The organism is Streptosporangium lutulentum, assembly GCF_030811455.1.
In the GTDB taxonomy this organism is placed as follows: Bacteria; Actinomycetota; Actinomycetes; order Streptosporangiales; family Streptosporangiaceae; genus Streptosporangium; species Streptosporangium lutulentum.
The window spans coordinates 9784582-9842252 of sequence record NZ_JAUSQU010000001.1; the positions used below are offsets into that span (position 1 = coordinate 9784582).

Annotated in this window: 42 protein-coding genes and 1 pseudogene (2 of these 43 only partly in view); 22 read left to right on the forward strand and 21 right to left on the reverse strand. The window is 66.7% G+C overall.

Annotated elements, in window-relative coordinates; translation table 11 throughout:
• The 7 genes from J2853_RS44035 to J2853_RS44065 form a co-directional block, all read right to left on the reverse strand.
• Window positions 1-195 carry the beginning of a phosphorylase family protein gene (locus J2853_RS44035; protein WP_307567770.1) on the reverse strand. The gene continues 654 nt to the left of window position 1, outside the view, so the window shows 195 of its 849 coding nt (coding positions 1-195); the start codon lies at window positions 193-195; the stop codon falls past the left edge of the window.
• Window positions 192-2057, reverse strand: coding sequence for a squalene--hopene cyclase (gene shc / locus J2853_RS44040; RefSeq protein WP_307567772.1), 1866 nt, complete (start codon window positions 2055-2057; stop codon window positions 192-194). The genes J2853_RS44035 and shc overlap by 4 nt, the downstream gene beginning before the upstream one ends.
• Window positions 2058-2117: 60 nt before the next feature.
• Window positions 2118-3131 (reverse strand): polyprenyl synthetase family protein, encoded by a 1014-nt coding sequence (locus tag J2853_RS44045; RefSeq protein WP_307567773.1) that lies wholly within the window; start codon window positions 3129-3131, stop codon window positions 2118-2120.
• The gene (gene hpnE / locus J2853_RS44050) at window positions 3128-4456 is read right to left on the reverse strand and encodes a hydroxysqualene dehydroxylase HpnE (protein ID WP_307567775.1); all 1329 of its coding nucleotides are present in this window, start codon (window positions 4454-4456) and stop codon (window positions 3128-3130) included. Before hpnE ends, J2853_RS44045 begins: the two co-directional genes overlap by 4 nt.
• Window positions 4453-5508, reverse strand: coding sequence for a phytoene/squalene synthase family protein (locus J2853_RS44055; protein ID WP_307567777.1), 1056 nt, complete (start codon window positions 5506-5508; stop codon window positions 4453-4455). Before J2853_RS44055 ends, hpnE begins: the two co-directional genes overlap by 4 nt.
• Window positions 5495-6463 carry a squalene synthase HpnC gene (gene hpnC, locus J2853_RS44060; RefSeq protein WP_307567778.1) on the reverse strand — a complete coding sequence of 323 codons (969 nt, stop codon included), beginning with the start codon at window positions 6461-6463 and terminating at the stop codon, window positions 5495-5497. The genes J2853_RS44055 and hpnC overlap by 14 nt, the downstream gene beginning before the upstream one ends.
• Before the next feature lie 206 nt (window positions 6464-6669).
• Window positions 6670-7419, reverse strand: coding sequence for a polysaccharide deacetylase family protein (locus J2853_RS44065; RefSeq protein ID WP_307567779.1), 750 nt, complete (start codon window positions 7417-7419; stop codon window positions 6670-6672).
• A gap of 250 nt (window positions 7420-7669) precedes the next feature.
• Between J2853_RS44065 and J2853_RS44070 the strand changes: the two genes are divergently transcribed.
• On the forward strand, window positions 7670-8728 hold the full coding sequence (locus J2853_RS44070; protein WP_307567781.1) for an MGDG synthase family glycosyltransferase: 1059 nt from the start codon (window positions 7670-7672) through the stop codon (window positions 8726-8728).
• 57 nt (window positions 8729-8785) lie between these two features.
• Here the strand turns inward: J2853_RS44070 and J2853_RS44075 are convergent, their stop codons facing one another.
• Window positions 8786-9649, reverse strand: coding sequence for a DMT family transporter (locus tag J2853_RS44075; RefSeq protein WP_307567783.1), 864 nt, complete (start codon window positions 9647-9649; stop codon window positions 8786-8788).
• A gap of 348 nt (window positions 9650-9997) precedes the next feature.
• Here J2853_RS44075 and J2853_RS44080 point away from each other — a divergent pair, with 348 nt between their 5' ends.
• The 4 genes from J2853_RS44080 (at window position 9998) to pglW (ending at window position 17824) form a co-directional block, all read left to right on the forward strand.
• Window positions 9998-10348: a VOC family protein gene (locus J2853_RS44080; RefSeq protein WP_307567784.1), complete on the forward strand. Its 351-nt coding sequence runs from the start codon at window positions 9998-10000 to the stop codon at window positions 10346-10348.
• Window positions 10349-10426: 78 nt separating this feature from the next.
• Entirely contained in the window at window positions 10427-10801 is a 375-nt protein-coding gene (locus J2853_RS44085; RefSeq protein ID WP_307567786.1) for a hypothetical protein, read from the forward strand.
• Window positions 10802-11082: 281 nt separating this feature from the next.
• Window positions 11083-13587, forward strand: coding sequence for a DUF262 domain-containing protein (locus J2853_RS44090; RefSeq protein WP_307567787.1), 2505 nt, complete (start codon window positions 11083-11085; stop codon window positions 13585-13587).
• A 58-nt stretch (window positions 13588-13645) separates the two neighbouring features.
• Window positions 13646-17824 (forward strand): BREX system serine/threonine kinase PglW, encoded by a 4179-nt coding sequence (pglW, locus tag J2853_RS44095; protein ID WP_307567789.1) that lies wholly within the window; start codon window positions 13646-13648, stop codon window positions 17822-17824.
• 26 nt (window positions 17825-17850) lie between these two features.
• Here pglW and J2853_RS44100 read toward each other — a convergent pair whose 3' ends face one another.
• The 3 genes from J2853_RS44100 to J2853_RS44110 all read right to left on the reverse strand — a co-directional run bounded on the left by J2853_RS44100 (window position 17851) and on the right by J2853_RS44110 (window position 19017).
• A complete protein-coding gene (locus J2853_RS44100; RefSeq protein ID WP_307567791.1) occupies window positions 17851-18183 on the reverse strand; it encodes a helix-turn-helix domain-containing protein in 333 nt (110 codons plus the stop codon).
• Entirely contained in the window at window positions 18180-18560 is a 381-nt protein-coding gene (locus J2853_RS44105) for a type II toxin-antitoxin system RelE/ParE family toxin (protein ID WP_307567793.1), read from the reverse strand. Before J2853_RS44105 ends, J2853_RS44100 begins: the two co-directional genes overlap by 4 nt.
• 217 nt (window positions 18561-18777) lie before the next feature.
• A complete protein-coding gene (locus J2853_RS44110) occupies window positions 18778-19017 on the reverse strand; it encodes a hypothetical protein (RefSeq protein WP_307567795.1) in 240 nt (79 codons plus the stop codon).
• A gap of 451 nt (window positions 19018-19468) precedes the next feature.
• Here J2853_RS44110 and J2853_RS44115 point away from each other — a divergent pair, with 451 nt between their 5' ends.
• Window positions 19469-21448 carry a DUF6571 family protein gene (locus tag J2853_RS44115; protein WP_307567797.1) on the forward strand — a complete coding sequence of 660 codons (1980 nt, stop codon included), beginning with the start codon at window positions 19469-19471 and terminating at the stop codon, window positions 21446-21448.
• Window position 21449: 1 nt separating this feature from the next.
• Here the strand turns inward: J2853_RS44115 and J2853_RS44120 are convergent, their stop codons facing one another.
• Window positions 21450-21893 carry a hypothetical protein gene (locus J2853_RS44120; protein WP_307567798.1) on the reverse strand — a complete coding sequence of 148 codons (444 nt, stop codon included), beginning with the start codon at window positions 21891-21893 and terminating at the stop codon, window positions 21450-21452.
• An 89-nt stretch (window positions 21894-21982) separates the two neighbouring features.
• Between J2853_RS44120 and J2853_RS44125 the strand changes: the two genes are divergently transcribed.
• Window positions 21983-22273: a hypothetical protein gene (locus J2853_RS44125; RefSeq protein ID WP_307567800.1), complete on the forward strand. Its 291-nt coding sequence runs from the start codon at window positions 21983-21985 to the stop codon at window positions 22271-22273.
• Here the strand turns inward: J2853_RS44125 and J2853_RS44130 are convergent.
• Both J2853_RS44130 and J2853_RS44135 read right to left on the reverse strand, forming a co-directional pair.
• Complete coding sequence (locus J2853_RS44130) at window positions 22267-22674, reverse strand: ATP-binding protein (RefSeq protein WP_307567802.1); 408 nt, start codon at window positions 22672-22674, stop codon at window positions 22267-22269. The two genes, J2853_RS44125 and J2853_RS44130, sit on opposite strands and share 7 nt — an antisense overlap.
• Entirely contained in the window at window positions 22671-22934 is a 264-nt protein-coding gene (locus tag J2853_RS44135; protein ID WP_307567804.1) for a hypothetical protein, read from the reverse strand. Before J2853_RS44135 ends, J2853_RS44130 begins: the two co-directional genes overlap by 4 nt.
• A 247-nt stretch (window positions 22935-23181) precedes the next feature.
• Here J2853_RS44135 and J2853_RS44140 point away from each other — a divergent pair, with 247 nt between their 5' ends.
• The 7 genes from J2853_RS44140 to J2853_RS44170 all read left to right on the forward strand — a co-directional run bounded on the left by J2853_RS44140 (window position 23182) and on the right by J2853_RS44170 (window position 37954).
• A complete protein-coding gene (locus J2853_RS44140; protein WP_307567806.1) occupies window positions 23182-24039 on the forward strand; it encodes a helix-turn-helix domain-containing protein in 858 nt (285 codons plus the stop codon).
• A 15-nt stretch (window positions 24040-24054) separates the two neighbouring features.
• Window positions 24055-24276, forward strand: a complete 222-nt coding sequence (locus J2853_RS44145; protein WP_307567808.1) for a DUF397 domain-containing protein — start codon at window positions 24055-24057, stop codon at window positions 24274-24276.
• Window positions 24277-24512: 236 nt separating this feature from the next.
• Window positions 24513-28091: a BREX-2 system adenine-specific DNA-methyltransferase PglX gene (gene pglX, locus J2853_RS44150; protein ID WP_307567810.1), complete on the forward strand. Its 3579-nt coding sequence runs from the start codon at window positions 24513-24515 to the stop codon at window positions 28089-28091.
• Window positions 28092-28095: 4 nt separating this feature from the next.
• A complete protein-coding gene (locus J2853_RS44155; protein WP_307567811.1) occupies window positions 28096-31797 on the forward strand; it encodes a DUF6079 family protein in 3702 nt (1233 codons plus the stop codon).
• Window positions 31794-34436 carry a BREX-2 system phosphatase PglZ gene (gene pglZ / locus J2853_RS44160; protein WP_307567815.1) on the forward strand — a complete coding sequence of 881 codons (2643 nt, stop codon included), beginning with the start codon at window positions 31794-31796 and terminating at the stop codon, window positions 34434-34436. The genes J2853_RS44155 and pglZ overlap by 4 nt, the downstream gene beginning before the upstream one ends.
• A gap of 72 nt (window positions 34437-34508) precedes the next feature.
• Window positions 34509-35813, forward strand: a complete 1305-nt coding sequence (gene brxD, locus J2853_RS44165; RefSeq protein WP_307567816.1) for a BREX system ATP-binding protein BrxD — start codon at window positions 34509-34511, stop codon at window positions 35811-35813.
• Window positions 35810-37954 carry a DEAD/DEAH box helicase gene (locus tag J2853_RS44170; RefSeq protein ID WP_307567817.1) on the forward strand — a complete coding sequence of 715 codons (2145 nt, stop codon included), beginning with the start codon at window positions 35810-35812 and terminating at the stop codon, window positions 37952-37954. The genes brxD and J2853_RS44170 overlap by 4 nt, the downstream gene beginning before the upstream one ends.
• Window positions 37955-38362: 408 nt before the next feature.
• On the opposite strand, the gene J2853_RS44175 is transcribed toward J2853_RS44170, so the two are convergent.
• The gene (locus tag J2853_RS44175; RefSeq protein ID WP_307567818.1) at window positions 38363-40048 is read right to left on the reverse strand and encodes a DEAD/DEAH box helicase; all 1686 of its coding nucleotides are present in this window, start codon (window positions 40046-40048) and stop codon (window positions 38363-38365) included.
• Window positions 40049-40975: 927 nt separating this feature from the next.
• Between J2853_RS44175 and J2853_RS44180 the strand changes: the two genes are divergently transcribed.
• The 5 genes and pseudogenes from J2853_RS44180 to J2853_RS44200 all read left to right on the forward strand — a co-directional run bounded on the left by J2853_RS44180 (window position 40976) and on the right by J2853_RS44200 (window position 48478).
• Window positions 40976-41344 carry an effector-associated constant component EACC1 gene (locus J2853_RS44180; RefSeq protein ID WP_307567819.1) on the forward strand — a complete coding sequence of 123 codons (369 nt, stop codon included), beginning with the start codon at window positions 40976-40978 and terminating at the stop codon, window positions 41342-41344.
• 23 nt (window positions 41345-41367) lie between these two features.
• Window positions 41368-45066, forward strand: a complete 3699-nt coding sequence (locus tag J2853_RS44185; RefSeq protein WP_307567821.1) for a caspase, EACC1-associated type — start codon at window positions 41368-41370, stop codon at window positions 45064-45066.
• A 276-nt stretch (window positions 45067-45342) separates the two neighbouring features.
• Window positions 45343-46530: an ISAs1 family transposase gene (locus J2853_RS44190; RefSeq protein ID WP_307566136.1), complete on the forward strand. Its 1188-nt coding sequence runs from the start codon at window positions 45343-45345 to the stop codon at window positions 46528-46530.
• Between the two features lie 247 nt (window positions 46531-46777).
• A pseudogene (locus J2853_RS44195) lies at window positions 46778-48214 on the forward strand (IS3 family transposase).
• A gap of 36 nt (window positions 48215-48250) precedes the next feature.
• Window positions 48251-48478: a hypothetical protein gene (locus J2853_RS44200; RefSeq protein ID WP_307567823.1), complete on the forward strand. Its 228-nt coding sequence runs from the start codon at window positions 48251-48253 to the stop codon at window positions 48476-48478.
• Between the two features lie 150 nt (window positions 48479-48628).
• On the opposite strand, the gene J2853_RS44205 is transcribed toward J2853_RS44200, so the two are convergent.
• Window positions 48629-50071, reverse strand: a complete 1443-nt coding sequence (locus tag J2853_RS44205; RefSeq protein ID WP_307567824.1) for an N-acetylmuramoyl-L-alanine amidase — start codon at window positions 50069-50071, stop codon at window positions 48629-48631.
• Window positions 50072-50141: 70 nt separating this feature from the next.
• Complete coding sequence (locus tag J2853_RS44210) at window positions 50142-51098, reverse strand: M23 family metallopeptidase (protein WP_307567825.1); 957 nt, start codon at window positions 51096-51098, stop codon at window positions 50142-50144.
• 303 nt (window positions 51099-51401) lie between these two features.
• Here J2853_RS44210 and J2853_RS44215 point away from each other — a divergent pair, with 303 nt between their 5' ends.
• The gene (locus J2853_RS44215; protein ID WP_307567827.1) at window positions 51402-52370 is read left to right on the forward strand and encodes a zinc-binding dehydrogenase; all 969 of its coding nucleotides are present in this window, start codon (window positions 51402-51404) and stop codon (window positions 52368-52370) included.
• Window positions 52371-52436: 66 nt separating this feature from the next.
• The gene (locus J2853_RS44220) at window positions 52437-53357 is read left to right on the forward strand and encodes an NADP-dependent oxidoreductase (RefSeq protein ID WP_307567829.1); all 921 of its coding nucleotides are present in this window, start codon (window positions 52437-52439) and stop codon (window positions 53355-53357) included.
• Window positions 53358-53415: 58 nt separating this feature from the next.
• On the opposite strand, the gene J2853_RS44225 is transcribed toward J2853_RS44220, so the two are convergent.
• From J2853_RS44225 to J2853_RS44235, 4 genes are all read right to left on the reverse strand, one after another.
• Window positions 53416-53772 (reverse strand): hypothetical protein, encoded by a 357-nt coding sequence (locus tag J2853_RS44225; RefSeq protein WP_307567830.1) that lies wholly within the window; start codon window positions 53770-53772, stop codon window positions 53416-53418.
• Window positions 53769-55472, reverse strand: a complete 1704-nt coding sequence (locus J2853_RS44230) for an AbeC-like domain-containing protein (RefSeq protein WP_307567832.1) — start codon at window positions 55470-55472, stop codon at window positions 53769-53771. The genes J2853_RS44225 and J2853_RS44230 overlap by 4 nt, the downstream gene beginning before the upstream one ends.
• A gap of 324 nt (window positions 55473-55796) precedes the next feature.
• A complete protein-coding gene (locus J2853_RS48070; protein ID WP_370879498.1) occupies window positions 55797-56003 on the reverse strand; it encodes a helix-turn-helix domain-containing protein in 207 nt (68 codons plus the stop codon).
• Window positions 56004-56480: 477 nt separating this feature from the next.
• Window positions 56481-57134 (reverse strand): NYN domain-containing protein, encoded by a 654-nt coding sequence (locus J2853_RS44235; protein WP_307567834.1) that lies wholly within the window; start codon window positions 57132-57134, stop codon window positions 56481-56483.
• A 130-nt stretch (window positions 57135-57264) separates the two neighbouring features.
• Here J2853_RS44235 and J2853_RS44240 point away from each other — a divergent pair, with 130 nt between their 5' ends.
• On the forward strand, window positions 57265-57671 hold the 5' portion of the coding sequence (locus J2853_RS44240) for a hypothetical protein (RefSeq protein WP_307567836.1). Its footprint extends 343 nt past the window's final position; 407 of the gene's 750 nt are visible here — the first part of the coding sequence; its start codon is at window positions 57265-57267; its stop codon lies beyond the right edge, outside the window.

Sequence of the window (57671 nt, forward strand, 5' to 3'; positions counted from 1 at the left end):
CGGGTCGCGGGGGAAGCCGCCCCGTGAGGCGCGCGGAAGGCCGCCCCGCGAGGCCTCCGAGAGGTCGTTCCACGAGATGTGCGAGAGGTCGTCGCGTACGGCGCGCGGGAGTCGGTCCCGCGAGCCCCGCGAGAGGCCGCCCCGTACGGCTCGCGCCTCGATTCCCAGGGCGGTGCAGATCAGCAGGCCGCTCACGTCGGCACCTCCCGGTCCTCGCCGCCCGAGCGCACGTAACGGCCCAGCGCGCTGATCGGGAAGACGAGCCGGTAGAGGTGGTAGTTGATGTAGAAGTCACCCGGGAAACCGGTCCCGGTGAAGTACGGTTCGTCCCAGGTGCCGTCCGCCCGCTGGTGGGAGACCAGCCACTCCACGCCCCGGCGCACCGCCGGTGACCGCTCTCCCGCGGCGAGCAGCGCCAGGAGCGCCCACGCCGTCTGCGACGGCGTCGAGTGGCCGCGTCCGATCCAGGCGGGATCGCGGTACGAGCGCAGGTCCTCCCCCCAGCCGCCGTCGCCGTTCTGGTGCTCCTCCAGCCAGGTGACGGCCCGCCGCACGCACGAAGCGCCGGGCCGCACGCCCGCCGCGATGAGCGCGGGGAGCACGGCGCCGGTGCCGTACACGTGATTGGCCCCCCACCGGCCGAACCACGATCCGTCCGCCTCCTGCGCCTTCAGCAGCCAGACGACGGCCCGCCGTACGACGGGGGAGTCCGGCCGCTCCTGCGCCAGCGCCTCGACGACGTGAGCGGTGACGTCGGCGGTCGGCGGGTCGATGACCGCGCCGAAGTCGCAGAACGGCAGCTTCTTGCACAGCTCACGGGTGTTGTCGGCGTCGAAGGCGCCGAAGCCGCCGTCGCGGGACGCCATGCCGGTGATCCAGCGCACCGCGCGGTCGACGGCAGGCCGGACGTCCGGGTGGTGGACCCGCCGGAGGGCGAGGATCGCCTCCGCCGTGTCGTCGATGTCCGGGTAGCCGTCGTTGTCGAACTCGAACGCCCAGCCGCCGGGCGGCAGTGAAGGCCGTCGTACGGACCAGTCACCCGGGCTCCGGATCTCCTCGGCGAGCAGCCAATCGGAGGCTTTGACGAGGGCGGGATGGTCACCGGGCAGGCCCGCGTCGAGGAGGCCGTTGACGGCGAGCACGGTGTCCCACACGGGGGACTGGCAGGCCTCCAGCCTGCGCCCCCTCTCGTCCCGGATGGTGAACCGGTCGAGCCCCCGGACGCCCTTCCTCATCACCGGGTGGTCGAGGTGGTAGCCCTGCAGGTGCAGGGCGATCAGCGAGTACACCCACGGCGGCTGGATGCCGCCCCAGGATCCGTCCGCCTCCTGCCGCGCCACGATCCACTCGGCGGCGCGTCTCAGCGCCGCCTCCCGCAGGCCGGGGACGGGACGCCGCTCGTAGCGGTGCAGGACGCGGTCGAGAGCGGTGAACACCCCGCGCGGACGTGGCCGGGCGGGACGCCCGGTGCGCAGCTCGGCCAGGTCGAAGGGGAGCGGCCGGACCGGGCGGTGCGCGCTCACGACGGTGAGCGGCACGATCGTCTGCCGGGCCCAGCAGGCCCAGTCGTAGACGTTGAGCGGGAACCACGGCGGCAGGAACACCATCTCGGGGGGGAGGACCGGGAGATCCTCCCACCGCCACTGCCCGAACATCGCCAGCCAGATCCGGGTGAACACCCTGCTGGCCTCGATCCCCCCGGATTCCCGGACGAACCGGGCCGCGCTTCGCATGTGCGGCGCGTCGACCGGGTCACCGGCGAGCCGCAGCGCCGCGTACGCCTCGATCGTGGTGGACAGGTTGCCCGGCCCGCCGTGGAAGTTGGCCCAGGTGCCGTCGTCGCGCTGTTCGGAGCGGATCCAGCGGGCCGCCTCCGCGGTGTCCTCCTCGGTGCGGATGCCGAGGAACTCCCGCAGCAGCAGGTCCTCCGCGTCCATGGTCACGTTCGTCTGCAACTCGGCCTTCCACCACCCCTGGGGATCCTGGAGGCCGAGCAGGTGGTCGCACGCCGCGTCAAGGGCGAGCGCGGCGGCGGTGGGCGCGGCGACGGTGGTCATGCCGGCGACCTCGGGAGACGAGGAGGGCGGGTGAGGCCGAGGAGTTCGATCGTGGTCATGTCAGCAGCCCCTGGAAGCGAGGAAATGGGCGATGTCCAGGAATTCCGCACGGACGTCCGGGGGCATGTCGGCGGCGTCGAGATGGCGTTCGGCGGCGTCGAGCCGGTGCTTGGCCTCCGTCTCGGCCCAGGATCGCCCGCCCGCCTCCTCGACGAGCCGGGCGGCCTCCCACAGGTCGGCCTCGGAAAGCGGCTCCGAACCGTCCATGAGAAGGGCCAGACGGTCGCCGGCCGCCGTGCCGCCGGTGAGCGCGGCGACGACCGGCAGCGACTTCTTGCGGGAACGCAGATCCGACAGCACCGGCTTTCCCGTCATCGCGGGGCTTCCCCAGATGCCCAGCAGGTCGTCGGTGAGCTGGAAGGCCAGGCCGGCCTCGGCGCCGAACGCCGCCAGGGCCGCGATCAGCGGCGCCGGGCCGTCCACCGCCGTCGCGCCGATCGAGCACGCGCAGGCCAGCAGGGAGCCGGTCTTCCGCGTGGCCATCTGGCGGCACTCGTCCAGGCTCACGTCGGAGCGCTGCTCGAATTCCAGGTCGAGCGCCTGCCCGGCGACCAGTTCCCGGGTGGCGACGGCCAGGGTGCGCGCGGCCCGTACGTGACCGGGGGTGTCGCCGTCCAGCAGCAACTCCCCCGCGAGCGAGAGCAGGACGTCGCCGGCGAGGATGGCCGCAGAGCAGCCGAAGACGGTCCACGCGGCCGGCCGGTGCCGCCGCATCCGGTCGGCGTCCATGATGTCGTCGTGGAGCAGCGAGAACGCGTGCACGAGTTCCACCGCCGCGGCGGCGGGCAGGTATCGCTCCGGGCTTCCCCCCGCGGCTCGCGCCGACAGGATGGTCAGCGCGGGACGGAGCGCCTTGCCTCCCGAGGAGACCGGCCCGCCCGCCGGATCGGACCAGCCGAGGTGATAGCCCGCGACGCGCGCGGTCAAAGGGTCGAGCCGGGCCACGGCGTCCCGTAACACGGGCTCCACGAGCCCGCGCGCGGCCATGACCGACGGCGGGGTGACCGCGATCACCGGGCGTCCTCGTTCTTCAGATGCTGCCTGGCCAAACAAGCCGCGTTGAGCCCGCTGCGCACGGCCGCCTCCATCGTGTCGGGCCAGCCCGTGTCGGTCCACGCGCCGGCGAGAAAAAGTCCGGGCCACCGGGTGGCGGCCCCGGGACGGAGCGCGCCGCTGCCGGGGCCCTGGCGAAAGGTGGCGCGACGCTCCCTCGTGACGAAGAAGTCAACGATTCGAGCCTTGCGCGCCGCAGGGAAGAGCCGTTCGAGGGCGGGCACGAACACGCCCCGCACCTGTGCGGTGGGGGTGTCGATCCAGCGGTCCGCCGCCGAGACCGAGATCGCGAGATACTGCCCGTCCTGCAGCCCCGAGACGCGTGTCTTGTCGAACACCCACTGCACGGGAGAGTCCACGACCGCGGCGAACGGCACCGAGGTGACCCGCCGGTCGTAGACGACGTGCACGTTGACGATCGGGCTCGCGTCGAGGCCGCTCCAGAGGCTCCTGCCGGGTACGGCCTCACCGGGCACCAGGGTCGCGGCCTGCTCGTGCGGTGTGGCGACGATGACCGCCGACGCCTCGATCCGGGTGCCGTCCACCACGACCACCGGGCCCGGCTCGATGGCGGTGACCTTCGCCGACAGTCGTACGGCACCGCCGCGGCGCGCGATGGCGGCCTGAGCCGCGCTGCCGTGCAGCTCACCGAGAGGCACGGAGGGAACGCCGATGTCGGCGGCGTCCGCCCGGCCGAGCAGCGCGGTCTTGAAGACCATCGCCGCCGGACCCAGGGCCGCGCCCTCGACGCCGACGTTCAGGGCCGCCATCGCGAACAGCTCCCAGAGCGCGCGTCGCGCGGCGTCGCGCTGCCCGTGGGCGGCCAGCCAGCTTCCGAGATCGATCTCGTCCAGTGCCGGGTCGGCCGGGTCGAGCCGGCGCAGGGCGAGCGAGACCCGCATCGCGCGCAGCCGGTCGGCCGGCCGCAGGAGCGGATACCTCGCCAGTGCCGGCAGCAGGTGGAACGGCCCCGGCAGCACCCCGCGCCGCAGCCGCTCGCACCGTCCCGCCGAGGTGAGCACCCGCACGTCGAACCGGTCCTGAACGTGTACGCGCCCGGTGCCGCCGATCCGGTCGAGCAGGCCGCGGTAGGCCGTGCAGCAGCGGAGGAAGACGTGCTGGCCGTTGTCGACCGTCAGCCCGTTCCGCACGAAGGAATGGGTCGCGCCGCCCAGCCTGGGCCGCGCCTCGTACAGCGTGGTGGGGAAGCCCGCCTCCCCGAGCGCGACGGCGGCGGCGATGCCCGCCAGCCCGCCGCCGACGATCGCGACCGGGGCGTTCCTCATCGGCCCGCCCCCGCGAGGGCGCGCACCGCCACCATCGCCTTCTTCCACGGGGGCAGCGACAGCCGTGTGGCCAGCGCCTCGGCGGGATCCGCCACGATGCGGTCGAGCAGGCACCGGTAGATGCCGGCCATCGCCGCCGTGCACGCCGCGCTGCGTCCGTCGAGGGCGGGCAGCAGGCGCATGCCGTCGCCGAACCACTCGTGCGCCCGTTCGGCCTCGAACCGCATCAGCGCGGCGAGCCGGTCCGGTGGGTCGGTGAACCCGCCGGAGGCGTCGACGTCCAGGGTGCATCCGAATCGTTCGAGGTCCTCGGCCGGGAGGTAGATCCGCCCGGCCAGCCGGTCCTCGCGTACGTCCCGGAGGATGTTCGTGATCTGCAGGGCCACCCCGAGGGAGTCCGCCAGGGGGATCGCCTCGTCGGGGTCCTCGGTGCCGAAGACTCCGAGTGACAGCCGGCCGATCGATCCGGCGACGCACCGGCAGTACGACAGCAGCTCGTCGAATCGTTCGTAGGTCACCCCGCGCACGTCCTCGACGCAACCGTCGATCAGTTCCTCGAACGCGGAGAGCGGGAGAGGGTAGCGGCAGGCGGCGTCGTACAGCGCGACCAGCACCGGGTCCCCGGGGTCGGGGGGCGCCATGCCGGGCGTGAACGGTGTCGGGGCCTCGGAACCCGGTGCCGTGTCGAGGACGAACGGCACCAGGTCATCGGAGTCGTACGGCGCCGCGCCGAGCGTGGACGGCACCGGCTCCTCGGAGTCGGGTCGCGCCGCGCCGAGCGTGGACGGCACCAGTTCTTCGGAGTCGGGTCGCCCCGTGCCGAGGGCGGACGGCGCCGCGCCGAACGCGACCCGCGTGGCGGACAGGCGGGTCAGGCGTCGCTCGGCCGGTTCGTCCCCGTCGGCGATGTCGTCGATCCGCCGTGCGAGCGCGTAGACGGCGCTGAGCGCGCGGCGCTTGGGGGGCGGCAGCAGCCGGAGGCCGTAGGAGAAGTTCCGGGCCTTCTTGCGGACGACCTGCTCGCAGTGCTGGTACGCGTCAGAGATGTCCACGGCCGCACCCCCCTCTCCTGAGGATTCGCAGCCACTCGGTCAGCAACCGCGTGCGGCGCGGGCGCACGGTCTGCCCGAGAACGTCGTAACCGGCCCGCGCCAGCGCCGCGGCGGTGGCCAGGCCGCCCGCCACGTAGCCGGCGACGGCGACGCGGGCGAAGCCCGTCATCGAGGAGATGAGCGGGTCCCCCTCGTTGAGCAGCCGTCCGGCCCGTTCGGTCTGGAGCGCGACGACGCCGCGCAGCCGGGTGGGGGTGGTCGTCCCGGCGAGGTCGCTCTCGACGCAGCCGAACCGGCGCAGATCCTCGCCCGGCAGGTAGACGCGGCCCCGCGCGTGGTCCTCGCCGACGTCCTGGCAGTGCTCGATGATCTGCAGCGCCGTGCACACGCGATCGGACAGTGCGAGCCGGGAGGGATCGGCCATGCCGAACACGTGCAGCACGATGTGCCCGACGGGGTTCGCCGACAGCTCGCAGTAGGTGAGCAGGTCGTCGAAGGTGTCGTACCGGCTGACGAGCTGGTCGCGCCGGTTGGCCTCGACCAGGCGGCGAAACGGCTGGGCCGGGATGGAGCAGGTCTCGACGGTCGGCGCGAGAGTGCCGACGGCCGGCAGGAGGGGAGCCCGCCCGGCGTACAGGCGGTCGAGGTCGGCGTCGACGTCGTCGAGCAGGCGGAGCGGATCCTCGGTCTGCGGTTCGTCCCCGAGGTCGTCGACGAACCGCGCGAAGCCGTACACCGCGAGGAGATGGCGGCGGTGGCCGCGCGGCAGCAGTCGCGAGGCGACCGGGAAGTTCTCCCGGCGTGCCCGGCGCTCGACGTCCGGAAGGTTCTCACGGCGTGCTTCACGCGCGGCGTCCGGAAGGTTCTCACGGCGTGCTTCGCCCGCGGCGTTCGGGAAGTTCTCCCGGTGTGCCTGACGCACGACGTCTCGTGCGTCGTCTCCCCCCGAATACATGAATTTGAGCTTGTCCGTTGTAAGTCGCTATAAACGCGGGGGTGTAGTTCGTTGGTGTTTATCGGGCGTGAGCTGGGCAAATATTTGATATCTGGCCGCAGTCTCGTTTTCGGTAAATTGATATTTTTTTTCAGGGGGACGACATAAACCGGCTCGAAATAAAATTCACCGCAAAATGCGGCGCGGCTTTCTTCATCGGCGTGCCTTCAAACGGCGGTGGTCTCGCAAACCTCGCGGAGGGCCGGACGGCCGGAAAGGACGCCGTGATCCCGCAGAGGCCCGACCCGCAGGCCCGCGGCGCGGCAGCGGTCCACCAGTTCGGGCAGGGCGCCGAGCCCCGCCCGCCAGGAACCCGGGGCCGAGGTGCAGTCGGAGTCGTGCAGCAGGAGGGTCGCCCCACCGCGCAGGCCGGGAGCCATGGCGGCCAGTACGGTGGCCGGGCTCGCCGTCCGGGTCCAGTCCTTGCCCCACGCGGTCCACAGCACGGGCCGCAACCCCAGCCCGCGGGCGGCTACCAGGCCCTCGGCGCTGAGCACGCCGTAGGGCGGCCGGTACCAGGCGGGGCAGACGCCGGTGACGGCGGTGACCAGCGCGGCGGCCCTGCTCAGCTCGGAGGCCGTCCGTCCCGGGCGGGTGAGGAGGGCGTTGTCGTGCCGCCAGCCGTGCACCGCGATCTCATGGCCCCGTTCGACGATGTCGAGGCCGAGTTCGGGATGGCGTTCGAGCATCCGGCCGAGGACGAAGAACGTGCCCCGGCATCCGAGTCGCTCCAGCTCGTCGAGGAACCGGGGAGTGGATCGCGGGTCGGGCCCGTCGTCGAAGGTCAGCGCGACGTGGCCGGCGGCCCCCCTCCCGGCGAGACCGGGCAGCAGGCGGCGTACGGCCGGCAGCCAGGTCGCGGCGGGGCCGACGTGGAGCGCGGCCAGCCCGGCGAGTGTCAACGCGGCGCGGTTCATCACCTCAAGTCTGCGCGCGGCGGGACACGACGCGCCGACGCGCCACGCCTCGTTGATTCAAAACTGCATGTGAAAGGCCATGATGTGCCGCCGCGCCGTGCTTCGCCGTTCGATGCCCGCGTGCGAAAGGGGTCCTGATGTGTCAACGCGCCGTGACTCGTTGTTTCCCATCCGGCTGAAAGGGGCCGCGCGGCGCGATTCGTCGCGCCGGTTTCACGCGCGGGGGAGCGCGGCGCCGGCGCGGCCCGCGGTGCTGATTCTCAGCGCGAGCATGGGGGCCGGGCACGACGTGATCGCGACGGAACTGGTCAGGCGGCTGGCCGCCGAGGGCGTCGAAGCCGAGGTGGTCGACATCCTGGACCTGCTCCCGCTGCGGCTGGGGGTGGCGCTGCGCGGGTGGTACGGCTGGATGGTGCGCTCCGCCCCCTGGCTGTACGCGCTGATCTACCGGGTCTTCTTCGTGTCGGACCGGGCGCCGTCGGTGTCGCCGCTGACGATCGTGGTCGCGGCACGGCTGAGAAGACTGATCCGCAGCAGGCAGGTGACCGAGGTCGTCTCGACCTTCCACATGGCCGCGCAGGCGGCCGGTCATCTGAGGCGGTACGGCCGGCTGCCGGTCCCCAGCACCGTCCTGCTGACCGACTTCGCGGCGCATCGGCTCTGGCTGCATCCGGGGAACGACCGGTACCTGTGCCCGGACCTCGCGACCGCCCACGCCGTCCACACGGCGACCGGCTGTCCGGTGTCGTGTCACGCTCCCGTCGTACGCCTGGGGTTCCGGCGATCCGAGAACGGCGCCGCGTCGACGCGGTCCCGGATCGGGGCCCGCGCGGACGATCGGCTGGTCCTCGTCTCGGCCGGCTCGTGGGGTGTGGGCGACGTCGAGAAGACGGCCCGCGTCCTGGCGCGCTCGGGACAGTACCTGCCCGTCGTCCTCTGCGGGCACAATCGTGAGCTGCGCCGCCGCCTGCGGCATGTCGGCCTGCCCCTCGACTGGTGCGACGACATGCCGGGGCTGATGGCCGCCGCGTACGCGCTGGTGGACAACGCGGCAGGGGTGACGTGCAGGGAGGCGATGGCGGCCGGGGTGCCGGTCATCTCCTACCGGCCGATCCCCGGCCACGGCAGGGACGGCGCGAGGGCCATGGCGCTGGCCGGGCTGAGCGTGTACGCGCGGGACGCGGGGGAACTGCTCGCCGCCCTGGACCGGTTCGGCCGCGACGAGGAACGCGACCGGCAGGTCGCACGGGGGGCGGCCCTGTTCGCCCTGTCGCCCGCCGAGTCCTTCCTCGTTCCTCCGGGACTCTGATCGCGTCCGTCGCACGCCGGGGCGCCGCTCACTCTTCCGGGAACGCCGGGACGCCGCTCACTTCTCCGGGGCGCCGGTCTCACCGTGCCGATGGACGAACGATCGGGCCAGCCGGACGCTGCCGTAGAGGATCAACCCCAGGCCGAGCAACTCCAGCATGACCCACGGCCCCAGCCGGATGTCCTCTCCGAACAACGCGACGCCGTACCCGATGCTGGAGACGGGGTCGGTGACGTTGAGCGCGGGTTGCACGGTCACCAGGCTTCCGCTCTGCAGCGCGTTCTGCAGGAGGAAGAGGCTGACCAGGCCCGCCGCGATCATGGAATACAGCGGCCAGGTGGTCAGCAGACTGGGCGGGTCCTCGGCGAAGACCCGGGTGTTCTCGGTGATCAGCGCTGCGGTGAAGGCGAATCCCAGGCCGGACGCGACCCCGAGCAGGACCGCCCTGGACTCGCCGTGCCTGAGCTTCGCCAGCATGACCAGGTATCCGATGATGCCGACCGTCACGATCATGGCGATCATCCATTCGACCGGGCTCGGGATTCGGTCTCCCACCGTCGGATTGGCACTGGCGAGCAGGACGGTCAGCCCGGCGGTCAGGATGCCGACGGCCAGCCACGTCTTCCGGTCCAGCATGACGCGCAGCATGCACGAGAGAAGGATCATCGTGAAGGGCAGTTCGATGACAAGAATGGGTTGCACGAGGGCGAGGCCGCCGAAGTTCAGCGCGGCGGCCTGGAAGACGAAGCCTCCGATGAGCGCGCCGAGGCCGCCCAGCCACAGCGGGTTCCGGATCAGGTCCCAGATCAGCGCGAGCCTGAACGCGTCGCTTTCCGGAACCGCTCGCGTCGCACGCTTCTGCAGCACCGATGAGAGGGCGTTGCACGCGGCGGTGAGCACGGCCAGGAGCACCGCGATCATCGGCCTCCGCCTTTCCGGCCGCCGACCGTGCGCTGTTCATCGGTGGAGATCATTGAGCGTGCTACCCGCTTCGCGACGTCGTGGCATATCAGCATTACGAGCATCGGTGAACATATGGGCGGCGCCCGCGCTCCACGCCGCCCGCGACGTCGCCTAAAGCGACTTTTGCCTCCACCTGCCCTTTTTGAAGAGGCGAGCTCGGATGTCACGGCTGCCGGATCACCTGAACGAGTGGTTTCAACCGGTGCATCCCGTGACCGCGCTTCAGATGAAGATCGCACGCTGTCGCTGCCCGTTCGCCTTGCAGAGCCTGGGCTCGACCGTGGAGCACACGATAGAAACCCGGTCATGCCGAGCACATGGTTCTGCCTTGCAGTCCACAGCCCAGTCCCCGCCAAGTTAGCCGGTTTCTGGGCTCGCGCGTTGGGTTACCAGATCGTCTTCGAGGGTCCGCAGGGCGAGGTGGCCATCGCCAAGGACGAGTTCAGCCATCCGGGGATGACCTTCCTCCCGCTCGACGAGCCTAAGCACGGCAAGAGCCGCCTGCACATCGAGCTCAACCCTGACGATCAGGACGCCGAGGTCAAGCGGCTGATCGGGCTGGGGGCCGGCCGGGTGGACATCGGGCAGCCCACGAACGCCGGTTGGGTGGTGCTCGCAGACCCGGACGGCAATGAGTTCTGCGTGCTCGCCCCCTGAAGGCATCCCTCAGAACCGAAGTGACCGGGCGGACCGGCATCACGGACCGTCAAAAGCCACTGGACCGATGTGGTCTTCGTGCGGCTGCGCCGGGCGCTGGAGCTGATGATCGCGGAGGTGATCGCCCCCCCCCGGTATTACCAGGCCCTGCGTGACAGAAGCGGAGATGGACTCACCTCGGACGTGGCAGCCAGGATCCACGCCGACGAGCGACGGTACCTACCGTTCCACTGCGACCGGCTGCGGGACTCGTTCCGGTCCCTGCCCCGAGTGGTTCGGGTGATCGCGTTCTGTGGGTGGTGGTTCCTCCTCCCGGGGGTCTGCGTCGTCATCGCCGTGGACCACGGTTCCACCCTGCGCCATCTCGGCGTGCCGGGATTCGTCTTCGTCCTCGACGTCGTCCGATTGTTCTCGACGGTGGCTGAAAAGGTCTTCATGAGGGATGGCGGGTGAACGGGTTTGCCTGGCTGACGTCGCAGAACGACTGGAGCGGAGATGCCACTTAACACCTGATCACGATCGACCTCGCCAATCACTTTCGTGACACGTCGGCGGGGAAGTGGCCAGGCAATCTCAGGTCGCTGGCCGGGGAGTCACGTTGTGGATCCTCGGCGATGTCCTGGAGTCGGAAAATTGCTCGCATGTCTGAAAATTGAAACGTTTGCGACTAATTTGCGGATGTGGGAAGATCGCCAAAATTTAGGCTCATTTGGCATTCCTTAAGAAGGCTCCCTGTGAAAGCCAGCCAGACCACGCTTCGCGATCTGATCAAGGGCGAACTACAGCTGTTGGTGCCGCTCTACCAGCGTCCTTACGCCTGGGAAAACGATCATTTGCAACGACTTTGGACGGACATCACCCAGCAGGCCGACCTGCTCCAGAGCTCTCAGCGCGCCGGGCACTTCCTGGGGTCGGTCGTGCTTGCTCCTGCTCCTGACCTCGTTCCGGGGAACTCGCAATGGATCGTCGTAGACGGGCAGCAGCGACTGACCACGCTGTTGCTTGCCTTGTGCGCGCTCCGCGACCACCAGGCGGCCGAGGACCCCGGCCACCGCGACCGCATCAACGATCTCCACCTGGTCAACCGCTACCAGCAGGGAGAGCGGCGCTACCGTCTTCTGCCCACTCAGGCAGATCGTCAGGCATTCACGGCGTGTGTTGACGGAGCCAACGACGAACGGGTCAGCGGGCGCGTCGGTACGGCCTACCAATTCTTCCGCCAGAAACTGGTCGAGATCGACGACCCAGCGGACCTGCACGACATCCACCGAGTCGAATTGGTGATACTCGACCAGCTCGACCTCGTCCAGATCGTGGTGGAGAAGGAGGACAACGTCTTCCGTATCTTCGAGTCGATCAACAACACGGGGATGAAACTCAGCCAGGTTGACCTCATTCGCAACTACGTCTTTATGTGTCTCCCCACCCGAGGCGCGGACGTCTACGAGCGGTACTGGCTTCCGACCCAGCAACTCCTGGACGCAAAGGGCCTCGACCAGCTCATGTATCTCGTCCTGGTTCTCGCTCGCGGAGACGAGGCCCAGTACAACGACGTCTACCGCGGGCATCAGGAACTGCTGGGCGAGATGGGAGAAGACGAGGAGAAAATCGAGCAGTACGTTCGCGAGCTCGCCAGGCGGGCACGCCAACTCGATCAGATTCTCCGACCGGACGAGAAAACGGAGATCGGCGCCAGGATCGCATTCCTCAACGACTTCAAGGCGACGACGGCTTATCCGGTGATCATGCGGCTCCTGGAGCTGCGCGAGCAGGGAGACGCGACCGACGAGGAGGTCGTGATGGCGCTGCAGCTGATCGAGAGCTTCGTCGTCCGGCGGCTCGTCGGACGGGTGACCAGCGCCAACCTGAACCGTATCTTCCAGCGGCTCACCGGGCAGCTGACGGCCGACCAGCCGGTGAACGAGACCGTCCAGGTCGAGCTGTCCCCTGCCCGGCTCTACTGGTCGTCGGACGAGGAATTCCGCCGGGACTTCGCGGAGAAGTCCTTCTACTGGCAAGGAGCCCGGTCGCAGCAAAAACTTGTACTGCGTCGACTGGAGGAGAGCTATCCGGCCAAGGAACGGGCCGACCTCTCCGGCAAGCAGATCACCATTGAGCACGTGCTGCCGCAGAGCCCGACGGACGCGTGGCTGCGCGAGCTGGCCGTAGAGAGCAGTAATCCCAAGCTCCTGCACAGCGAGTTGGTCCACACCCTGGGCAACCTCACCCTGAGCGGCTACAACTCCGAGCTCGGGAACATCCCCTTCGAGCAGAAAAAAGAGTTCTTCCTGCGCAGTGGGATCGAGATGAACCAACAGATCGCCACGGAGACCAGATGGGGGAAGGCGGAGATTCTCGCCAGGGCGGGAGAGCTCGCCGACCGGGCGATCGAGATCTGGCCCGGCCCGCTCACCGCGGATCGGGGTGGGGCGCCCTCGCGTGACTGGACCCTGCTCACCCAGGCGCTCGCCGCGCTCCCGCCGGCGACCTGGACCTCCTACAGCGACCTCGCAGAGCTGATCGGCTCACACGCCCTTCCGGTGCGTGTGTACCTCGACAGGGAGAGCGTGCTCAACGGCCACCGGGTGCTGACGTCGGACGGAGAGCCGCCTACGGAGGGGCGCTCGGTGAGCCGGGTTGAGCTGCGTCAGGCGATGGGCGCGCTGCAGGCGGAGGGCATCGAGCTCGACGAGCTGGGCCGGGCGCAGGCGGCGCAACGGATCACGGCCCGGGAACTGGCCACTCTGCTGGGCCTGCCGAGTGCCGAGAGCCTGCGCGAGTTAGAGCTGGCGCCGGGCGAGCACCAGCACATCGCGGATCCGCAGCGGCGTTTCCTGGAGCAGCTCGGCGAGGCGAACGGGCCACAGGCGGCAGGAGCGGTCCAGCGGCTGCTGGAGCACTGGAAATCAGGAGGAGGCGAGATCCAGTACGGCTCGGGGGGTGCCTCCTGCGCCCCCGTCGTCAAGCGCGGCAATGAGGTGCTGGCAGCGATCCGGATTTACCCGAAGAAGGTGGAGATCCCCTTCGGGACCCTCGCGAAAAGGCATCCGTTTGACGATGTCACCGTCCGGGAGGAGCTGAGGGAACGGCTCAACGCCGCCCCTGAGGTGGATATCCCGCTGGCGAAACTGGATCTCTACCCGTCGTTCAGGGTGACCTCGCTCGCCACCGAGAGCGTCTGGGACGTGGTGGTCGGCTGCCTGGACTGGTTCCGGGACATCGTGACCCGAGAGGCCTGACCATAGGAAAGGAGGTCAGCCTCGGCACTAGACTCTGCGCCGAGGAACGGAGGAGCACGTGGAGTCCGGAAGCAGGCGTTGGGTGGAGGTCACGCCCTCCGAGCACACCCATGAGCGGGGCGGTCTCGCCGCGATCAAGGCGAAACTGGATGATGACGATCCCTACCGGGCGTGGAGCAACTTCACCTTCACCACCCGCAGCGGTCGTCAGTACGAGGTCGACCTCCTCGTCATCGGCAAGGGCGGCATCTACCTGCTGGAGCTCAAGCACTGGTCCGGCCGGATCATCGGCGATCACCAGACCTGGCTCCATAACGACAGGGCCGAGGACAACCCCCGCATCCTCGCCGACACCAAGGCCAAGCACTTCAAGCAGCTCCTCATCGACGCAGGCGGGCGCGACCTGCCGTTCGTGCACGCGGGCGTGGTCCTTCACCAGCCGTCCACCGAGGTCAAGCTCACGGACCGAGGCAGGTACGGCGTCTACCGGATCGACGGCCAGGGCCCCGAGGGGCTGGACGAGCTCATCAAGGACGAGCTGGCCGTCATACCGGGAAATCCCCGCAACGCCGTCGACCGTAAACGCTCGGTGGAGCTGGCCAGACTGATCAACAAGGCGGGTGTGCGTCCCAGCGTCCGGCATCGCAGGGTCGGCAACCTCGAGTTGGCAGACACTCCCCTGGCCGAGGGCCCCGGCTGGCAGGACTACCTGGCCCGTCACCCCATGCTGGACAGCGTCCGGCGGGTCCGCTTCTACCTGGTCGACCGGAGCGTCTCCGACGAGGAGCGCGCGGCGACCCTCCGGGCCGCCAAGCGGGAGTTCGTCACCCTGGAGAACGTCAATCATCCGGGCATCGCCCGCGCGATCGAGTTCTACGAGCACGACCGTGGTCTCGCCGTCGTGTTCGACCACGACGCGAGCGAGGTGCGCCTGGACCACTTTCTCCGGCAGAAGGCGGGAGGGCTCTCCGTCGACAAACGGATCGAGCTGGTCCGCACGCTGGCCAACACCCTGCGTTACGCGCATTCGCGACGGCTGGTGCACCGCAGGCTCAGTCCGCTGTCCATCTTCGTCCGCACCCTCGCGCACGACCGGTACGGCGTGCGGGTCCGTGACTGGCACACCGCCGGGCGCCTCGCGCCGGGCTCACCCGGCCACGGCAGCTACGCCGCGGGCACCCGCACCCTGGAGGCGTCGACCGACCGGGCCGCCCATGGGTACATCGCGCCCGAAACGCTCCACAACCTCGACGCCGATCCGATTCTGGCCGACGTCTTCGGTCTCGGATCCGTGTCGTTCCTGATCTTCACGGGTGACGCCCCGGCAGACAGCAGCGAGGAGCTCCAGCAACGGCTCACCAGGGAGCGGGGGCTCGACGTCGGCGTCGAGCTGGACGGTGCCTCACAGGCGATGATCGACCTGATCAGAAACGCCACCGCGGGTGACATCGACCTGCGCACGGAGTCGGCGGAGAAATTCGCCCAGGAGCTCGAGAACCTGATCCGGGACTTCCTCCTGAAAGAGGAGGTCGCCCAGCAGGTCGACCCGCTGGACGCGACGCCCGGCTCGATGATCGGCGCCAGGGAGCAGCCAGGCCGATTCGAGGTCGTCCAACGGCTCGGCCAGGGCTCCACCGCCCTCGCCCTGCTCGTCAAGGATTCCCAGCACGGCCATGCCGTGCTGAAGGTGGCGCTGGACGAGGACGGCGCCCGCCGGAGGCTGCTGGACGAGGCCGAGGTGCTGCATCTGGCCCGCGAACCACGCATCGCCCGCAGCCTGGAAGGACCGCTGGTCGTCGGGGGCCGTACGGCGCTGCTCCTGGAGGACGCCGGTCGGGAGAGCCTGGCGGCCATGATCCGCAGGGAGGGGCGCCTCTCGCTCGACTTCCTCGGCCGCTGGGGCCGGGATCTGCTGGAGATCCTCGCCGCGCTCGACCTCGCCGGAGTCAACCACCGCGACATCAAACCCGACAACCTCGCCTTCCGTGAGCGGGGCAAGAACCACGAGGTGCACCTGTCGCTCTTCGACTTCTCCCTGTCGAGGGCGCCGCTGGAGCAGACCGGGGTCGGCACCCCGCCCTACCTCGACCCGTTCTTCGATCCGATCCACCGGCCCCGCTACGACGCGGCGGCCGAGCGTTACGCGGTGGCGGTCACCCTCTACGAGATGGCCACCGGCCGGACCCCCACCTACGGCACCGGCGGCAGCCACCCGGCGCTGATCGACAGTGACGTCACCATCGATCCCGCCGATTTCGAGCCGGGGCCGGCTCGCGACGGGGTGATCGCCTTCTTCCGTGAGGCGCTCTCGCGCGACGTCAAGGCCCGTCACGACTCGATCGAGACGATGCGGATCGCCTGGCAGTCGGCCTTCGAATCCGTCCCGCCCGCCGCGGCCACGCCGACCAGCGTCAACCCGATCACGGGAGAGGAGCTCGACCAGGCGGCGGCCAAGGCGGTTCTCGACACCGCCATCGCCTCGGCCGGTCTCACCCCCCGCGCGGTCGACGCGCTGCACCGCATCGACGTCAGGACCGTCCGCGACCTGCTGGCCCGCTCCCCGTTCGAGCTCTCACGGCTCTCCGGCGTGGCAGAACCCACCAAGCGGGAGATCAGGCGCAGGGCCAAGCAGTGGCGCGGCAGGCTCCAGCCGGTCACCTCCGCCCCGGAGGCGGAGGATCTCCAGGACGGCTCCGACAGAGGTATCGGCTCGGTGCTCGGCTCCCTCGTGCCGAAGAATCTTCACAAGGACTCCGCGGAGGCGCAGGTGCTGCGGCTCTACCTCGGGCTGGAGGACACCACCTCCGCCTCCGGCTGGCCGGGTAGTGTCGAGCTGGCGCAGGCGGCCGGGGTCACCAGGGGCAGGGTCAGCCAGATCATCCCCAAGGCCCGCAAGGGCTGGCGGTCGAGGAGAAGCCTCACCCAGGTCCGCGACGAGATCGTCGAGATCGTCGAGGACGCCGGGGGAGTGATCTCCGCGACCGGCATCGCCGAGGCACTGCTCGCCTCCCGGAGTCCCGGCGCGGTGGGGGAGCGATGGATGCGTGGCGCGCTGGGCCTGGTCCGCGCGGCCGTCGAGGTCGAGGCCGAGCGCGGTGGAGAGGCCAGGCTCCTGCAGCGGCACTCGCACAACTCGGTGATCGTCGCGCTGGAGAAGCCCACCGATCCCGATGCCGTGCCGGGCACCGACCTGCTCGACTACGCCGTACGGCTCGGCAAGGCCGCCGACCACCTCGCCGCCGAGAGCCCGCTTCCCACCACCGCGCACACCGAGGCCAGGTTGCGTTCCGTACGGCTGCCGCAGGGGTGCGCGGAGCTTCCCGCCGAACGGCTGGCGCTGCTGGCCGCCGCCGCCTCGCGTACGGCCGCCGCCAACGGCCGCGGGGAGATCTACCCCGACGGGCTGGACCCGCGCCGGGCCTTGGAGCAGATGGCCTCCTCGCTCGGTGTGGTCCGCCGTGGCATGAACCCCGAGCAGCTCAAGGTGCGGGTGCGCGCCCGATACCCGAAGGTCGGAGCTTTCCCGGAGGACCCCCCGGAGCAGGAGCCGCGCAAGCTCAACACGCTTCTCAAGAAGGCCGGTGTCCCGCTGGTCTTCGAGAGGGGCACCTACGAGCCGCGCAAGGTGCAGGGCACCATCCTCCCGTCCGCCCGGAGCCGGGGACTGACGAGCCTCGGCGGAGGCTTGAGTGACAAGGAGTTCGCCGCCTTCGAGCGCCGCATGGCGCTGTCGTCAAGCGAGCGGGGATTCATCACGCTCAGCGTGGACTACCGCTTCTACACCGACGCCATCGCCGCGCTGAGCGCCCGTTTCGGCGCCGAGGTGGTCGACGTCACCGCCGAGTTGCTCACCGCGATGCGGGCGGTCGCCGACGCCCATCGTGTGGACTGGTCGTTGGCACTCCGCTCCGACCGCCCGGACGCGGCCCCGCAGGACGCCGCGAACCTGCGCAGGCTCGTCGCGCTCGCGGCGGCAGGGCTGGAGGAACGGCTGGTCACGGATCCGGAGCCGCTGTTGATCGTCGAGGCGGCGCCTCTGGCACGCTACGACCGGCTGGGCGTGCTGGAGCGCCTGGCGGACAAGGCGACCGCCAGGCCCGCGGCCCGTTGGCTGCTGCTGCCCGTCGAGCAGGGCGGCGCGCCCTACATCGACGACCGGCCTGCCCCCGGCACCCTCGGCGCGCTGAAGGTCTCCACGAACTGGGTCGACGCACACCGCCACCTCGCGGCCTCATAGCTCCCGTCGGAGGCTATTCGAGTAGGTCAACTCGCCTTGAGCTGTTCCGCACCGCCCACCTTGTAGGTGTGGTCCCCGAAGTCGGCGACCAGATCAAGCCGCCCTCCGAGAGCCATGACGTAGCGGGCGATGGCATCGACTGTAAAAACCTTGCCCTGCTCGATCTGAGAGACACGCCCCTTGGTCACTCCCATACGCTCGGCGAGTTCGGCCTGAGTGAGACCGACCTGCTTACGGATCTCCGCGAGCTGGTAGGCGTCGACACGGGCGATGACGGCACGATGCCTGCGCTCAGCTTCCTCGATGCCCCCGACACGCTCGACGTAGGCGTCGCGATCCCACTTGCTGTAGCCGCTCACAGCTCATCCTCCTCCGCGCGTTCCTTCAGATAAGTCTCGTAACGATCCTCAGCCAGCGGGATCGCCGTGCGATACCACCCTCGCCAGTTTCCAGCCTTATCACCCGCCACGAGCAAAATGGCTGATCGCCAAGGGTCGAAAACGAAGAGGATCCGGACCTCGCTACGTCCCGAGGAGCCGGGGCGCAGCTCTTTCATGTTAGATACCCGCGAGGATTCGATCTTACCGACCAACGGTCGCTTGAGCTCTGGACCCGTACGGCTCAGCGCATAAATCGCGTCGTCGATGAGATCGAAGGTCTCCGGATCCGTCACGCGTAGGTCGTCGATCCATTCCCGGACCTCGTTGACGTGGTAGATCTCCCAATGGTCATCCACGCCAAGAGGATAGCAAATCCTATACTTCCAGGGTGGAGCATCGGACTCGATTCGTCAGGGGTGGCCGGGGTCGACTTGCCATGATCAATTGACCGTTTTGTCCCTTGGGCGAGGGTGACGGGCCTTCGCGTGTCGCTGCGGCTGCGGCTGCGGCTGCGCCAGGCTTCCACAGTTCCGGGAGGGGGTCTTTCGTCTCGTCGGGGCGGGGGATCTGTGGTCAGGTCGGCGCGGGGAGCACGGTCAGGCGCTGCCAGCAGGTGAGGAAGGCCTCTCGCCAGGGCCAGTTGGGGCGGATCTTCAGGATGCGGTGGCGGGCGTGGCGCACCAGCTTGGCGGGCAGGTGCCACAGCCGGTAGCGCAGGGTGTCGGGCTCGGCATCGGCGGCGTAGGCGGCGCAGCCTCGGGTTGGGGGGGAAGAAAAGAGGGCGCGGTCCGGAGACCGCGCCCTCGGGGGCATGAAGCCCCGGTTAAGCCTGTGCTCGCTTTCGCGACTCCTTGAAAATACCCGACCCCATGACGATCGACCGCGATTTTCGCAAAGCCTTGGCGCTGCCTGGCTTCTCGCAGCATGGGACCGGTGGAGACTCGGATCTCAGAGAGGCGACGTGCGAGTGGTTGCGGTCCACGATGGGGGGAGCAACTCGAGCCTCGCCCCATGACCGGAGAGATCACGCTCGGTGAGCCGATGAGCTGTCCTCGGGTTCCCAACCTCGCTGTTCACCGCAAGGGCGACTACCTGATCCGCGTCCACTACGCCTGATTTCCGTGTCAGGTTCTGGATAGGGCTGGTCCACCTCGTTAGTTGAACAGAATTGTCCGTTTGTGTCGGGCAAGTTATTATCATTCGCTGTTTAATGTCCCTGTTCTGCGTTTATGGTGGAATTATCGGGAATGCGATCAGGGAGATCATGGAACCGACTCCACGGGGAACAGGGCCGCTGTCGCCGGACTTCGCCGGAATCGATCCCGGTCTGATGCAGGGTTTCATCTCCGCCCTGGAACGGGGCCGGGATGTGATCGGTGAGCAGTCCGAGCGGATCCGCCAGTTGCTCGTGGCGGCGGAGGTGCCGGCGTCCGGTCTGCAGTCGATCAAGCAGATCGAGGGCTGGATCGATGACGAGCTACCGAAGCTGCGACAGCGTGACGCGACGATCAGGGAGAGCGACAGGTTCGCGCTGTGGCTGCCCGGCGCCGGGCCGATCACCTACGACGAGAGCGGTTCCAGGACCGCGGAAGAGTCTCGCGAGCAGGGCACGACGCTGGGCAAACGGCTACTGGCCATCGGTCCTGTCGGATTCTGGTCCCACCATGCCGACTCCGAAAAGTATGTCGAGGTCATCGCGGAGTTGGACGGCAACAAGAACGACGCAGACTTCACCGCGGCCTTCTTCGCCGCTCTCGGTACGGAGGGTGCTTTTAATCTCCCCGTGCTGCTGCGGGAGAGCGTGCACACCGAGCCCCCTCGGGGGGTCGCCGGCCCGCCCGATCCTAATGAGTCGATGCTCCGTACGCTGAGCCAGGCCTTCGGCAGCGCGGTCACGGGAGGGTCGCGGGTCCCGGGGTTCGCCAAGATCAAGGCCGCGGTCCAGAGTCCTGATCCGTCCGACCGGGGGGCCGCCGATCTCCTGCTGACCTCGGGGGAGTTTCCCGCCGAGTGGCTGGCGGGGGTGGCGTCGGCGTGGGGAGGGCTGGCGGATCCCCGCAAGATCACTTCGGGGCTTCTCTACGCCCTGGGAAACAACCCCGCCGCCGCTCGGCTGGCGGTCGGGAAGGTGACGGGGCCGTACACGAAGGACCAGTCGAAGCTGAAGGAGCTCCTGAAGAAACTCAACGAGCGTGCCGGTGGCCTGTACGCGGGGGGAGCACAGAAGGCCGACGCCTTCGGCCGCATGCTCGCCGCCGCCTCCGGCGCCTACGACGAGCAGGACGGCAGGCACAGCGAGGAGGCCGCCGCGTTCGCCTTCGCGGTGATGACGACGCTGGGCGACGTCAGGATCGGGGAGGCCGCACGGGTGCACATGGCGGAGATCGCCGGCGCGTACGCCACCGAGATCACCGAGGGCGCCACCATCGGCGACGACAACATGACCGATTCCAGCGTGCTGAAACCGACGACCTCGGCGCTGGGCCTGAAGTCGGCGTTCACCCTGAGCCCGGAGGACACCTACGCGTTCATGAAGGTCTTCGCCGACACGAACGAGAACCTCGCCCCGTTCGAGGAGGGGATGGGACGGCTCTCCCAGCGTCTGATCGCCGACAGCCTGGCGACGGTCAAAAGAACCGGGGATATCGAGCCCCTGGAGCCAATGCTCAACACGCTGGGAAATGTCCGCGGTTTCGAGGTGGCCGCCGCGGCGAAGGTCCGGGGCAACATGGACATGGTCGACGAACAGAGCAAGAAGATCCTGGGTTTCGCCATCGGCTCGACGCTGGGGTTGACCGGCCTGTGGGTGCCGACCATGGCCGGTCAGGTGGCCTGGCTGGTGCTGGGCACCGGCTTCTCCGGCAAGGACGCTTTTGGGCCGGAGGACGAGAAGCGGGAGGACAAGCTGGACAAGGCCGAAGGGAACGCGACGCTTGGCCGCCAGCACGTCTTCGCGCAGACGCTCATGGCCGCCGGCTTCGCACCGAAGGTGACACCGGCCGAGTTTCAGGCCGACGGCTCGCCGGGTGTGGCCATCACCGACGCGGAGGGCAACCTCCGGTCGTTCCCCGAGCTGCTCAAGCAGGGCAACAAAGGTCTCGTAGCCTTCGAGAAGTGGGCCGATGCCAACGGCATGGGCGGCCCCGACGAGCTTTCGGTGGGCGGTTTATCCAATGGCATGGCGAACTGGTTCGAGAGTGGTAACAAGCGGGGTAAGGATCGTGCCCTGGCTTTTGACCTTTAGCTCATGAAGTTGGGAGGCACTCGGTCTCACCACGGACCAGGTACTTTCCTTGGCCTGGGGATTCCAAGACGATCACCGTCCTGTACGTCTTGTTAGCGAGTCGGACGGGAGCGTTGCCCGGATCTTCAATGATCTCGTAGTCGGCGACTGGAGAGAGTGCACCCAGCAGGAGGCTGTTGAGCGCGTTTGCGCCGAGTTTCGGTGATGCATGTTCGCCGGTGGCCGCGAAGGTCCGCCTGGCCTTGTCCTCCCCGCAGGGAATGTCCTGCCCGCCGGGGTCGGTGACCTTCACATCCAGGGCGTGACTCTCTTTCATCAGCTCGGTGATGTGGAGCCTCAGAGTCTCACCCGCCTCGGCGGCCGTTGGCCCGGTTTCGGCGCAACCGGAAATCGTCAATAACGCCACCGCGCAAATCATGGCGCCATGCCGTACGAAATGTGCCATGAAGTCCTCCGGGGGCTGGTCGGATTTCCCGTGAATCCCATAATGTCCAATAGATCAGTCCGGTGTCTCCCGTGAATAGAGGGATGGTCATGAGTCAGCCTCTGGGTGGATCGGCACTCGATGCGCGACGCCGGCTCCTGGAGCAGACCCTGGCGGAGGTCAGGACGCGGGTCGCGATCCTGGAGGCGGCGCTCGACCCCGCCCATCGGCAGTTCACCGGCCAGCCCGTCTGGGTCGGCCCGAAGGCCCAGCAGTTCGCCGAGGATCTGAGCGCCCGCCGCGTACGGCTGCGCAAGGCGGCCCAGGCCCTCATCGAAACCATTGAAGAGGAACTCCGAGCCGTCCCGGCGAAAAGCTCGTCCTCCGCCGGACGTCACTGAACGGCGAGCTGCAACCAGACCACGCGTCCGGAGAGAGTGTCGTACCAGCCCCAGGCGGTGGCCAGTTCCTGGACCAGCCATAGCCCTCGGCCTCCGCCGCTGTCGGGGCCCACGTTCGGGCAGAGCCGGGGCCGGTGACCGGCCGATCCGGCGTCGATGACGCCGATGTGGAGTGTTCCGTCGTGGTGGGCGACGGTGACGGAGACCCGGCCGCCGGGGCACCGGCCGGAGTCGGAATGGCGTACGGCGTTGGTGACGAGTTCGGTGACGAGCAGCAGCGCGTCGTCGGTCCGCGCGTGTCCGGTGCTATCCAGCAGATCGCGGACGTAGCGCCGGGCCAGGGGAACGGACGCGACCTCTGCGGGGAGCTCGACCTGCCCCAACAGTCCCAGCGCCCTCACCGGGCCGCCTCCGCGATCCGCTCGGCCGCCTCCCTCATCCTGGTACGGCTCCGCCGGTCGCGGCCCTGGTCCCAGGTGAATACCGAGATCCGACCCCGCTGCTCCGTCGTGGCTTTCGGCAGGCCCGGCGGCAGGAAGATCTCCACGCTCGGGCGCCGACCGGGAGGAAGGCGAACCACGGAGTCGAAACCGAGATCATTCAGCTCCCAGGCCAACTCCATCAGGTGAAAACCCCACTCTCGAAGATCGCGCACCTTCATCTGGTCGCCCACTCCTTCGTTGGCTCTGAAGCTGTTCGGTACTGGTCGTGACTGCTCGCTCCCTGTGCGCCCGTCGCTCGCCTTGCCTGCAGAACGAGCAGCGCGGCTTGCGGGTGCAGCAGTACTCTCCACGGGATGTCACATGCTTAATGTGCACATGCAAAACTGAACCTGCAAGCGCTTTGGCGCGAACAGTCAAAGATTCATTACGATGCGTGAGCAATCAGGCAGATTGGGAGGGAGACCTGTGGCCAACTTCTCGCCGACGGTCCGTCATCGACGTTTGCTGCAGGAGTTGCGGCAACTGCGCGGCGCGGCCGGCCTCAAACAAGAAGAAGTGGCTGATCATCTGGACTGGTCGACGTCCAGGATGACCAAGGTGGAAGGCGGAACGCTTCGGATTTCCGTCAATGACGTCCGCGCCATGCTCCAGCTCTACGGGCTTCGAGAGGGAGCTAAGTACGAAGCGCTCGTTCAACTGGCCAAGCAGGCGAGGGAGCGTGGGTGGTGGCATGCCTACAGCGACGTCATCCCGCAGTGGTTTCAGGTCTACGTGGGTCTGGAGGCGGAGGCGTCGTCACTCCGCAACTACGAGCCCGAGCTCGTCCACGGACTTCTACAGACCGAGGACTACGCTCGAGCCGTCTACCAGGCGGCAAGGGTGATGGATGCGCCCGACGAGATAGAACGGCATGTCAGTCTCCGCATGGCCCGTCAGGACGTCATCACACGATCTGAACAGCCCATGCACTTCTGGGCAATTATGAACGAGGCGGCTCTACGCCGTCGTGTCGGTGGTGCCTGCGTCATGAAGGACCAACTGCGACACCTGGTTGAGGTCTCGGCGCAGCCCAATGTGACCCTTCAAGTCCTGCCCTATGGGATAGGTGCGCACGCGGCGATGCTCGGATCCTTCGCCATCCTGTCCTTCTCCGAAGGGGCCAGCGAGGTCGCCTACTTGGAGTACATGACCGGGAGCCTGTATTTGGAGAAGCCCGAGGAAGTCCGGGCATATACGCTGACATACGACCACCTGCGCGCTTCGGCGCTCGATCCGAGGGATTCGATCGCCATGGTCGCGAAGCTCGTCAAAGAAGATCTCTAAGTGCGGGGAAAGGGGATGCGGGTGTCCCACGAGGAGCTGTCCGATGCCGTCTGGCGCAAGAGCACCCGCAGCGGTGGGAACGGCGGTAGCTGTGTCGAAGTCGCCTCGCTGGCCGGAGGTCGGGTAGGTGTGCGTGACAGCAAGGACCGAGGGGGTCCGGCACTGATCTTCACTCCTTCTGAGTGGCAGGCTTTCATCGGCGGAGTCAAGGGTAGAGAGTTCGACGATCTGGTCTGACCGTTATGGCAGTACGGCGTTCGCCGTTTTCCTGGCGGCTGTACGACTGGCCGGGACCTGACCGGAGCCCGTCTCCGAGGACTGTCATACCTGTCCTTCGCGCGCCCATATTGTTATCGGGCTGGCCCGGCACGCTGTGCCGAACTTGCCAGACTGGCAGTGCATCGTGACACATCGCGATGCACGTCGGTCCGCAAGGTAGCCGGTGGCTGTGACGGGACGAGAAGGGTGATCAGGTGTCGGTTATCTCCGCCGCACTGCTCAAGGATCTTCAGAAGCAGGCGGGGCGTGTCGCCGACGACCTGCGAGAGCAGGCGGGACGGGTTCCCGAGATCGGTGATCGGCTGAAGGAGATGCACCGCACCGCCGGCGGCATCGGACGCACGGGGGAGAGTTGGAACGACTGGCTCACTGCCCAGTGCGCCCAAGCCGCCAGCTCTTGGGTGATCGCCTGTGCCTTCATCCGCTTCTGCGAGGACAACGACCTCACTGGCCACCGATGGATCGCCTCCCGCGACGCCGCCGGTCATGCCACTTCTGGCGCAGCCGACGCCGAGGCCGCCTGGATCCAGCGCAACCCCCGGTTGACCGCTCGCGAGTGGTTGCGTGAGTCCTTCACCTGGCTCCGCTCCACCCGCGCGGGGCACGCGCTCTTCCCCGACACCGACTTTGTCTGGTGGTGGGACATCTCCGCCGACCAGGCCGAGGAACTAATCGCTGTCTTTCGCCGACGGGACGTGGACGGGGTACGGCTGGCCCATGACGACTTCCACAGTGCCGATCTCGACACCCGCTTCCTCGGTGATCTCTACCAGGACCTGTCCGAGCACATCCGCAAGCGATACGCACTGCTGCAGACCCCGGTCTTTGTCGAGGAGTTCATCCTTGAGCGAGTCCTCGATCCGGCACTGAACGACTTCGGGCTTGAGGGACTCAAGCTGATCGACCCGACCTGTGGATCGGGACACTTCCTGCTGGGGGCGTTCGACCGACTACTTAAGGAATGGGTCACCTATCAGCCAGGGCTGGACGAGCGGGTGCGGGTGCAGAAGGTGCTTGATGCCATTCACGGTGTTGACATCAATCCGACCGCGACGGCGATCACCAAGTTCCGCCTGATGGTGACGGCATTGAAGGCGTGTGAGGTTACTCGTCTCGATGGTCCGAATGTGCCCGCGCTTAGCCTCAATATCGCTACGGGTGACACACTGCTGTACGGCGGTGGCAAATTCGGTGGTGGTCGTCAGATGGCCCTCGACGTCCTAGACAATGATCCGCTCGCCTCCCATCTTTACGACTGGGAAGATGTCGATCGCTTCCCTGGTATCCTTGACTATAGCCGTTACCACGTGGTCGTCGGCAACCCGCCTTACATCACGGTCAAGGACAAGGCACTCAACGAGGCTTATCGAGAGCGCTATAAGAAGACATGTTCAGGTAAATATGCCCTGTCGGTGCCGTTTGCGGAATTATTCTTCCGATTGGCAATCAAAGACAATGAGCGTCCAGGGTATGTCGGTCAAATAACCGCCAACTCATTTATGAAGCGGGAGTTTGGCAAGAAGCTTATCAATGATTTTTTCGCCAACATGGTGGATCTGACTCAGGTTGTCGATACCTCTGGCGCCTATATTCCTGGGCACGGAACGCCGACGGTTATTCTAATCGGCAAAAACCGCGATCGAACTTTGACCAGTGACGTGCGTGCCGTCCTGGGGGTTCGCGGTGAACCTTCTCAACCCAACGATCCTGCTCAAGGACTGGTTTGGCGCTCCATTGTTGATAATGTCGACAGTCCCGGAGTTGAAACAGGCTACGTCTCTGTCGTTAATCTTCCCCGGGAAAGATTGGCCGCTCATCCTTGGTCGCTTTCCGGTGGCGGGGCAACGGAACTTTTAGATATTATTGGTCAGCAAAAGGTTCGTCTCGGAGCGATCCCTGCAGACATTGGTATGACGTGCCTAACCCTTGAAGATGATGTCTACCTTCTTCCAGAAGGAGTGGTCCGGCGACGAAAGCTTGGAGATCTGTGTGCTCGACTTGTTAATGGTGATGAGGTGCGAGATTTTCGAATTATTGATCCTGCCTTCACTTTGATGCCGCAAGAATGGAATGGGGGGAGGCGTGAAATCTCATATGATGTAAAGAAATATGTTTGGGTTTGGCGTACAAATTTGAAGAATCGTCTATATTTCGGAAAATTCCCCGAACGGCGAGGTTTGCGTTGGTTTGATCTCGGAATGTTTTTTGCTGACCGTCATCGAGAGTCGCTGTCGATTGCGTTTGCAGAAGTAGCTACACATAACCACTTCTCATTGGATCGGGGTGGGAAGGTCTTCAAGCAGACAGCGCCTGTTATCAAGCTTCCTGAAAAATCAACAGAAGATGATCACCTGCGACTGCTTGGAATACTCAACTCCTCCACGGCCTGTTTCTGGCTCAAGCAGGTCTGTCATGATAAGGGTAATCGAGGCGAGGGCGGTGGAATTACGAGCGCTGCTTGGGAGCGGTTTGCTCAATTTAATTCCACTAACATCGCTAAGTTTCCGTTGCCCAGCGGTGCTTCGTTAGAGCGGGCTCAACGGCTCGACGCGCTCGCCCAAGAGTTGACTTCTGTCACCCCACAAGCAGTGTGCGCGCAGGCTGTACCGACTCGTGAAGCCTTAGTGGAGGCGCGGAAGCGATATGAAGCGATCCGAGCCGAGATGATCAGCATCCAGGAGGAATTGGATTGGGAGGTCTACAAGCTCTACGGCATCCTCGACGAGGATCTGTCCTATTCTGCCGACGACCTTCCCGGCCTGGCGCTCGGCGAGCGGGCGTTTGAGCTCATCCTCGGAGCTGAGTTTCTCGACGGTAAGACCGAGACCGTCTGGTTCGATCGGCACAGTTCCACACCGATCAGGGACATTCCTTCCCACTGGCCCCAGGCATACCAGGATCTCGTCCGGCGGCGGATCGAGATCATCAAGAACAAGCCGCTGATGAACCTTGTCGAGACCCCCGAATGCAAGCGCCGTTGGTCCGTCGAGCCTTACGAGAAGACGCGCGCCGAGGCGCTGCGCACCTGGTTGCTGGACCGGCTGGAGGACGAGAGCCTCTGGATCGTGGATGGGGCGCCCCGGACGCTCTCTGTGGCGCAGCTCGCAGATCTGGTGCGCATCGATGCCGATTTCCGGCAGGTCATGGATCTCTACGTCGGCCGCCCCGACTACGACCTCACTTCCGAGATCGTCGCCCTGCTCAAGGACGAGCCCGTCCCCTACCTCGCCGCCTACCGCTACTCCGCCACCGGCCTGCTCAAACGGCAGGACTGGGAAGAGGTCTGGGCGCTGCAACGCAGGGAGGACGCGGGGGAGAAGGTCGACATCCCGGTCCCACCGAAGTATGCCCCGAAGGACTTCGCGAACATCTCCTACTGGAAGCATCGAGGCAAGCTCGACGTGCCCAAGGAGCGGTTCGTCGGTTATCCGGGTGCTCAGCGGGAGAACGACGCGACCCCCGTCTACGGCTGGGCGGGCTGGGACCACCTCCAGCAGGCCACCGCGCTGGCGAACATGCTGATCGAGCGCGGCTACCCTACAGACGACGGGCGGGCCACGGCGCTGCTCGCGGGCCTGGCGGAGCTGGAGCCGTGGTTGCACCAGTGGCACCACGACTACGAGGATCTCTACGCCGGCTCGCCGGCCGACTATTTCACCGCGTGGCTGGAGAGCCAGCTCGCCGAGCGGGGGCTCACCAGGGAGACTCTGGCCAAGTGGCGGCCTGAAGCCAAGCGGCGAGGCGGCGCGAGGAACACGAAGAAGGAGAGCTGACGACATGGCGACCCCGCTCAGGGACGTCCTCTACATCAGCGAGGAGCTGAGCGCGAACGACTTCGTGCTCAAGCTCAGCGACGGTGTCTCCGAGGTCAAGGCGACTCTGGACAACTACGTCGTCACGTCCCAGCTCGCCGAGAGCTTCGATGCGGCGCTGTCGCTGGTGAAGGGCGCGCTGGAGAAGAACAAGAGCGACGCGGCGTTCCTGCACGGCTCGTTCGGCTCCGGCAAGAGCCACTTCATGTCGGTGCTGCACGCCGTGCTCAAGCACGATCCCGATGCCCGCGAGCTGCAGGGGCTGGTGCCGACGCTCGCCAAGCACGACGGGTGGCTGCCCGGTCGGAAAATCCTCTGTCTCACCTACCACCTGGTCGGCGTCGAGTCGATCGAGGCGGCCGTACTCGGCGGTTACATTGAGCAGATCCGCCGCCTGGAGCCGGGGGCATCGCTGCCCGAGGTGCACAGCACGGACAGCCTCTTCGCCGACGCCGACAACCTGCGGGCCCGCCTCGGAGACGAGGCGTTCTTCGCCGGTCTCGGCCAGATGTCCAACCCCGGCTGGGGCGGTCTGGCGGGTAACTGGAGTGCGGAGTCGTACGAGCAGGCGCGCCGGGCGGACGTGGGTGACGCAGGGCGAGGCAGTCTGGTCTCCGCGCTCGTCGGGGCCTACTTCACCGGCTACACGCGCGGTGCGGCCTACCTCCCGCTGGACGAGGGACTGGAGGTGATCAGCATCCACGCCAAGCGGCTCGGCTACGACTGCGTCGTGCTCTTCCTCGACGAGCTGGTGCTCTGGCTCGCCTCGCGCAGCTCCGACCCGGCCTTCGTCGGCAAAGAGGGCTCCAAGGTCGCCAAGCTGGTCGAGTCGGCCTCCACCCAGCGCGCGGTGCCGCTGGTGTCGTTCGTCGCCCGCCAGCGTGACCTGCGCGACTTTCTCGGCACGAACATCCCCGGCGCGGAGAAGTACGCCATCGGCGAGACGTTCCGCTGGTGGGAGGACCGCTTCAACCAGGTCACCCTCGAAGACCGCAACTTGCCGGTGATCGTCAAGCGCCGGCTGCTGAAGGAGCGGCCCGGGACCCAGGGCGCGCTCGACGCGGCCTTCGTCAAGGTGACCCGCGAGCCGAAGGTGTGGAACGTCCTGCTGGAGGGGCCGGACGGCTCCTCCGACGCGGCGGCGTTCCAGAGCACCTACCCGTTCTCCCCGGCGCTGGTCTCGACCATGGTCGCGCTGTCCGGGCTGCTCCAGCGCGAGCGTACGGCGCTGCGTACCATGGCCGAGCTGCTGCGGCGAGGCCGGGACGAGTTGACCGTCGACGACATCATCCCCGTCGGGGACGTCTACGACGTGCTGATGGACTCCGGCGTCGTGCCGCTCACCGACGAGATGAAGCAGCACTTCACCAACGCGCGCACCCTCTACGACGAGAAGCTGCTGCCCCGGCTGCTTTCGAAACACCGGCTCGACTCCGCCGAGGACGTCAAGGGGCTGCCGCGCACACATGCGTTCGTCGTCGACGCCCGTCTGGTCAAGACCGCGTTGCTGGCAGCCCTCGCGCCCGGTGTCCCGGCGCTCAGCACACTCACCTCGCAGAAACTGGCCGCGCTCAACCACGGCACCATCGCCACCCCGCTCAAGGGGATGGAGAGCCAGCGAGTGCTGGCGCTCTTCCGCGACCTGGCGGCCTCCGGGGTCAGCGAGATCCACCTCGCAGACGACCCGGCCAACCCGCTGATCAGCATCCAGCTCGCCGGGGTCGACTACGAGAGCGTGCTGGAGCGGGTCCGCAACCAGGACAACAAGGGAGAGCGCCGCCGCCTGTTGCGCGACCTGATCTTCGAGTCGCTCGGCGTGAACGTGCCGAGCGACACGATTGGCGGTGCCTACACGCACTCCTTCGTCTGGCGTGGCAGCCGCCGGGTCGTCGACATCGTCTACGGCAACATCCGCGACGAGGAGGAGCTGGACCGGACGGCCCTCACCGCCGACGGCAACCGCTGGAAGCTGGTCATCGACTTCCCGTTCGACGACACGGGGCACGGCCCCGACCACGATCTCGCCCGCTTCGAGAAGCTGGAACGCGAGGGCGTCGAAAGCAAAAGCGTGGCGTGGATCCCCGCGTTCTTCACCCAGGAGCGGGAGAAGGACCTCGGCGAGCTGGTCGCGCTGCGCTACCTCCTCGCTTCCAACGACCGCTACGAGCAGAACGCCAGCAATCTCTCCGTCCAGGACCGGGCTGCGGCCAAGGCGCTTCTGATCAACCGGAAGACCACCCTGGAGACCAAGCTCAGGCAGGTCATCCAGCAGGCCTACGGCGCGGCCAGGCGCGAACCCGCCGACATCGACACCACCCGCGGGCACAGCGCGTTCTTCGCCACCCTCGAACCACGGCTCAGCCTTGGGGCCCCGGTGGGCGCGCGGCTGGCGGAGTGCCTGACCCACCTGCTCGACCAGATGCTCACCTCGCAGTATCCCGACCATCCGAAGTTCGCGAGCGAGGTCCGCAGGCCCGAGGCGGCCATCGTGCTGCAGTATCTCGACAACGCCGCGGCGGAGGAGACCGGTCGCGTCCCGATGCCGGTCAAGGACCGCGACGTGCTCCGCAAGGTCGCCAACCCGCTCGGCGTCGGCGAGGCACTGGAGAACGCCTTCCTGCTCAGCGCCGAGACCTTTCCCTGGCGCAAGCACTTCACCCAGCGCGCCGCCCAGGACGGGCTCGACGAGGTCATCGGCGTCGACCGGCTGATCGAGTGGCTGGACCAGCCCCACCCGCGCGGGCTCGACGCGGTCACGCGGGGACTGGTCATCGCGGCCTTCGCGCTCACCCAGGACCGCGCGTGGTTCCAGAACGGCAGCGGTCCCGTCGCCCGGCCTCCGCTGGAGCGCATCGACGGCAGCTACGAGCTGCGCCTTCCCCGGCTGCCCAACGAGTCCACCTGGCGGCGGGCGGTGGAACGTGCGGCGAAGATCTTCGGCGTGCACGTCACGCCGCTGAAGACGGCGGCCAACGTCAACCGCCTCGCCGCCGGTATCCGCGAGGAGGCACGCGAGCTGCAGGTCCCGGCCCGGGATCTCGTCACCGTGCTCAACTCCCACCGTGACGTCTTGGGCCTGGCGGAGGACTCGGGAAGACTCGCCACCGCCCAGGACGCGTCCTCGCTGGTCGCGAGGCTCCTCGGCAAGAGCGACCCGGCCGACCTGGCCGAGGCTCTCGCGGACGCGAAAACGTCGGTCATCGAGGAAGTTCTCGCCAAGTCACTCAAGTCCGCACGGGACGTCGTGGCGCGACTGGAGGACATGGACTGGGACCTGCTGAACGCCATCGCGTCCATGTCCCACGACCCGCAGGCCGTCTCCGTACTGGCAAAGCTCCGCGACACGGCGGCTCGCAACGAGTTCCAGGACTCGCTGGAGACGGCGTTGAGGGACACGCGGCGCACGGCCCAGATGATCCTGGCGAGCCAGGTTCGGGTCGTTCCACCGGTGGTGCCATCGGTCGATCCTCCCCCCGTGCGGCCGGTCGGGCCCGGGGGGCAGACCGTCGACCCGCCAGTGGATCCGGCGGACGAGGTGGCGCCCGCCGCTAGCGGGTCGGCCAAGGTCGGAGCCGCGCGGATCGCCGACGCCCTGGCCGAGTTGCAGGCCTTCGCCCAGCTTCACCCCGGTGCGGAGATCACCATCAACTGGAGCGCGCACAAGTGACCGAGTCCCGTACGTCCCTGGCCACCGCGACCCTGCCGCTGGTCCGCGCGATCGTCGGCAAGCTCCAGAGGTCCGACCGCGAGAAGCGCGTGGTCGGCATCCAGGCACGGCCCGAGTGGGCCGGAGAGCACGAGTTCCCCGTGGGGGGGAGCCCCGTCCGGGTCGAGATCTGCCCGTCCCCGCTTGCCGTCCGGGAGGCGATGCTCCGGCACGGCGACGGCTACCTGGTCGTCCTCACCGACCTCGCCGACGACGACCTGGGCATCGGGATCCGCGCGCACCTCGTCAACGAGGGGCGGCTGCTCACCCTGCGCCCCTGGGACATGCTCAAGCAGTCCTTCGAGGCGAGGGACATCGACCCCCTGCTGCTGGACGAGGGATGGGCCGCCGGGGCGCTGGCCCGCTGGGAGCCCGCCGACGGCTGGCCGAAGGCCCCCGGCGGGACGCTCACCCGCGACCATGCTCTCGGCCACCTCGCCTCGGTCGTGTTCGGTGAGTCCCGGGACGGCGACCGCTACGTTCCGGCCGCCCACCCCGACGCGCTCGGGCTGCTGCGCTGGAGCCTCGACCCGGTCGCCGTCCACCGGTTGACCTCGCTCCCCGTCGACGTCCGGGAGGGGCTCACCGCCTGGTTGAGCGGGGTCACCGGGGTGGCCGGAACCTGGACGCTCCGTGCGGCGGAGGTCGGGCACGGCGGCGACGCCGTACCGCTCGCGCTGGTCGCGGGCCTGCTGTGGCGTGGCGACGCTCGGGCCGCCGCCGAGGCTCGGGGCCTGGTCAGGGCCAGGGTAGGCGGGGCGGATCTGCCCGCCGAGCAGGCACAGGCCTGGGCGAGAGCGGCGGACGCGCTGATCGGCCAGCTCGACCGTCCGGACAGCCTGCTGGAGCGGGCCGAGGCACTGCTGCGGGAGTTCAACGCGGACAAGCTCCTGGTCAACTCCACGCTCCTGCCCGGCTCCTACGATCTGCGACTGCGTGCGTTCGCCACGGCGCTGGGACGCTGCCTTCCGGTTCCGGACGCCGTGACGCTGGAACAGGTCGAGAAGGCACACGGCACGCTCGTGGCTCACGAGCTGGCCGGGCTCAACGCGCGCACGAACGCGGCGAGGATGGCTCTGCGGCTGGTCCGATGGCTGGCGACTTCCGACGAACCGGCCCCTACCCTCGCCGACGCGCTGCACGACCAGGTCCGGTCCGGCGCCTACGTGGAGTGGGCCTTCGGCGACGTGCGTGACACCGATGACAAGGTCGCCGCGGTCTACCAGAAGCTGCTGGCCGCCGTCGCGGCCCGTCGCGGCGAGCGCGACCGCAGGCTCGCCGGACACCTGGCCGTGGCGGTCGCCGCCGACAGTGCCCCCGGCAGCCTGGTCCCGATCGAGTCCGCGCTAGCCACGCTTGTGCGCCCTCTCGGTCGGGCGCTCCTCGTCGTCCTCGACGGGATGTCCGCCGGCGTCCTCGCGGAGCTGGCCGACAGTCTCGCCGCGAAGCGGTGGACCGAGCTGATCGACTCCTCCCTCGGGCACCGGCGGGTGCTGCTTCCGGCCCTGCCCACCGTCACCGAGACCTGCCGTACGAGCCTGCTCACCGGAGTGCTGCACACCGGCGGGCAGTACGACGAGAAGACCGCCTTCCCCGGCGCGGTCGGCGACGGGCAGGCCAGGCTGTTCCACAAGGACGATCTGCGCGCCCCGGACGGGCACACCCTCGACCCCGTGGTGAAGTCGGCGATCGAGGGGTCGGCCAGGGTGGTCGGCGTCGTGCTCAACACCGTCGACGACTCGCTGGACAAGGCGGACCAGACCGTCGACTGGAAGGCCGATCAGGTGCAGCACCTGGCAGCGCTGCTGGACAGCGCACGTACTTCCGGGCGATTGCTCATCCTCACCTCCGACCACGGCCACGTGGTGGAACGCGACAGCACGCTGCGTTCGGGCACCGGTTCGGAGTCCGGACGCTGGAGGCCCTCGAAGATCGCGCCTGCGGACGGGGAGATCCTCTTCAAGGGCCGCCGGGTGCTCCTCGGCGGCGGCAGCGTCGTGCTGCCCTGGCGGGAGGACATCCGCTACGGGCACAAGCGCGCGGGCTACCACGGCGGCGCTTCCGGGGCCGAGGTCGCGGTGCCGTTCGCGGTGTTCAGCGCCAGACCCGTGGACGAGGTCGCCGGGTGGAAGCCCGCCCCGGCCCAGGAGCCCACCTGGTGGCACAGCGCCGTCACGGTCCGGCGGGCGCCGCTGGTCGAGCCGTCGCGCTCGAAGGCACCCGAAGGCCAGGCCGAGCTGATCAGCTTCGAGGAGATGGCCGCTCCTCTCGCCCGGCCCGGCTGGGAACGCTTCCTCGATGACCTCCTCGGCTCCGAGCTCTACGCGGCGCAGCGGGCACGCGCGGGCCGGGCCGCCCCCGACGACGCCCGGGTCCGCGCCGTGCTGGGTGCCCTGCTCGCCAACGCCGGACGGTTGCACGAGAGCACCCTGTCGGCCGTCGCGGAGGTCCCCGCCGCACGGTTGCGGAACGTGCTGGCAGCGGTTCGGAGAGTGCTCAGCATCGACGGTTACGATCCGGTAAGTTACGACCTCGACGAGGTGACGGTGGAGCTCGACACCGCCCTGCTCGCCGAGCAGTTCGGAGTCTCCAAGCCGTGAAGGACAGTGTGGCCGTGAGGGCTGCAGCGGTTCGTAAGGAGCACGTGCAAGGCGTGAGGGCAGGGGCAAGTCGTGAAAGTCAGTGAACGCCGCCGCCGCGAGGTGATCGACGCCCTGCGGCGCGGGACCGTTCCCTCTGCCGGGCTCGACCTGCTCGCCGTCGGCCTCGACCGCTTCGCCGAGGCGTTGGACGGCGAGCTGTCCACGGCGGTCCAGGGCGGCTCGGTCTTCAAGGCGGTCAGGGGTGAGTACGGCTCGGGCAAGACGTTCTTCGCCCGATGGCTGGCCGAGCGAGCCAAGCAGCACGGCATGGCCGTCGCCGAGGTGCAGATCTCCGAGACGGAGACGCCGCTGCACCGGCTGGAGACGGTCTATCGGCGGCTCTGCGAGAACCTGTCCACGGCCGAGTTCCCGCCCAGCGCGCTGCGCTCGATCGTCGACGCGTGGATGTTCACCCTGGAGGAGGACGCCCTGTCGGCGGGGGTCTCCGAGTCCGACTCCGAGGCGCTGGACGAGGCGGTCGAGGCGCTGCTGGAGAAGCGGCTGACCGAGGTCAGCCGGTCGGCTCCCACCTTCGCCGCGGCACTGCGCGGCTACCGCGCCGCGATCGCCGCAGGGGATCCGGCGACCGCCGAGGGCGTGCTCGCCTGGCTGGGTGGGCAGCCGCACGTGTCGGCGTCGGCCAAAAGGTCGGCCGGGGTGCGCGGTGACCTGGACCACTTCGGCGCGCTCGGCTTCCTCCAGGGGCTGCTGACGGTCCTGCGGGACTCCGGCCATCCGGGGTTGCTGCTCGTCCTGGACGAGGTCGAGACGTTGCAGCGGGTGCGCTCCGATGTGCGGGACAAGGCGCTGAACGCGTTGCGGCAGCTCGTCGACGAGATCGACTCCGGTCGTTTCCCCGGCCTCTACGTGCTCATCACCGGCACCCCGGCGTTCTTCGAGGGGCATCAGGGCCTGCAGCGGCTGTCTCCGCTGGCCTCCCGGCTGGCGACCGACTTCACCACCGATCCGCGCTTCGACAACCCGCGCGCCGTGCAGATCCGGTTGCCGGGGTTCACCAGGGAAGGGCTTCTTGAGCTGGGGAGCCGGGTCCGGAACCTCTACGCGGTGGGAGCCTCGCCGCGCGTCCCGGAGATGGTCGACGACGACTACGTCGCGTTGCTCGCGGAGGCGGTCGCGGGCTCGCTCGGTGGCAAGGTCGGGGTGGCGCCGAGGGTCTTCCTGAAGAAGCTCGTCGGAGACGTGCTCGACCGGGTCGACCAGTTTCCTGACTTCGACCCCCGGGAGCACTACCGGCTCACCGTGGCTTCGGGAGAGCTCAACGAGGTCGAGCGCAACGCGCTGTCGGTCGACGATGTCGAGCTGGACCTGATGTGAGCGCGGACGACCTCCACCCTGTCGTCCTCCACCACATCGTCAACACCCTCGGCTGGCCGGGGTTGCGGCCGTTGCAGGAGGCGGCCGTTGAGCCCCTGCTCGCCGGATCGGATGCCCTGCTGCTGGCGCCCACCGCCGGGGGCAAGACCGAGGCGGCGATGTTCCCCCTACTCAGCCGGATGGCCTCGGCCAACTGGCGAGGTATGTCCGTGCTCTACGTCTGCCCGATCAAGGCACTGCTCAACAACCTTCTCCCTCGCCTGGAGGGTTACGCGAGCTGGACCGGCCGCCGAGTGGCGCTCTGGCATGGAGACGTCTCCGGCACCCGGCGCAAGCAGATCCTGCGCGACCCGCCGGACATCCTGCTCACCACGCCCGAGTCGATCGAGTCGATGCTGGTCAGCGTCAACGTGGACCATCGGCAGTTCTTCGAGCACCTCCAGGTGATCGTGGTGGACGAGGTCCACGCGTTCGCCGGCGACGACCGGGGCTGGCACCTGCTGGCCGTGCTGGAACGCCTTACCAGGCTGACCGGCCGATCGATCCAGCGCGTCGGCCTCTCGGCGACCGTGGGGAACCCGCCAGAACTGCTCAACTGGCTGCAGGGGTCAGGGGCGGGAAGCAGACCCGGAATGGTCGTGGCTCCGGAGACGACAGCTGCACCTTCTTCGATTCCGAATTCCGACGAGACAGTCGTGTCTTCGCAGGCGCCGCCCGGAGACATTCAACTCGACTACGTCGGATCGGTGTCCAACGCCGCGGCGCTCATCACCGCGCTGCACCGGGGTGAGAAGCGGCTGGTCTTCTGCGACTCCAGACGTCTGGTCGAGGAGCTCGGCCACGCGCTGCGCTCCCGAGGCGTCACCACCTTCCTCTCGCACGCGTCGCTGTCGATGGACGAGCGCCGCCAGTCCGAGCAGGCGTTCGCCGAGGCGCGCGACTGCGTCATCGTCGCCACCTCCACGCTGGAGCTCGGTATCGACGTCGGTGACCTCGACCGGGTCATCCAGATCAACGCGCCGTCCACGGTCGCCTCCTTCCTCCAGCGCATCGGCCGCACCGGCCGCAGACCGGGAACGGCTCGCAACTGCCTGTTCCTCGCACTGGACGAGGAGTCGCTGCTGCAGGCCGCCGGGATCCTGCACCTGTGGGGGGAGGGATTCGTCGAGCGGGTCCGAGCCCCCTCCGAGCCCCGGCACATCGTCGCCCAGCAGATCCTCGCCCTCTGCCTGCAGGAGCACCGGGTTGGAAACCATACCTGGCAAGAGTGGTGGAACGGCCTCGGACCCTTCGGCGCCTCCGCCACCGTGATCCTCAGGCATCTGGTCAGCCATGGCTACCTCGACGAGGACGACGGCATGCTCTTCATCGGCCCCGAGGCCGAACGCCGCTTCGGCCGCCGGCACTTCATGGACATGACCGCGGTCTTCACTGCCGCGCCCGAGTTCACCGTGCTGTCTGGGCGCAAGGAGATCGGCCGGACCGACCCCGCACTGCTCACCGAGGAAATAGAGGGCCCTCGCCTGCTACTGCTCGCGGGACGGACATGGCGGGTCACCTACATCGACTGGTCACGGCGGCGCTGCTTCGTGGAGGCGGCAGACGGCCGGGGCAAGGCGCGCTGGGGCGGAACTGGGTACGGCGGCCTGTCCTACGTCCTGTCCCAGGCCATGCGCTCGGTTCTTCTAGGGGCGGATCCGCCCGTACGGCTCAGCCGGCGGGCGGTCGAACGGCTGGCCGTGCTGCGAGAGGACGCCGTTGACTCTGTCCATCCCGGAGGGACGGTCATCACCCGGGATCCCATGATGGACGATGTCCGCTGGTGGACCTGGGCGGGCTTTCGAGCCAACGCCACGCTGGCCGCGACCCTCGACGGCATCGTGGTGCCGGGCCAGCGCATCGACGAGGCATCGATCCGTCTCCGGAGCGACCTCACCCCGGAGATGTGGAAGGTTGGAACCGCGGATGCCACCGAGCGACTCTGCCTTCCCGACGTGGACGAGAAGGCTCTACACGGTCTCAAATTCAGTGTGGCGCTCCCTGAACGGCTCGCCGTCGCGACATTGGCGACCCGACTAGCCGACCTCGACGGCGCTACCGCCACGCTCGGTCGATCCGTTCGTTGGTCGATGCTCCAATAGAGGCCGCACCCCGTTCATGGCATAGCTCCCCAAATTATGGATCCTTCCATGGTCGGCCACGATTCGATTTCAGCTGGCGCCATGTCCGAAGGTCTTCTTCGGACAGCGAATGGTGCGTGAGGAAGCCTTCAAGGCATGCCTTAGCAGAGTCCAAAATTCGCCCGAAACCGGGCTCGTCATTTCGCTGTCTCACCTGGAGTGGCGACCTCAGCAGTTGCGTCTTCTCATTATTCGAGAGTTATCCTGAGATTGTGGGTGGCGGCTGCACCCGATTTGAAAACGCGTTGACGATCGCGGCATGATCTATGCAGAGACTGCACTCAGTTCGAGCCTTTGTTCTAGGCTTTACTGAGAGCGCGCTGACTTTCTTTCTGTGTGGTGTTTGGCAATCTACGGAAGGTGGCGGATTTACTCATGATTCGACTCAATGGCGAGCCGTTTCTGCTCGTCTGCCAGGAGCCTCCCCTCGTTGATTTGAAATTTATCCAGGTCATCGGCAAGGTCGCTGTGATGAACCAGTGTGTCGAAAAGATGAGCTTTAAACTTGGTAAGTTTGACTAGGGCAGTATCCACGCTATTCTTTGCGACAAGCCGATGGACCATAACCCGGTTGGTTTGACCCATTCGGTATGCGCGAGCGACGGCTTGCCGTTCTGTGCTGGGCTTGTACTGCGGTTCCATGATTACTACTACCGACGCACTCTGTAGGTTCAATCCGGCACTCCCGACGTCGATCTGCAGGACGAGGGCAGCGAAGCCGGCGCGAGCGTTGAACTCAGTTACCAATCGATGACGATCAACTATGGTTACACCACCACTGATTTCTCCACATTCTTCACCAATAACCTTCCTGGCCGTCGTCAGGACGTCTCGGAAGTAGCTAAAGACCAAGAGTTTTCGCTCGTTCCGTCGGCACTCCTCGGAGATCTGACTGAGGCGCTCCATCTTCGCGGAGTCCGTGTCATTCGCCGAGGAGAGGAGTGCGCGCGCGGCCATGAGGTTGCCTTCGAGCAGAGCCGACTGGTAGGCGGACCGCTCGGCGCTACCGACCTGAATCACCTCGTCCTGTGCAATAAGTGGGGGAAGCTCATCCAGTACGTCCTTCTGGTTGCGACGGAGGTACAGATGGGCGATCTCGCGCCGAAATCTGTCGCCGTCCAGATGAGCTCTACGGCCATCGCCGAAGCGCTGCTTTAGTTTCTTTCCTTCTGAAGAACTAACCAAATCAACCAGATTGATAAACTCGGCGGCGCGATTTTCCATCGGAGTTCCCCCCATCAGGAGGGCGCGCTGCCCCAGGCGGACCAGAGTCGCAGTCGCGCGGGTTCGATTAGCGTCAGGATTTTTCACGTAGTGCGCTTCATCGACGATCACAAAACCGATGGAGGGGAGGTCTTTTTCGGCCAGCTTTGCGGCCTGTTGAAAAGAGACGAGGATAATTCCGCCATCCCTCTGCCATCGCTGGAATGTTCTCTCGGCATCAGGCTCGCGGAAGGCGAGACCGGGGATGGTCGGCAAAGTTTCGATGATTTCTTGAAGCCAATTTTCGATCAGAGAAGCAGGGCAGATGACAAGGTGGTGGAACTGTTTTTCGTGCGTGATCGCATGGGCGATGGCGGCCAAGGCCTCGATAGTTTTCCCCAGACCCATCTTGTCACCCAGCAGCGCCTGCCTGACTGTGAGGGCGAATTTTGCTCCGAATTGCTGATATGGCCGGATGGTTTTCATGACCAACTGGAGGTCGAGGGATTGGGCTTGGATCCGTTCAGCCAGGTCCATGGGGAGAAAGGATCGCCCCACACCGCGGAGGACAGCTGCTTTTTCCTGTGGACTTCCCTCCTCGGCGGTGAATTGCTCAAGAAGTGAGAGTAGTGTCGCGCTGGAGTTGCGCCAGACAGTGATCAATTCCGCACTGTTTCTCAGCCGATCATCGGCCTGGCGTGTATCTTTGATTTTATGGGCCATTGTTTCTGTCGCATTTACGATTAGTGATGACAATGCCCGTTGTCGTGTAGTTTGATAAATGTCGCGTATCTGCTGTTTGCGTCGATCCCCACCGAAGAGCCAGCTCTGCAGCCTTGCTGACTGCTTCACTGACCTCAAGTCTTCGGTTAGTGATTGTAGGTCAGACCACTGAGGGGATTTGGATAGAGATAAGGCCTGGGAGAACATGAATAATACATGGACAAGCTCAACGTCGGATTCGTTCCATTCTGCTGGATCTGCCGGTGGCCGAAGGTCTGATGCTGTGAGCTGTTCTGCTCTGCGCAGTGCGTCCATCAATGTGGCGGCTCTGGTAGGGCCAATACCCTTAATGCCATGCAGTCTGGTCTGTATTCGCCTGAGATCGTATGCTGTATGCACTTTCTCCGCGTAGAGTGCCTTGAACGAAAAGCCAGCTCTGGGTCCAACGGCCTCCTCGATTGAAAGCTTCCTTAGGCGGAATGCCACACTTGTGTGTTGTCGCCGTCGGTGTGCTTTCTGAAGCCGTTCGCGATATGTAGAGATAAGGAACTGGCGCTCGTTTTCCAGTGCCTCTAGTTTCTTCAACGACTCTGATGCCCAAGAGTGAATCTCTTTGCGCTCTGAACGGCCCAGCGGCATATCAGATCCCATCGCTCGCTGAAGTTGTGTATGGCTTATCAGACGTAAGTGGCCTGGTGTGTTCGAGGTTCGCTTCTTTGGTTCGCGAGTCTTCCAGGAGATTGGCTTGCCTCTCAAGTAGGGGTCTACTTTCTTCGCTCACCTGTTCTAGATGTTTTCGGGTGGGTAAAAATTGAAGTTATGGCTTTACTGCAATTCGAACGAAAGGGATTCGATCAAATTTTCGCATGGCGATCTCGTTTTGCATGTTGCTATTTCCAGTGTTGGGTTTGTTATAATTCCGAGCTGCTAGGTTTGCTCGTTATGGCTATTTTGGCGATATCAAAATTCGGCTATCCTAAGTGAAGATGTTTTTGTTACCTTCCGCAATATGGTTAATGATCCGAAGGGAGACGCTTGGACGGCAGGGAGTTAACGATGCGGTTGGAGGTGCTCGCGGGCGGAGACACCGTTCGTCAGGAGCGGCTTACCCGTACGTTGCATGAAAAGCTTGCGGAAACCGATGGCATTGCTGTGGAGTTCGCCGTACCTCAGGCGGCTCCGGCTGGCGATGGACGCAAGGCCGGGATAACGGCTGATGTGATTCTCTGGGTCACTGTCGCCGCATCGGCACGGCCCGCCTCACAGCTATTGATAACGGCGATCAAGGAGTGGTGTGCCACCGAGCGGCACCGTAAAGTTCTCGTCACCCACGGTGAGCGTTCGATCGAGATCTCAGGTCGTCCGGACGAGGCTCAGGAGCGACTAGTGCGAGAGTTTCTCCGCGATGCCGATGAGTCTCATTGAGCAGGTCACTACGACGGCGGGCCTTGCTGATCGGTACAGAGACGTATCGGGATGGACGGTTCGAGTCTTTACCGTCCGCTCGCAGTGATGTCTGGCAGTTGCAGCAGGTCCTCGAGCATCGAAGCATCGGTGGATTCGCGTCGGTGAAGGTTGTAGCCGATCCTAGCGCGGACGATATGTGTTTGGAAATCTCCGAATTCCTTGAAAGCTGCGACAGCGACGAACTAGCTCTGCTGTACATCACAGGGCACGGAACTCGGCTATCGCAGTCGACCGGTGAATTCTTTTTCGTGGCGGCGGACACCAACTTCGACCGGATCATGGAGACAGGCGTCAGTGCCGGCTTCGTCAACGAACGATTGGAAGCATGTTGGGCTCCCCAGAAGGTAGCCGTGCTCGACTGTTGCCGCAGCGGTGGCTTCGCACTTGGTCTGCGCACTCATGACGGGAAACCCCTAAGAGCGACTAAGTCGGTAGAGCCCGTTCCGTTGGACAGCCGAGGGGTCTACGTGATCGCCTCGTCGAGAGCGGGAGAAGACTCCTTCGCCGGTGCTGACACTGCTGAAGGGCCGGAACCCTCAGCGTTCACCGCGCAGGTGGTCGAGGCGTTACGCACGGGAAAGGCAGGAAGGGACAGCGCTGGTCAAGTCTCCGTGGATGACCTCTTCGAATATGTCAACCGGCGTATGCGCGGCCTGGGTATTCAGATCCCGGTAAAGTCCGCTCATGCCGTGGATGACCGCATCATCTTGGCAAGTTGTCCTCAGGGAGCTGCTCCCCTCCTGGTACCGCTGACCCAGAGATCGATCAGTTCTATGCCGGAGATATCGCATACGCAAGGGACCGTAACCGCTTCGAAGGCGCCTTCGACCGTACCTATGTGGTCGCAACTGCTGGACTACTACCGAAAATGTGTGCTTTCCGATGAGGCGGAGACACCGCTGCTTACGGTTGCGGATCGCGGCAGGTCATACGCATGTCTCACCGGCACTGAACGCTTCCTGTCCGGAGATCTGGATGACGATGGCTCCGCTCCAATCACATCCGAGGTCGCCTCGTTCTTGGACAAGGTTGCCGGGCAGGACGTAGAGCTGTGGGCCGGGTACCCCGCAGTGGTTCTCACCGGGCCGCGCGGCAAGTCTTCCTGGAGAGCGCCCCGGTTCGCTCCGTTGCTTATCCGTAGGGTCGAAGCAGTATCCGAAGCGGGCACGGTGCGTCTGAAGCCGTATGGACCGGTGCTGCCTCACCCTCAGCTGGCCCATGACTGGCTCGGTCCGGAGGAGGCGGCGGAACTCGCCTCCACCTACCAGCCAACATGGCATGCCGGACAGCATGATCTCATGGCGGTTAACCTCCGGAGCCTTCTGCGCAACGAGTTCGAGCTCCCATGTGTCCAGGAACTTCGGCCGGATCGGCTGGTGGAACGCATCGACGTCCACACGCCGGGGCATGGCGCACGCAATGCCGCCGTGATCTTCTTCGCACCGCGTGATACCACGGGGACGAAAAGGTTACTTGATGACTTCGTCGCCATCGCGGAGAAAAGCTCGGAGATCCATCGCACTGCGCTTGCGGCCCTGGCGCCTGACGCGATTGCCCCACTTGAACCCTCCGAAGAGATACGCCTGGTGACCCCGCTGTCTATCAATGAAGCGCAGGCCGCTGTGCTGCGATCGGCACTAACGCAGCGTCTTACCGTGGCTACCGGTCCTCCGGGAACCGGCAAAAGCCAATTGGTCGCGAACTTGATCGCTACCGCCGTGGCGAACGGCAGGAGCGTCCTAGTCGCCTCGACTAATAACCAGGCCGTCGATGAGATATGGCAGCGTTGTGAGCGGCTAGTCCCCGGTAGCGTTGTGCGGACCGGCTCCCGCGGTGGTGAAAAGGATTACACGCAGGAGGAGAGCGCGGCCCTTCAGCGGCTGTCTATCATCCCGCTACTGAACCGCAATCCTGTCACCCTCTCTGCGGACCTGGATCTAGCGATGGATGCACTCAGTGCCTTACGCGAGGAGCTTGCCGCCGCCGCTTATATTGAGCGTGAGCTGTATCAAGCTGGGGAAGAGCGAGAGGAACACGCGTCAAGGCTTGGCTGCGCCGTTCCCATGTTCGCGGAGCGTCTTGGAAACGACGAAGAGCTCACTCGCTGGGAGCTCAAGGCCGATCGCGTCGCCCGTGCCCGCTTCCTCGGCAGGTGGCGCCGTAACCGGCTATTGCGCCGTCTTGGCTTGCCCTCCGGTTTGGATGATGCCGAGGCATGCGCGGCTGTTGCGGAGTTCGCCGATGCTGAGGGCCGTTGGCGAAAGCAGCGCCATCGGACTCGAGTGGTACGCACCGACGCGGAACTCACTGAGGCTTTCAGTATGGCAGAGGCAGAGGTGCACTCCTCTTCGACAGCATTGCTGGAAAGTGCCGTGCGCATCAAGGCACGAGAGGGTCGTCAAGCGATCTTGGGACTTTTGCAGGCGAAAGAGGCCTCAAGTAGCGACTGGTCCGCTCTCAAAGCTGTGCTTCCCCATGTGCGTAGTTGGGCCGTCACCAGTCTGTCCGCGCGCCGCTTCCCTCCAAACCCCGCACTCTTCGATCTAGTGATCATTGATGAGGCCAGCCAGTGCGCGATCCCGCATGTGATTCCTTTGCTATTCCGTGCACGTCATGCTCTGATCATCGGCGACGTCATGCAGTTGCCGCATATCGCCAAGATCGTTCCTGAACAGGAAGCGGTAATCCGGGGCGGTGCGGGTCTCCGTGCCGATTGGTTGGAGAAGCGCCGTCTGGCCTACCGTCGCCACTCCGCCTTCCACGCGGCTGAGCACGCCGCTGGTGGAAGCATGTTGCTCGATGAGCATTATCGTTGTCACCCAGACATCGCCGCAATCTCTAATGATCTGTTCTACGATGGCGCGCTTACTGTGCTCACTGACATTCGCTCCCGCCCTGCGGTGAAACGTCCGGCGATTACTTGGGCTCCAGTCAAGGGACGTGCCCTGCGCCCAAACTCGGGTGGCTCCTGGTTGAACCAGGCAGAAGTTGACAAAGTGAGCGAATGCGTAGGCTACCTATTGCGGCACCTTCCGGAGGAAGCAAGCATTGGAGTAGTTACCCCCTTTAAGCCTCAGAAAGAAGCGCTCCAGGAGAGATTTACTGGTCAGAGCCGCGTGCGAGTGGGCACTGTGCACACCTTCCAAGGAGGTGAATGCGATGCGATGGTTTTCTCTCTCGTCGCTGCGGAAGAGATGCACCCCGGAGCGGTCAACTGGATCGACCGGCAATTGAACCTGTGGAACGTCGCCATCACCCGGGCGCGATCCCACCTCATAGTGGTGGGGGACCCTGAACTGTGGAAGAAGCGTGGTGGCGTCGCGGCTGCCCTGCTACAAGCCGCTGACGGGGCAGGCCAAGCGGGCAGCAGAAGCGATAATGAACGAGATGACCTGTTGTTGCGTCTATACAGGAGGCTCAGGGGGGTTTCTGGAGCCACCGTCGACCTTGGCGGGACTGTCAACGGCTACCTTATCGATGCGCGCTTGGAGATCGATGGAAAGATCACAGCCGTTCTCCTTGATCGAGGGCCACAGGAAGGCGTCGATCACGCAAGACATTTGCGGTTGATGTTGCGTCGCCAGAAACTGCTGGAGACTCCCAGCTCAGGAGGGAGCGCCGTCAGGTTTCCTGCTTGGAGGCTGTACGACGTCTCTATCATCAGCGAAGCGTTCAAGTGATGTGAATTTCCCCCAGCTGAAGGTTAAGCGTCCATGCCCACATGCACGGTGCCGTCTTTGGGGGTGACCGCGGCGAGGAGGCTCGTCGGGATGCGGAACACCTGGCCGGGAGCTGCCGGCCACCGCAGTCAAGGCTGAGGCGTTCTCGGCTGCTGAGACGGTCGCAGCCCTGCAGCGGGCTGGCAGTAGAGGCCACCCCGATGCGGAGATGACAAACGCGACCCCTGATGATCGTCGGTGTCTAGCCAGTCGATCAAGAACAGGGGCCGCGTTCGCGTGCCATCATTCCCGATCAACGTGCTCGCCCGCCACTTGGAGCACGTCCCCGCTTTCGACCCATCGACCGATCTGCCCGCGCTGGCCGAGGTACTGGGCACCCTGCCCGACCCACGCAGCCACCGCGGACGTCGCTACCGACTCGGCCCACTGCTGGCCCTAACCCTGCTCGCCGTACTCAGCGGAGCCACCTCCATAGCGGCGATCAACAGATCCATCCACGGATACGACCCGGACATCCTGTCTCGTGCCGGGCTCCCCGGCACCGTTCGCCTGGCCGCCAGCACCCTGCGGCGACTACTCGCCCGCCTGGACGGCGACGCCTTCGACACCGCGACCGGCACCTACCTGGCCACCCTCGCCGCCGGCGGCCCGCCCGCCACCGACCACCCCGAAAGCCGACCACCGCTGACCGGCCTGGCCATCGACGGCAAGACCCTACGCGGCAGTCGCACCGCCAACGGCACGGTGCACCTGCTGGCCGCCTTGCGCCACGACACCCAGACCGTCGTCGCCCAACGCCAGGTCACCGCCAAGAGCAACGAGATCCCTGCAGTTGCGCCCCTGCTGTCCGGCCTGGACCTGTCCGACGTGGTAGTCACCGCCGACGCCCTGCATACCCAGCACGCCCATGCCCGCCAGATCATCGACTCCGGCGGCCATTACCTATTCATCGTCAAAGGCAACCAGCCCACCTTGCACCGCCGGCTCAAGGCTCTGCCCTGGCGCCACGCCCTGCTCAACGACCGCACCGATACCCGCGGCCACGGCCGCCGCGAGATCCGCCGCATGAAGATCTGCACCGTCCGGCCCGGCCTGCCCTTCCCCCACGCCGCCCAGGCCATCCAGGTCAAACGCCGCCGCACCGACCGCCGCACCGGCAAAACCACCATCGTCACGATCTACGCGATCACCAGCCTGCCGCCCGGCCGCGTCACCCACGCCCACCTCGCCACACTGATCCGCGGCCACTGGAGTATCGAGGCCCTGCACCACATCCGCGACGTCACCTACCGCGAAGACGCCTCACGCGTTCGGACCGGCACCGCCCCACGGGTCATGGCGAGCCTGCGTAACCTGGCCATCGGCCTGGCCCGCTTGATCGGCTGGACCAACATCGCCGCCGCCACCGATCACTACCGCAGCCACCCCACGGACGGTCTTCAGCTACTCGGTCTCACAACATGAGAACGCTTCGGCCCTGCCACCGCAGTCGCTTCCGTGCGATGACTTTCCCGTTTGCCGCAGAACGACTCGGAGGAACGGGATGCAACGGTCTCCCACAGCGGCAGGCGATGGCGCGACGGTTCTGGAAAGGGGGTCGGCGGGGCCCTCTTTGGCAGGCTCGGGTGAGACATGGGGATGAAGTACCCTTCTGAGCTTCGAATAGGGCGAGACAGGACCGTTGACGATCGCGACTTTGACTGCTGCCGACCTGGGTGCCGGCGTGCGTGATGATGGAAGTGTGAGTTCGGAGCCGGAAGGGCCGCGGGCCGAGCGGCCCAGGCGGCGGAGGTTCAGCGCGGACTACAAACTGCGGATCGTGGCCGAGTACGACGCGCTGACCGAGCCGGGCGCCAAGGGTGCGCTGCTGCGCCGCGAGGGGCTGTATTCCACGCACATCCTGGACTGGCGGCTGGCCCGCGACCACGGGGCCCTGCAGGCGCTGGAGCCCAAGCCGCCGGTGCGCAAAGACGCCAAGAGCCCGGCGGAGAAGGAAGCCGACAAGCTGCGGCGGGAGAATGAGAAGCTCGCCGCGGAGCTGGCCAGGACCAAGAAGGCGCTGGCGATCTTGGGAAAAGCACACGAGCTCTTGGAACTGCTGTCCGAGAGCGAGGAGCCCAGCACGCCGGCGAAGCCGGACGCGTGATCAACGAGGCGTTCGAGCAGCTGGAGCGGATGCTCGACACCACGAACGCCTGCCGGCTGACCGGTATCTCGCGGGCGACACTGCACTCGGCGGCGCAATCCCCGGCCCGCCCCGGTGGCCGCGCCGCGGCCGGCCCCGCCCAACGCGCTGTCGCGTGATGAGCGCCATGCGGTGCTGGAGACGCTCAATTCCTACCGGTTCATCGATAAATCCCCGCCGCAGGTGTGGGCGACGCTGCTGGATGAGGGCCTGTATCTGTGCAGCATTTCCACGATGTATCGGCTGCTGCGTGCCGAGGACGGCGTACGCGAGCGTCGCGCTCAGGCGCGTCATCCGGCCAAGACGATCCCCGAGCTCCTCGCTGATGGCCCTTCGCAGGTGTTCACCTGGGACATCACCAAGCTGAAGGGTCCCACCCCGGGCAGCACCTACGACCTGTATGTGATGCTCGACATCTATTCGCGCTACGTGGTCGGCTGGCGGGTCGAGCACCGCGAAAGCGCCGAGTTGGCCACCGACTTCATCGCCACCGCCGTGGCGCGTAACGGCGGCAGGCCCCGCGTGGTGCACGCCGACCGGGGCCCCTCGATGACCTCCCGTGATGTCGCCGCGTTGCTGGCCGAACTGCAGATCACCCGCTCGCATTCGCGTCCCAAGGTGTCCAACGACAACCCCTACAGTGAGGCGGCGTTCAAGACGCTGAAGTACTGCCCGGCCTTTCCCGAGCGGTTCGGCGCTCTGGCTGATGCCCGCGCGTTCTGCGAGGCGTTTTTCACCTATTACAACCACGAGCACCGCCATTCGGGGATCGGGTTGCACACCCCGGCCTCGGTCCACTTCGGCACCGCTGAACAGATCCGTACCCAGCGAGCCGTCACTCTGGAAGCGGCCTACGCGGCCACCCCGGACAGATTTCACACGAGGCCGATCCCACCCCGGATCCCCACCAAGGCGTGGATCAACGACCCAGTCAGGCGGGAGAAAATGACACAGAACGATTGAAACGACCATGTCTCACCGAGCTTGACAAGTTCCGGGGTGGCCCAGTATGCGGCGATCTGGGAGCGATCGGGTGGACCGGCGTGGGTCGCTCGTCATGGTCTGACATCGGCGCAGTATCAGACGGAGTTCGACCGTCTGGTCGGGCAGGGTTACCGCCTCACCGACGTCAGCGGTTACGGCACCGGCTCGGCCCGATTCGCGGCACTCTGGCTGAAGGAGACAACGGACGACAAGGTTGCGCAGCGGTCCACCGGTACCGAATGACTTCGGTCGCTCACCCTCCGGCCGGAACAGGTACGGAATGACCTCGGTCACTCACCCTCCGGTCGGAGCTGCCCGCCCACCGGCCTGAGGACGCTCCACCGGCTCACCGCTCGGCTCCATCCAGAGCCGGGTGAGCCGGTGGAGCAGACTTCAGCTGCCGCAGTGTTCGAAGAGGCTGTCGTAGGCGGACGCGCCCGCCTTGCCTCCCCACTTGACGCATTTGCCGGGGGCGGCGGCGCGTACAGGACCGGCGTAGTAGCCGAAGTTGCCGGAATCGGTGATGCGGGTCTTCCCCTGCACCTCCAGGTAGGCGGAGGTGGCGGTGGCGGTGCCCAGCGAGGTGAGCTTGATGGTGGTCACGCAGTTGTTGCCGTTGGCGGTGTTGTAGAGCAGGTAGACGGTGCCCGCCGAGCCGAGGGTCGCGGAGTCGATCACCGTGTAGCCGGAGCCGCAGACCGACTGCGGGGTGTGCGGGTTGGTGCCGCCGCCGTTGCTTCCGCCGACGTACTGCATGTACCTGGTCCAGTCCCAGTTCGGGCCCGGGTCGGTGTGCGTCGCACCGGGCACCTGGTTGTGCCCGATGATGTGGGCGCGGTCCTTGGGGATGTTGTACCGGTCGGCGATGCTGCGGGTCAGCGCGGCGGAGGAGCGGTACATCGAGTCGGTGAACCAGGAGGCGTTGTCGACGAAGCCCTCGTGCTCGATGCCGACCGATCGGCTGTTGTCGTTCCCGGCGTGCCAGGCCCGGTCCTTCTCCCGGACCATCTGGGTGATGGCGCCGTCCGAGGAGCGGACGACGTAGTGGGACGAGACCTGGGCGGCGGGGTTCTGGAACCAGGAGATCGTGCCCGCGTAGGAGCCCTGGGTCACGTGGACGACGATCCGGTCGATCACGTTGCTCGTCGGACGGTTGGAGACGGCGTAGTTGGACGAGCTGGCCGCCACCCAGCGGGCCGACGGGTAGTCCACGGCCGCGGCCGCGAGGGGTTCGTTCAGGTCCCGGGTCCGGGCGTAGGCGCCGAGGTCGGGCCGTACCGACCGCGCCTTCACGGTCAGGGTCTCGCCGTCCGGGGTGGCGGTGCGGATACCCGTGCCCAGCAGTTCGTAGACGGTGTCGGCGTACAGCCGGGCCACCTCGGGGGTCGAGGCGTTGCCGTACTTGGCCACCGCCGGGTACCACTTCCCGGGGTCCTTGCGGGCGGTCGCGTCCAGGCCGAGTTCGTCGGCGTAGGCGCGCAGCACCGCAGCGCCGCCCGTGACGTTGGCCGCGTCGTCGGTCTTCAGGGCCGCGACCGGTTGACCTGTCAGCGAGGCCGCGCGTTCCAGGGTGCGGCCGGCCGGGCTGCTGACCAGGTGCATGACTCCGTAGCCGCCGCTCGCGCTCGGCGCGCCGTCGTGCCCGTCGAGGTGGGTCTCGGCGTATCCGAGCGTGACCAGCAGGTCGCGGGGCACCTCGTAGGTCGCGGCGGCGCGGGTGAAGGCGTCGGCCAGTGGATCCGGGGGAGCGGCGCTCGCCGGCCGGCCGACCAGGCACACGAGGGGGATGAGCGAGCCGGCCAGCAGCGCGGCTGAACGGCGAAACAGGGCCTTCACAGGTGCTCCTCAGCAGGTGGGGGTGGGGAAAGGACCGTCCCCCGGGGGGCGGGGACGGTCCTTGCTGACGTCAGCCGCAGTGTTCGAAGAGGCTGTCGTAGGCGGACGCGCCCGCCTTGCCTCCCCACTTGACGCATTTGCCGGGGGCGGCGGCGCGTACGGGACCGGCGTAGTAGCCGAAGTTGCCGGAATCGGTGATCCGGCTCTGTCCCTGTACTTCGAGGTAGGCGGAGGTGGCGGTGGCGGTGCCCAGCGAGGTGAGCTTGATGGTGGTCACGCAGTTGTTGCCGTTGGCGGTGTTGTAGAGCAGGTAGACGGTGCCCGCCGAGCCGAGGGTCGCGGAGTCGATCACCGCGTAGCCGGAGCCGCAGACCTCCTGCGGGGTGTGCGGGTTGGTGCTGCCGCCGCCGCAGTTGGCCGAGGTCACCGTCTGGGAGGGGTAGCCGAACGTGGACCCGTTGAAGACGGCCTTCTGGACGTTGGCCGGGTAGCTGGTTCCCTGACGAACCTCGTAGTGCAGGTGGGGTGAGATGCCGTTGCCCGGTCTGCTGGTATTGCCGACCGTGCCGATCTGCTGTCCCTGGGAGACCGAGGCGCCCTCGCTCACCGAGCGCGAGTTCAGGTGCGCGTAGTAGGTGGACCATCCGCCGCCATGATCGATTTTGACCAGGTTGCCGTAGCCGTTGAGCGATCCCTGGTGAGCCGAGATGACCACCGTGCCGGCCGCCGCGGCGACCACGGTGTCTCCCAGGTCGGCGTTCGCGGTGCCGCCCCGGTTGAAGTCGATCTCCCACGACTGGTGCGCGCTGCTCCCGCTGGAGTTGCCCGCCCAGGCCTGCCCGCAGGGGAAGGGGAGCTGGAAGTTGGTCGCCAGGGTGGTCGCGCCGTCGCTCGGCGCGGGGTTCGCCTCAAGCGTTGTCACCGGGTCCGCCAGAGTCGCCGCACCGGCGTTCGGTGCCAGGACGGCGCCGCCCGCGAGGCTGAGCAACAGGGCGAATCCCGCCGTGAGTACCCCTCTGAGTCTCATGCAGATCCTTTCCCGCAGGTCCGGTGAGGTGAGGCCCTGACCGGCGCCGTGCACTGTTTGTTGGATCTTTCCGAAAGTCCTTTGCTGGGGTTAAGGGTCTGGATCGGCTGCATAAAAATCATCCAAAATCGGCATAACGGCCCGTCTGGCTCGCGCGGAGGCGGCCGGGGGAACCGGGTGCGGCGTCTCCTGAGAGCACGGGCGCGGTGACCACGACCGGGTGACGCCGATCACGTCCACTTGACCTCAACAAAGCTTGAGGTTCGAGGATGTCCACAGAGACGTCGAACGGGAGTGATCGGTATGAGAGTCGTCCAGGTGACCAGGTTCGGAGGACCCGAGGTGCTGGTGGCGGGCCAGGCACCCGATCCGGCCGCCGGACCGGGGCAGGTCGTGGTCGGGGTGTCCGTCGCGGACATCCTCTCCGTCGAGGTGCAGCTCCGCAGTGGCTGGGGCGCCGAGTACTTCAACCTGAGCCCGCCGTACGTGCCGGGGAGCGGGGTGGGCGGACGGGTGATCTCCGTCGGGGAGGGCGTGGACTCCACCTGGGTCGGACGGCACGTCGTCACCGGGACCGGAGGCGGCGGTTACGCCGAACGGGCCGTCGCCCCGGTGGAGGAGCTGATCCCGGTGCCGGACGGGCTGGACGTCCGAGAGGCGGTGGCGCTTCTCCAGATCGGTCCCGCCGCGCTGAGCCTGGTCGAGGAGGCCTCGATCAAACCGGGGGAGCGGGTGCTGGTCACCGCGGCGGCCGGTGGTCTCGGCAGCCTGCTGGTGCAACTCGCGCACGCGGCGGGCGCCCACGTCATCGCGGCCGCCCGTGGCACGCGCAAGCTGGACCTGGCCGGAGAGCTGGGCGCCGGCACCGCGGTCGATTACTCCGGGGCGGACTGGCCCGAGCGGGTGCGCGAGGCGACGGACGGCGAGGGAGCGGACGTGGTCTTCGACGGCGCCGGCGACCGGCTGGGCCAGGCCGCGTTCGAGGCAACGGCACGGGGTGGCCGGTTCTTCGCGTACGGCGTGTCCGGCGGGAGCTTCGCCCGACTCGACGCCGAGGAGGCGGAACGACGCGGGGTGAGCGTACGCGGGATCGAGCAGGTGCAGTTCGCGCCGGGGGATGCCAGAAGACTGGCCGAGCGGACGCTGGCGGAGGCGGCGGCGGGCCGGATCAGGCCGGTCATCGGGCAGACCTTCCCGCTGGAGCGGGCCGCCGACGCGCACGCCGCGATCGAGGCCCGTGACGCCGTCGGAAAGACCCTGCTGCTGACCTGAGGCTGCCGTCCCGAGCCTTCGGCGCCCCGCCATCGGTTTTCCTCCGTGTTCGAGAAAGGAAGGGCCATGTCCCGAGCCATCCGCTACGCCCGCTACGGCGGCCCCGAGGTGCTGACCCTCGACGAGGTCCCCGTCCCCGATCCCGGACCGGGAGAGGTGCGGGTCGCGGTGCGTGCCGCCGGAGTCAACGGCATCGACTGGAAACTCCGCCGTGGGTTCCTCGCCGGTGGCCGGCTCCTGGACGGACCCGTCGGCACCGGCGTCGAGTTCGCCGGAGTCGTCGACGCCCTCGGAGCCGGGGTCCGGGACTGGAACGTGGGCCAGGCGGTCTTCGGCCACGTCCCCTCCGGAGCCGTCGCCACCCACGTGCGGGTCGCCGCCGAGGGACTGCTGGCCAAGCCGGACCGGCTGTCCTTCGAGCAGGCGGCCGCGCTGCCGGTGGCCGCCGAGACCGCCTACCGCACCCTGCGGCAGCTCGACGTGAAACACGGCCGGACCCTGCTGGTTCACGCGGTCGCCGGGGGCGTCGGGCTGGTCGCCGCGCAGCTCGCCCGCGCCTGGGACGCGGAGGTGGTCGGCACGGCCGGTGCCGTCCACCACGACTTCCTGCGCGAGCTGGGCGTCCGGCCGGTCACCTACGGCGACGGCCTGGCCGAGCGGGTGCGCGCCGCCGCCCCCGAAGGGGTCGACGCGGTCCTGGACGCCTCCGGCCGTGACGTGCTCGCCCTGTCCGTCGAGCTGACCGGTGACCCGGAGAAGGTCGTCACCATCGCCGACGGGCGCGCCGCCGAGCACGGGGTGCGCTTCTCGACCGGCGCCGACGGGGTGCCCCTGCCGGAGGTCTTCGCGGAGATCTTCCCGCTGCTGGAGTGGGGCGCGCTGCGCCTGCCGATCGAGAGGACCTTCCCGCTGGAGCGGGCCGCGGACGCCTATCGCCTCAGCGAGGAGGGCCACCTCCTCGGCAAGATCGTGATCGTGGTCGCGTGAGGCTCACCCCGGCCCGGGGCGAGGTACGGGGCCGGGGTGCGACCCGGGGAGATGAAGGTCAGGCGAAGAGCAGGTCGGTGAGCCTCTTCGTCGCCTCGGCGAGGGCGCCGACCGATCCGACGCGGGCGGCGAGGCGCGCGAGCGTGTCGGAGAGCCGGTCGCGGTCCTGCTCCTCGGCCGGAAGGGCCAGCTCGTCGGCGACCTCCGCCGCGTCGCGAATCGCCGGCCCCGGCTTCTCCAGGGACGCCGCGTGCCGCTCCACGAGCGCCCGCAGTTCGCGGGCGAGGCTCACGGCCTCGTCGGCGCCGCCGCCCTCGCCACCGTCACCGGCCGAGTAGTTGACCGTCGCGTTGTCGCCGACCGTGGTGGCCCCGCTGAACGTGCCACCGGTGATCTGGTTTCCGTAGTTGGTCATGTCGCCTTTCCCATGGGAGAGGAGGGGGCCGCCATGTTGACGGTGGCCTGCGCGCCGACCGTCGTGGTCCCGTTGAACGAACCGCCGCTGATCATCGTGCCGTTGTTGACGATCGCGGCCGCCTGCTGCCGGTAGGCGCCGGTGTCGATGTCGTGCGCCTCCAGGAAGTCGAGGACGCCGGCGTTGAGGCGTTCGCCGATGAGCTTGGTGTATCTGAAGGAGTCGAGCTGCTGGAGGTAGGTCGTCTCGCCCTGCTCGGCGCCCATCTCACGGACGCTGGAGCGGGCACCGTAGTCGTAGAGGATGTAGTCCTGGGGATGGCGGCGTGGCACGAGCCGGTCGCGGAGGGTCGCGTAACCGAGGCCGATCAGCCGGATCGGCGCGAGGACGAGATCGCCCAGCAGCTGCCCGCGTAACACCGCGAGGGAGGTCAGCGCGATCCGGGCGGCGCCGTCGCGGGGGAGACGATCCACGAGGTGGTAGGCGTCGGCGATCGGGGGCAGCACGGTGACGATGAACTCGGTGTAGAGCATGCGCCCCTCGACCGCGAGGTACACGAAGGCCGAGACGACGACCTCCTGGTCCTCGGCGGGCATGACCAGGCGGTGGTTCTCGTCCCTGATCTCCGGGGCCGCCGTGCCGACGGTGATCCGCTGGTAGTACCTCAGCCCCGCCTTGGGCTGGCGGACGACGGCCCGGATGGCGGCCTCTCCCAGCCCGGGCACCGGCAGTCCGGTGCCCGGATCGATCAGCGGGTGCGTCCCGTCGTTCGTGAAGAGCCGGTTGACCTTTCCGCGGGCGATGACGTGATCGCCGATCTGGAGGTCCAGCCTCTCGGCGGGACGGTCGACCTGGTCACGCATCTCGACCAGGCGCAGGCCGACGAAGTCGTAGAGCTCCTGCGGGTCGATGACGGGGGTCTCACGGGCCCGCGAGGATTTCGGCCGGTCGAGCTCGACCGCGATCGCCCAGGCCCGGGCGACCTGGCCGGCCCCGACGAACGGGTTCTCCGCGGAGTAGAGGGTGAGGTTGCCTCGCTGGGCCTCGGTGAGATACGCGATGCGCGCGGCGTCCGACGGGGTGCCGGCACCGGCCGAGGCCGTCGCCCCCGGCCGCAGATCCCTGGACAGGAGCATGCCGATCGCCACCCGGTAGCCGACGACGATCACCAGCGTCACGAGGACAAAAAACAAGCCGAGCGCGGAGTTCGGCTCGCTCCCTTCGGAGAATTCGTCCGCCGGCGAGCTCAGCATGTAGCGGCTCAGGAAAGTGAAGAAGAACAACAGCAGGATGCCGGCCATGGCGACCGTCACCAGGCCGGTGCGATTGTTCAGGTGTCGCCGCTCGCGCTGCTTGCGGATCTGGGTGGACCAGAGCACCGCCAGCACCGCGACCGTGACAATCCAGATCAGCATGTATCCGGGGGCCGCGACCACGCCGATGACGATCACGGCGGTCAGGAGCAGGTCCCGTACGGCGAGCATGGCCCTGGCCCGCAGGCAGTGGCTTACGACCGGGCCGATGTCCACGTCGCCGTGCGAGGACGCGACCGCGCGGTAGGGGTCGCCGAGAAGCTCGTCGACGACCTTGTTGCGAAATCCTGTGTCGAGATAGGCGGCCGCGCACAGGTAACGCGTGACGCTACGCAGAGGAAGCGCGGACCGCGGCGACGACTGTGGTGCGAAAGGGACTGAATTCATGGGGGACTCCGAAGTGTCGGATGTCCCTGATGGTAGGTGTGAATCGCGGGATGTCGCCGGTGCTTCGCGCAATCAAGGTCTTTTGTGGCTTTTTTGAAATGCCGTCTGGATCACTGATATCGATAATCGGATGCGTTTATATGGGGATTTGTATCGAACGAATGGCGCCGCTTCCGGTACGCATTCGGTGATCATTCGTTGCGAAGATCGGCGGAGCCCTGGCGGAGACGGGACGCGGCGGGTTCGGGCAGGTCGAGCCCGCGCGTGGAGATGCCGACGGCCAGGCAGGTTCCCCGGGTCGCGGCTGCGAACAGCAGGCAGCGTTCACGTTGCAGGTCCTGGTGGTGAGCGATCGGGTCTTCTTCGGCAGGCGTGATGGCAGCGGTTGGCCGACATCCGCGTCACCCGAAACCGGCGCGCGACCTCCAGCGCCGACACTCCCTGAGCGAACAGCTCAGCGGCCTCAAACCGTAACCGCTCGCGTTTGATGCGTTCCTCGGCGGTCAGACCACCATCTTCGGGATATCTCATACCTTCGGCATAGCAAACCTGTCATCAGCCGTCGGCACCCGTACCCCGCTGTAACTTCCACCCTTCAAGGTCAGTTGCGAGGAAGTAACGGTCTGGGCTGATGGGTCGATCCACGGGGGGGGTGACTGCTTGGACGGAGATAGCCGCACGCATCCAGTTCGACGGTCTGCTGGAGCCGTACAACGACAGCGTGATGTCCGACTCATCGCCTGTGTCCATCCACATCCGACTGCCCGGTCGCCTTTATGCGATACGCACCGGGTTGCGTCGTGCTCTTTGGCGCGGGAAGGTGAGGCTGGACCTCTCCACGGAATCGGGTGCACGGCCTTCCCGCTCCCGCTGGAGTGCGGCAGATGAACTGCGTCCATTACTCTGAGTGAGTTGACAGGCACGGAATCATGCCTGTTTACTGGTCTCAATCACGCCATCGGACACGTGCCGGTGGTTGAAGGCCCCGTCCGTTGGACGGGGCCTCACTTATTTCCGCCATAGGTCCGGATGCCACGATGCCGGGCGCTGAATCTCTCCCATGTGATCCTGAAGCTTCTCCGGGAACTGGCAGGTTTCGAAGGCGTTCGTCTTGATCTGCCGGAAGAAGGTCGGAGGGATCTGCTGTAGTTGCCAGCTGCCCGTGGAACGTCGTCCGGGATTGAAGATGCCCACCGGCAGGCCATGGTCATGGCAGACCATCCGGATGGGTTCTGCGAGATCGGCGTCATTGCTGATCACGACGGCGGATTCACAGTCACCGCTGAGAGCGTCGGAGAGTAGGTAGGCCCCGATGTTGACATCCGTTCCCTTCTCCTCCACCTTGATTACTTCCACGGTCCTCGGACCGGTGAGGGGAGGGCGGGCCAGGCGCATTCGGACCTTGCTGACCTGGAAGCGTCCGAGGTGGATGCTGAGGTGCGGAATCGTGGCCAGAGCCCTGAGATAGAAGTCTTGCCGGTTTGGTTTGTCGGGATCATCTGGCCATGCCATGACATTGGCGGTGAAGTAGCGGATGCGACGGATCTCATGTGCGGGCAGAAGTCGACGGGTGAAAGTGTCAAGGTCCAGCCACTTGTACGGGCTGCCCTTGAGCCGACCGTAGAAGAGGTTGAAGCCGTCAACATAGACGTTCGTTATCACAGGGTAAATATATCGTCACGTAACGTAAGGGCTGTGCTGGTTTCCCGGAGCCCAAAAGGGAGTGTGGGCGTGAGCCGGGTTGGATCTCTCCCTATGTAATGACCAGGGCGGATCCAACGATGATCTAGATATGGCATCGCGGATGGAGCTCACCCGGCAAATCCTGTTCATGGCCACCCGGCTCCTGGCCGAGCACCCCGACGGCCTACCTGTCTCCGAGCTGTGGCCCTTGATCAAGGGGCGCATGCCGGACTTGGACGAGCAGTGGAACTCAGGCGGAGCGAGCAGTAACAGGCCGGAGCTTGCTCTTCAATGGAAGAGCGCCGACCCCGGCCAGCGAATCACAGCACGGGAGCTGGCCGAGCTGCTGGACCTTCCCGGCGCGCTGAACCTCAGTGAGGCGGAGCTCGCAGCCAACGATGATCACGCCGATGTCGACGAACACGAGGCGCGCTTCTTCCAGCAGTTGGGCGATGCGCGTGGACCGCAGGCGGCCGGCGCGGTCTCCCGGCTGCTGGACTGGTGGCGCGACCGCGG

Excerpts from the sequence above, each read along its gene's own strand:
- shc (WP_307567772.1), bottom strand. The coding sequence starts at position 2,057 with ATGACCACCGTCGCCGCGCCCACCGCCGCCGCGCTCGCCCTTGACGCG.
- hpnE (WP_307567775.1), bottom strand. The coding sequence starts at position 4,456 with ATGAGGAACGCCCCGGTCGCGATCGTCGGCGGCGGGCTGGCGGGCATC.
- hpnC (WP_307567778.1), bottom strand. The coding sequence starts at position 6,463 with ATGTATTCGGGGGGAGACGACGCACGAGACGTCGTGCGTCAGGCACAC.
- J2853_RS44065 (WP_307567779.1), bottom strand. The coding sequence starts at position 7,419 with ATGAACCGCGCCGCGTTGACACTCGCCGGGCTGGCCGCGCTCCACGTC.
- J2853_RS44075 (WP_307567783.1), bottom strand. The coding sequence starts at position 9,649 with ATGATCGCGGTGCTCCTGGCCGTGCTCACCGCCGCGTGCAACGCCCTC.
- J2853_RS44080 (WP_307567784.1), top strand. The coding sequence starts at position 9,998 with ATGCCGAGCACATGGTTCTGCCTTGCAGTCCACAGCCCAGTCCCCGCC.
- J2853_RS44110 (WP_307567795.1), bottom strand. The coding sequence starts at position 19,017 with ATGCCCCCGAGGGCGCGGTCTCCGGACCGCGCCCTCTTTTCTTCCCCC.
- J2853_RS44115 (WP_307567797.1), top strand. The coding sequence starts at position 19,469 with ATGGAACCGACTCCACGGGGAACAGGGCCGCTGTCGCCGGACTTCGCC.
- J2853_RS44120 (WP_307567798.1), bottom strand. The coding sequence starts at position 21,893 with ATGGCACATTTCGTACGGCATGGCGCCATGATTTGCGCGGTGGCGTTA.
- J2853_RS44125 (WP_307567800.1), top strand. The coding sequence starts at position 21,983 with ATGAGTCAGCCTCTGGGTGGATCGGCACTCGATGCGCGACGCCGGCTC.
- J2853_RS44135 (WP_307567804.1), bottom strand. The coding sequence starts at position 22,934 with ATGAAGGTGCGCGATCTTCGAGAGTGGGGTTTTCACCTGATGGAGTTG.
- J2853_RS44145 (WP_307567808.1), top strand. The coding sequence starts at position 24,055 with ATGCGGGTGTCCCACGAGGAGCTGTCCGATGCCGTCTGGCGCAAGAGC.
- J2853_RS44155 (WP_307567811.1), top strand. The coding sequence starts at position 28,096 with ATGGCGACCCCGCTCAGGGACGTCCTCTACATCAGCGAGGAGCTGAGC.
- J2853_RS44180 (WP_307567819.1), top strand. The coding sequence starts at position 40,976 with ATGCGGTTGGAGGTGCTCGCGGGCGGAGACACCGTTCGTCAGGAGCGG.
- J2853_RS44210 (WP_307567825.1), bottom strand. The coding sequence starts at position 51,098 with ATGAGACTCAGAGGGGTACTCACGGCGGGATTCGCCCTGTTGCTCAGC.
- J2853_RS44215 (WP_307567827.1), top strand. The coding sequence starts at position 51,402 with ATGAGAGTCGTCCAGGTGACCAGGTTCGGAGGACCCGAGGTGCTGGTG.
- J2853_RS44220 (WP_307567829.1), top strand. The coding sequence starts at position 52,437 with ATGTCCCGAGCCATCCGCTACGCCCGCTACGGCGGCCCCGAGGTGCTG.
- J2853_RS44225 (WP_307567830.1), bottom strand. The coding sequence starts at position 53,772 with ATGACCAACTACGGAAACCAGATCACCGGTGGCACGTTCAGCGGGGCC.
- J2853_RS44230 (WP_307567832.1), bottom strand. The coding sequence starts at position 55,472 with ATGAATTCAGTCCCTTTCGCACCACAGTCGTCGCCGCGGTCCGCGCTT.
- J2853_RS48070 (WP_370879498.1), bottom strand. The coding sequence starts at position 56,003 with ATGAGATATCCCGAAGATGGTGGTCTGACCGCCGAGGAACGCATCAAA.